This window comes from Treponema bryantii NK4A124 (assembly GCF_000421345.1).
Taxonomy (GTDB): domain Bacteria; phylum Spirochaetota; class Spirochaetia; order Treponematales; family Treponemataceae; genus Treponema_D; species Treponema_D bryantii_B.
This window is the reverse complement of the sequence record NZ_ATWV01000001.1, coordinates 230,685-288,355: the sequence shown is the minus strand read 5'-3', so window position 1 is coordinate 288,355 and position 57,671 is coordinate 230,685. Positions and strand designations below refer to the sequence as shown.

At 40.7% G+C, this 57,671-nt stretch carries 52 protein-coding genes (2 of these 52 cut by a window edge); 43 read left to right on the top strand and 9 right to left on the bottom strand.

Annotation, left to right across the window (positions count from 1 at the left end; all coding sequences use genetic code 11):
* Together G626_RS0101230 and G626_RS0101225 are read left to right on the top strand one after the other, a co-directional pair.
* Positions 1–376, top strand: partial view of a LytTR family DNA-binding domain-containing protein gene (locus G626_RS0101230; RefSeq protein ID WP_022930976.1) — the 3' portion only. 62 nt of this gene lie to the left of the window's left edge; the window shows 376 of its 438 coding nt (coding positions 63–438); its start codon lies off the left edge, out of view; it ends in the stop codon at positions 374–376.
* The gene (locus G626_RS0101225) at positions 373–825 is read left to right on the top strand and encodes a DUF3021 family protein (RefSeq protein WP_022930975.1); all 453 of its coding nucleotides are present in this window, start codon (positions 373–375) and stop codon (positions 823–825) included. Before G626_RS0101230 ends, G626_RS0101225 begins: the two co-directional genes overlap by 4 nt.
* 15 nt (positions 826–840) lie before the next feature.
* Here G626_RS0101225 and G626_RS17015 read toward each other — a convergent pair whose 3' ends face one another.
* Complete coding sequence (locus G626_RS17015; protein ID WP_231365043.1) at positions 841–1,716, bottom strand: DMT family transporter; 876 nt, start codon at positions 1,714–1,716, stop codon at positions 841–843.
* Positions 1,717–1,779: 63 nt separating this feature from the next.
* Positions 1,780–2,466 (bottom strand): DNA alkylation repair protein, encoded by a 687-nt coding sequence (locus tag G626_RS0101215; protein ID WP_022930974.1) that lies wholly within the window; start codon positions 2,464–2,466, stop codon positions 1,780–1,782.
* A gap of 53 nt (positions 2,467–2,519) precedes the next feature.
* Between G626_RS0101215 and G626_RS0101210 the strand changes: the two genes are divergently transcribed.
* The 8 genes from G626_RS0101210 (at position 2,520) to G626_RS0101175 (ending at position 12,023) form a co-directional block, all read left to right on the top strand.
* Entirely contained in the window at positions 2,520–3,038 is a 519-nt protein-coding gene (locus G626_RS0101210; RefSeq protein ID WP_022930973.1) for a GNAT family N-acetyltransferase, read from the top strand.
* 11 nt (positions 3,039–3,049) lie between these two features.
* A complete protein-coding gene (locus G626_RS0101205) occupies positions 3,050–3,859 on the top strand; it encodes a M28 family peptidase (protein ID WP_231365042.1) in 810 nt (269 codons plus the stop codon).
* 16 nt (positions 3,860–3,875) lie between these two features.
* Positions 3,876–4,835 carry a tRNA modification radical SAM protein MnmL/YtqA gene (mnmL, locus tag G626_RS0101200; protein ID WP_022930971.1) on the top strand — a complete coding sequence of 320 codons (960 nt, stop codon included), beginning with the start codon at positions 3,876–3,878 and terminating at the stop codon, positions 4,833–4,835.
* A gap of 17 nt (positions 4,836–4,852) precedes the next feature.
* Entirely contained in the window at positions 4,853–6,106 is a 1,254-nt protein-coding gene (locus tag G626_RS0101195) for a DUF1266 domain-containing protein (RefSeq protein WP_081647462.1), read from the top strand.
* A 102-nt stretch (positions 6,107–6,208) separates the two neighbouring features.
* Positions 6,209–8,452 (top strand): toprim domain-containing protein, encoded by a 2,244-nt coding sequence (locus G626_RS0101190; RefSeq protein WP_022930969.1) that lies wholly within the window; start codon positions 6,209–6,211, stop codon positions 8,450–8,452.
* Between the two features lie 162 nt (positions 8,453–8,614).
* A complete protein-coding gene (argF, locus tag G626_RS0101185; RefSeq protein WP_022930968.1) occupies positions 8,615–9,607 on the top strand; it encodes an ornithine carbamoyltransferase in 993 nt (330 codons plus the stop codon).
* An 87-nt stretch (positions 9,608–9,694) separates the two neighbouring features.
* Positions 9,695–9,964 carry an ACT domain-containing protein gene (locus G626_RS0101180; RefSeq protein WP_022930967.1) on the top strand — a complete coding sequence of 90 codons (270 nt, stop codon included), beginning with the start codon at positions 9,695–9,697 and terminating at the stop codon, positions 9,962–9,964.
* A gap of 124 nt (positions 9,965–10,088) precedes the next feature.
* Positions 10,089–12,023, top strand: a complete 1,935-nt coding sequence (locus tag G626_RS0101175) for an EAL domain-containing protein (protein WP_022930966.1) — start codon at positions 10,089–10,091, stop codon at positions 12,021–12,023.
* Positions 12,024–12,088: 65 nt separating this feature from the next.
* On the opposite strand, the gene G626_RS0101170 is transcribed toward G626_RS0101175, so the two are convergent.
* Entirely contained in the window at positions 12,089–13,375 is a 1,287-nt protein-coding gene (locus G626_RS0101170) for a deoxyguanosinetriphosphate triphosphohydrolase family protein (protein WP_022930965.1), read from the bottom strand.
* Between the two features lie 111 nt (positions 13,376–13,486).
* On the opposite strand from G626_RS0101170, the gene G626_RS17085 reads away from it, so the two are divergent.
* The 3 genes from G626_RS17085 to G626_RS0101155 are packed head-to-tail and all read left to right on the top strand — an operon-like array spanning position 13,487 to position 19,800.
* Positions 13,487–15,235: an ATP-binding response regulator gene (locus G626_RS17085; protein ID WP_022930964.1), complete on the top strand. Its 1,749-nt coding sequence runs from the start codon at positions 13,487–13,489 to the stop codon at positions 15,233–15,235.
* 14 nt (positions 15,236–15,249) lie between these two features.
* Complete coding sequence (locus tag G626_RS0101160) at positions 15,250–16,362, top strand: FIST signal transduction protein (protein WP_022930963.1); 1,113 nt, start codon at positions 15,250–15,252, stop codon at positions 16,360–16,362.
* A gap of 6 nt (positions 16,363–16,368) precedes the next feature.
* A complete protein-coding gene (locus G626_RS0101155; protein ID WP_022930962.1) occupies positions 16,369–19,800 on the top strand; it encodes an EAL domain-containing protein in 3,432 nt (1,143 codons plus the stop codon).
* Between the two features lie 32 nt (positions 19,801–19,832).
* Here the strand turns inward: G626_RS0101155 and G626_RS0101150 are convergent, their stop codons facing one another.
* Together G626_RS0101150 and G626_RS0101145 are read right to left on the bottom strand one after the other, a co-directional pair.
* Positions 19,833–21,131: an OFA family MFS transporter gene (locus G626_RS0101150; RefSeq protein WP_022930961.1), complete on the bottom strand. Its 1,299-nt coding sequence runs from the start codon at positions 21,129–21,131 to the stop codon at positions 19,833–19,835.
* 38 nt (positions 21,132–21,169) lie between these two features.
* Positions 21,170–22,378, bottom strand: coding sequence for a hypothetical protein (locus G626_RS0101145; protein ID WP_022930960.1), 1,209 nt, complete (start codon positions 22,376–22,378; stop codon positions 21,170–21,172).
* A gap of 139 nt (positions 22,379–22,517) precedes the next feature.
* Between G626_RS0101145 and G626_RS0101140 the strand changes: the two genes are divergently transcribed.
* The 4 genes from G626_RS0101140 to G626_RS0101125 are packed head-to-tail and all read left to right on the top strand — an operon-like array spanning position 22,518 to position 27,388.
* Positions 22,518–24,983 (top strand): chemotaxis protein CheA, encoded by a 2,466-nt coding sequence (locus G626_RS0101140; RefSeq protein WP_022930959.1) that lies wholly within the window; start codon positions 22,518–22,520, stop codon positions 24,981–24,983.
* 15 nt (positions 24,984–24,998) lie between these two features.
* Entirely contained in the window at positions 24,999–26,423 is a 1,425-nt protein-coding gene (locus G626_RS0101135; RefSeq protein ID WP_022930958.1) for a CheR family methyltransferase, read from the top strand.
* A 26-nt stretch (positions 26,424–26,449) separates the two neighbouring features.
* A complete protein-coding gene (locus G626_RS0101130; protein ID WP_022930957.1) occupies positions 26,450–26,932 on the top strand; it encodes a chemotaxis protein CheX in 483 nt (160 codons plus the stop codon).
* A gap of 21 nt (positions 26,933–26,953) precedes the next feature.
* Positions 26,954–27,388, top strand: a complete 435-nt coding sequence (locus tag G626_RS0101125; protein WP_022930956.1) for a response regulator — start codon at positions 26,954–26,956, stop codon at positions 27,386–27,388.
* Between the two features lie 50 nt (positions 27,389–27,438).
* On the opposite strand, the gene G626_RS0101120 is transcribed toward G626_RS0101125, so the two are convergent.
* The gene (locus tag G626_RS0101120) at positions 27,439–28,185 is read right to left on the bottom strand and encodes a hypothetical protein (protein WP_156003125.1); all 747 of its coding nucleotides are present in this window, start codon (positions 28,183–28,185) and stop codon (positions 27,439–27,441) included.
* 8 nt (positions 28,186–28,193) lie between these two features.
* Positions 28,194–28,844 (bottom strand): response regulator transcription factor, encoded by a 651-nt coding sequence (locus G626_RS0101115; RefSeq protein WP_022930954.1) that lies wholly within the window; start codon positions 28,842–28,844, stop codon positions 28,194–28,196.
* 45 nt (positions 28,845–28,889) lie between these two features.
* On the opposite strand from G626_RS0101115, the gene G626_RS0101110 reads away from it, so the two are divergent.
* From G626_RS0101110 to G626_RS0101080, 7 genes are all read left to right on the top strand, one after another.
* Complete coding sequence (locus G626_RS0101110; RefSeq protein ID WP_022930953.1) at positions 28,890–30,977, top strand: substrate-binding domain-containing protein; 2,088 nt, start codon at positions 28,890–28,892, stop codon at positions 30,975–30,977.
* Entirely contained in the window at positions 30,974–31,576 is a 603-nt protein-coding gene (locus G626_RS0101105; protein WP_022930952.1) for a chromate transporter, read from the top strand. The genes G626_RS0101110 and G626_RS0101105 overlap by 4 nt, the downstream gene beginning before the upstream one ends.
* The gene (locus G626_RS0101100; protein WP_022930951.1) at positions 31,576–32,148 is read left to right on the top strand and encodes a chromate transporter; all 573 of its coding nucleotides are present in this window, start codon (positions 31,576–31,578) and stop codon (positions 32,146–32,148) included. Before G626_RS0101105 ends, G626_RS0101100 begins: the two co-directional genes overlap by 1 nt.
* A gap of 140 nt (positions 32,149–32,288) precedes the next feature.
* Positions 32,289–32,990 (top strand): purine-nucleoside phosphorylase, encoded by a 702-nt coding sequence (gene deoD / locus G626_RS0101095; protein WP_022930950.1) that lies wholly within the window; start codon positions 32,289–32,291, stop codon positions 32,988–32,990.
* 72 nt (positions 32,991–33,062) lie between these two features.
* Entirely contained in the window at positions 33,063–33,977 is a 915-nt protein-coding gene (locus tag G626_RS0101090) for a glycosyltransferase family protein (protein ID WP_022930949.1), read from the top strand.
* A 75-nt stretch (positions 33,978–34,052) separates the two neighbouring features.
* On the top strand, positions 34,053–34,865 hold the full coding sequence (locus G626_RS0101085; protein ID WP_027726904.1) for a type I phosphomannose isomerase catalytic subunit: 813 nt from the start codon (positions 34,053–34,055) through the stop codon (positions 34,863–34,865).
* 38 nt (positions 34,866–34,903) lie between these two features.
* Entirely contained in the window at positions 34,904–35,545 is a 642-nt protein-coding gene (locus G626_RS0101080; protein WP_022930947.1) for a hypothetical protein, read from the top strand.
* A 134-nt stretch (positions 35,546–35,679) separates the two neighbouring features.
* Here G626_RS0101080 and G626_RS0101075 read toward each other — a convergent pair whose 3' ends face one another.
* Entirely contained in the window at positions 35,680–36,678 is a 999-nt protein-coding gene (locus tag G626_RS0101075) for a class II fructose-bisphosphate aldolase (protein WP_027726903.1), read from the bottom strand.
* Between the two features lie 290 nt (positions 36,679–36,968).
* Here G626_RS0101075 and G626_RS0101070 point away from each other — a divergent pair, with 290 nt between their 5' ends.
* Entirely contained in the window at positions 36,969–37,733 is a 765-nt protein-coding gene (locus G626_RS0101070) for a flagellar filament outer layer protein FlaA (protein ID WP_022930945.1), read from the top strand.
* Positions 37,730–38,452 (top strand): flagellar filament outer layer protein FlaA, encoded by a 723-nt coding sequence (locus tag G626_RS0101065; RefSeq protein WP_022930944.1) that lies wholly within the window; start codon positions 37,730–37,732, stop codon positions 38,450–38,452. The genes G626_RS0101070 and G626_RS0101065 overlap by 4 nt, the downstream gene beginning before the upstream one ends.
* 146 nt (positions 38,453–38,598) lie before the next feature.
* Here G626_RS0101065 and G626_RS0101060 read toward each other — a convergent pair whose 3' ends face one another.
* Entirely contained in the window at positions 38,599–39,330 is a 732-nt protein-coding gene (locus G626_RS0101060; RefSeq protein WP_022930943.1) for a hypothetical protein, read from the bottom strand.
* Between the two features lie 162 nt (positions 39,331–39,492).
* Between G626_RS0101060 and mraZ the strand changes: the two genes are divergently transcribed.
* The 17 genes from mraZ to G626_RS0100975 all read left to right on the top strand — a co-directional run.
* Positions 39,493–39,936, top strand: coding sequence for a division/cell wall cluster transcriptional repressor MraZ (gene mraZ, locus G626_RS0101055; RefSeq protein WP_022930941.1), 444 nt, complete (start codon positions 39,493–39,495; stop codon positions 39,934–39,936).
* A 30-nt stretch (positions 39,937–39,966) separates the two neighbouring features.
* On the top strand, positions 39,967–40,953 hold the full coding sequence (gene rsmH / locus G626_RS0101050) for a 16S rRNA (cytosine(1402)-N(4))-methyltransferase RsmH (RefSeq protein ID WP_022930940.1): 987 nt from the start codon (positions 39,967–39,969) through the stop codon (positions 40,951–40,953).
* A gap of 3 nt (positions 40,954–40,956) precedes the next feature.
* Complete coding sequence (locus G626_RS0101045) at positions 40,957–41,259, top strand: cell division protein FtsL (RefSeq protein ID WP_022930939.1); 303 nt, start codon at positions 40,957–40,959, stop codon at positions 41,257–41,259.
* Entirely contained in the window at positions 41,259–42,722 is a 1,464-nt protein-coding gene (locus G626_RS0101040) for a UDP-N-acetylmuramoyl-tripeptide--D-alanyl-D-alanine ligase (protein ID WP_022930938.1), read from the top strand. The genes G626_RS0101045 and G626_RS0101040 overlap by 1 nt, the downstream gene beginning before the upstream one ends.
* Positions 42,723–42,724: 2 nt before the next feature.
* The gene (locus G626_RS0101035; protein WP_022930937.1) at positions 42,725–43,912 is read left to right on the top strand and encodes an FtsW/RodA/SpoVE family cell cycle protein; all 1,188 of its coding nucleotides are present in this window, start codon (positions 42,725–42,727) and stop codon (positions 43,910–43,912) included.
* A gap of 18 nt (positions 43,913–43,930) precedes the next feature.
* Complete coding sequence (locus G626_RS0101030; RefSeq protein ID WP_022930936.1) at positions 43,931–44,776, top strand: cell division protein FtsQ/DivIB; 846 nt, start codon at positions 43,931–43,933, stop codon at positions 44,774–44,776.
* A 19-nt stretch (positions 44,777–44,795) separates the two neighbouring features.
* A complete protein-coding gene (gene ftsA, locus G626_RS0101025; RefSeq protein ID WP_022930935.1) occupies positions 44,796–46,067 on the top strand; it encodes a cell division protein FtsA in 1,272 nt (423 codons plus the stop codon).
* Positions 46,068–46,163: 96 nt separating this feature from the next.
* Positions 46,164–47,519 (top strand): cell division protein FtsZ, encoded by a 1,356-nt coding sequence (ftsZ, locus tag G626_RS0101020; RefSeq protein WP_022930934.1) that lies wholly within the window; start codon positions 46,164–46,166, stop codon positions 47,517–47,519.
* A 27-nt stretch (positions 47,520–47,546) separates the two neighbouring features.
* On the top strand, positions 47,547–48,434 hold the full coding sequence (locus G626_RS0101015) for a tyrosine recombinase (RefSeq protein ID WP_022930933.1): 888 nt from the start codon (positions 47,547–47,549) through the stop codon (positions 48,432–48,434).
* An 82-nt stretch (positions 48,435–48,516) separates the two neighbouring features.
* Positions 48,517–49,236, top strand: a complete 720-nt coding sequence (locus G626_RS0101010) for a tetratricopeptide repeat protein (RefSeq protein ID WP_022930932.1) — start codon at positions 48,517–48,519, stop codon at positions 49,234–49,236.
* Positions 49,217–50,272, top strand: coding sequence for a DNA-processing protein DprA (dprA, locus tag G626_RS14915; RefSeq protein WP_022930931.1), 1,056 nt, complete (start codon positions 49,217–49,219; stop codon positions 50,270–50,272). The genes G626_RS0101010 and dprA overlap by 20 nt, the downstream gene beginning before the upstream one ends.
* A gap of 24 nt (positions 50,273–50,296) precedes the next feature.
* Positions 50,297–52,420 carry a type I DNA topoisomerase gene (gene topA / locus G626_RS0101000; protein ID WP_022930930.1) on the top strand — a complete coding sequence of 708 codons (2,124 nt, stop codon included), beginning with the start codon at positions 50,297–50,299 and terminating at the stop codon, positions 52,418–52,420.
* Positions 52,421–52,540: 120 nt separating this feature from the next.
* Complete coding sequence (gene glpK / locus G626_RS0100995) at positions 52,541–54,037, top strand: glycerol kinase GlpK (RefSeq protein ID WP_022930929.1); 1,497 nt, start codon at positions 52,541–52,543, stop codon at positions 54,035–54,037.
* Between the two features lie 66 nt (positions 54,038–54,103).
* Positions 54,104–55,585 (top strand): NAD(P)/FAD-dependent oxidoreductase, encoded by a 1,482-nt coding sequence (locus G626_RS0100990; protein ID WP_022930928.1) that lies wholly within the window; start codon positions 54,104–54,106, stop codon positions 55,583–55,585.
* A gap of 12 nt (positions 55,586–55,597) precedes the next feature.
* Complete coding sequence (locus G626_RS0100985; protein WP_022930927.1) at positions 55,598–56,890, top strand: NAD(P)/FAD-dependent oxidoreductase; 1,293 nt, start codon at positions 55,598–55,600, stop codon at positions 56,888–56,890.
* Positions 56,887–57,306: a DUF1667 domain-containing protein gene (locus G626_RS0100980; RefSeq protein WP_022930926.1), complete on the top strand. Its 420-nt coding sequence runs from the start codon at positions 56,887–56,889 to the stop codon at positions 57,304–57,306. The genes G626_RS0100985 and G626_RS0100980 overlap by 4 nt, the downstream gene beginning before the upstream one ends.
* Positions 57,307–57,345: 39 nt before the next feature.
* A protein-coding gene (locus G626_RS0100975; RefSeq protein ID WP_022930925.1) for a tyrosine-type recombinase/integrase crosses the window boundary here: on the top strand, positions 57,346–57,671 show its start. The gene runs 574 nt beyond the window's last position; the window shows 326 of its 900 coding nt (coding positions 1–326); it begins with the start codon at positions 57,346–57,348; the stop codon falls past the right edge of the window.

The window sequence follows — 57,671 nt, the reverse complement described above, 5'->3', positions numbered from 1 at the left end:
CTATCTTGATGAAAGTCTGACAAAACTAATCAATCAGTTTAAAAGCGGCAAAGGCAAAATGAACTTTTACAAGGATTCTAAAATTGTTTTTGTTGAACCTGAAGAGATTTTGTATTTTGAATCTGTAGATGATAAAGTTTTTGCCTATACAAAAGATTGTGTTTACGAAACAAAATCCAAACTCTATCAGCTGGAAGAAGAATTGCCGGCCAGCCTTTTCTTTAGGGCTAACAAAGCAGTAATTGTAAATCTGGATAAAATAGACAGCCTCGCGCCGGTATTCGGAGGCCGCTTTGAAGCAATTCTTGAAAACGGATATAAAGTTGTAATTTCGAGGAACTACTTAAACACATTAAAGGAGTTGTTAGGTTTATGAAACATAGTGTAAATAACGACGGAATGCTTTCCGTGATGATTAATATCTGTACCCGAGTTGTAACCATGATTTTTATAATGATTACAATTTTCAGAAAATTCTTCAGCTCATCTGGTGAGCTTTATATGGGACTTAAAGATATATGGGGTGTTTTGATTATTGGAATTGTTTCCGGATTCGCTTTTGGAATTTTCCTCATCAAAAAGAATATGACTAACAGGCAGCTTACCCTATGTGAAATCCTATATTTTTTGATTCTGAATTCTGTTCTCGTTTTTATAGGCTTGAATCTCGGCTGGTTCCAGAAAGACCTGAAATCACTTGCTGTTATGGAGATAATGTTTGTTCTGATTTTTATCATTGTAACTCTTCTGGTTTATCTTCTTGATTTCAGTGAAGCCAAAAAGATAAACGAAAAATTACAGGCCAGAAAGAAGAAGCTTGAATAAAGGACTTAGCGTTCACTAACAAAAAGCCCTGCAATAGTGATTGCGGCTCCTAACCCGCCAAGCAGGGTGATTTTTTTCTCCGAGTACAAAAAATGCAAAGATGATTGTAACAACGGGAATAAGGTAAAGGCCGCAGCTGACTTTTACGGTTCCTACAGTTTTGCAGGCCTTATTCCAGGCTGCGAAACAAAATCCGCTGGCTACAAGTCCAAGGAAAAGAAGATATATATCATTAAGAGGATTCTTAAATCTTGAAACATTTTCCAGTATGCCATTCTGTTTAGTAAAAAGCATAAGAGGAATCATCATTAAAACTGCAAAAAAGAAAATACGGCGTGTTGCACAAATCTGATCGTAGTTTTTTCTATTGATGATTGAAATTACAACTGAGTAAAAGCCCCAGCAGATTGCAGAAAAAAGGGCAAGAAAATCTCCCCTTGGATTGAACTCAAGAGTTCTGTTTCCATTCAGACAGACGAGGGTAACTCCTGTAATCGAAATTACAAAGCCGATAATAAACCACAAAGAAAGATGTTTTTCCTTCAGAAAAATCTGGCTGAAGATTGCAGTGAAAAGAGGACAGATGCTTACGATAACACTTACGTTTGATGCGTTTGTATAATTGATGGCAATATTTTCAAAAAGCTGATAAAGGATTACTCCGGTAAAACCGGCCAGTGCAAAAAGAATGTTATCTCGGGCAGCAATTTTTTCAAAGCGGGGACGCAGAATCCAGAGTCCTATGTAAGCAGCAATAAATCTATAAAAGAGAATTTCAAGCGGCGTAAAATCACGAAGAAGATATTTAGTGCAGACAAAAGTGATGCCCCAGAAAAATACACAGGCGGCCGCAAGCAGATAACCAAAAACTTTTTTATCACGAAAACTCATGAGAGAGAATATAGCACAAAAAAAATGTCGAAACAATCGGCGCTTGTGGGGTCTGTGGCGCCTTTAATTTATTCGGAAACCTTTCAAATATTCTTTATGTTCTGGCGATACACGGAAGCTTTCGCAGGCCTTTTGAATTGCCTTATTGTGTGTCCATATATCAAGCTTTTTTTCCTGAATAAAAGTGATTGCCGTGTCCCACTGTTTAACGAGTGCTTCGGCAAAGAGCCAGGCTGTCATCATATTTACGTAATATTGGTCGCTGCGAATGGCAGCCGGTAATTCGAGGTATTCTGCTTTAAAGTCATCATCAAGAAAATATTTCATCAAAAGCAGCATACCAACACGTTGGATAAAAGGCTTTTCGGAGCGGATCCAGTCTTGCAGCTTTGGAAGAAGCAGATTTCGGTTCTTTTTTAGAACAGCCGGATTTAGTCCGTCGCTTACAGCCCAGCTGTTTATGTAAGGCAGAAAGTTTTCGAGGGCAGTCAGACATTCCTCATAGTTTTTGATTTTATTAATAATAGCAATCTGCAGACAGTTTTCTTCGTGATATTTGTGAGGGAGATCAGCCAAAAAATCTTCAAGCACGGCAGGTGGTAAGATTTTTATCTCTCGAATTACATTTTTGTAGGCTGGCGACCGTACACCGATAAAAGCATCTCGTGGCAGGGTAGGTACCAGCTTTGCAGAAAAATCAGCGTATTTTTTATCCTGATATTTGAAAAGAATTTTTTGTATCTGGGTCATGAGTTTATTATATAGACTTCCCCCTCACAAAGTAAATCATTAAAATATATAATATGAATACCCAATTAAAAATCCGGGATGCAGATATTAACGATGCGGAACGCCTTGTTGAGATTTATGCGCCTTATATTACAGAAACTGCAGTTTCTTTTGAATATGATGTTCCGACTGTGGACGAATTCAAGGAAAGAATCAAAAATATTAAAGAGAAATATCCTTATCTGGTCTGTGAGAAAGACGGCAATATTGTGGGCTATGTTTATGCCAGTGCTTACAGTAAACGCGAGGCCTATGACTGGACGGTTGGTACTTCGATTTATGTAGATAAGAAGTTCCGCAGAATGGGAATCGGCTCGCTGCTTTATAGTCACCTCGAAGAAGAACTCAAAAAAATTGGGATTGAAAATCTTCTTGCCGGTGTTGCTTATTGCGAACGAGAGGATCCATATCTAACAAAAGATAGTTACAAATTTCACCTGCGGGAAGGTTATGTTATGGCTGGTCATCTTAAGGATGTTGGTAAAAAGTTTGACCGTTATTATGATCTTTTGTGGATGCAGAAAAAAATATAGTGGAAAGAATAATGGCTGGAATCGGAATGTCTGAATTTGAACAATTTATTGCTCCAGAATGTGATCGTGCCAGTTTTATTCAAAATTATCTCAGGGCCGCAGGGCTTGAAGCTCCTCTTTTACAAATGGAAGGAAAAAATCATATTTATGTGAAATTTCCTCAGGTTCAGTATAATCCCTCCTTCCGCATAAAAACTGTAATTGCACATTATGACAGATTTCCGGGAAGTCCCGGTGCAAACGATAATTCGGCAGCAGTTTTCTGCCTTTTACGCTGGGCTGGTCAACTTGCCGGATTAGCCGGCGGACAATTTCATAATATTCGTCTTATTTTTACCGATGGCGAGGAACTCGGCGCGGCGGGCGTTGCGGAACAAGGTGCCTTCCCGCTGGCCCAGGTCTTCCGGCGACTTGGCATTACCAATGACGATATTTTCGTATTCGACTGCATGGGGCGTGGCGACGTCCCGATTTTAACTCAAACTATTCTGCCACCTAAGGCTCCGGCCCGCTTTGTAAAAGATTTCAGCGCTCTGGAACAGCGTGCAGCAAGCCTCCTGCAAGCCTCTGCAAACGGCCGCTGGTTCTGTCTGCCCTGCAACTATTCTGATAATGCAAGCTTTATTGCAAACGGCATTCCGGCCGTGGCAATCACCATGCTGCCGTCTGCAGAAGTCACTGCAGCTACCCAGGGGATTCAGCCCCAGACCTGGCAGCTCCTGCATACCCTAGACGACAACCTGGCTTCACTTACACCACAAAGCTTCGAAATCTTCCATAATATTTTGAATAATCTGGCAGCCCTTAAAACGCTGGCTTGAAGACGGGGAGTTCGCTTTGCTAACACTTTCTCAGTTCTACGAATCAATCTTCGGCTGCAAAACCTATAAGATTTCTCTGGATGCAGCCTGCACCTGTCCAAACCGCGACGGAAGTAAGGGGAAGGGCGGATGTATTTTCTGCTCGCAGGCTGGCAGTGGAGATTTTGTGGCAGGGAGAAGCTTTCCAATAAAAGAGCAGATAGAGCAGGGCAAAAAACTTGTAGAAGTCAAACTACGTGGACGGAGCGGTGAACGACAGAGTAAGTATATAGCTTATTTTCAAAGCTTTACTTCGACCTATGGTGATGCGGAAAATCTGCTTTCAAAATACCGGGAAGCCTTGAATTGCGAGGGAGTAGAAGGCCTTGCTGTAGCAACCCGTCCGGACTGTCTGAGTGACGAGATTTTGAAAGGCCTCGCCGACATCTCGCGCGAACACTTTGTACAGATAGAACTGGGCCTTCAGACCTGCAATGAAGCGACCGGCAATCTCATAAACCGCTGCTACACAAACGAAGATTATCTAGATGCCGTCAGCCGTATTCGCAAGGCAGCTCCCTCAATCCATATAGTAACCCATCTTATTTTCGGACTTCCCGGCGAGACCGAAGAAGACATGCTGAAATCAGTAAAGTTCGTAGTGGAACAAAATACTCGTCATGCTGAACTAGTTTCAGCATCTAATACTATGGAGTCCGACCTTCATCAAAATGACAAATGGGGTATAAAAATCACATCTCTCTACATCCTCAAAAACACCCGACTTGCCACCATGTACGAAGATGGCGCCTACCAGCCTCTTACAAAAGATCAATACTTCGCCCTGCTGCAAAAAGCCCTGCAGCTCCTGCCTCAAAACTGCGTAGTCCACCGCCTCACCGGCGACCCTCCGAAAAGTCAGCTGCTGGCACCACAATGGACCACCGATAAAAAACGCATTCTCAACGAAATTAAAAATCTTTTATTCCTGATATAGTGTGCTATAATTTAGATATGAGAAGACTTTTATCATTTATTGTTTGTTTATTGGTATCGGTAGCTCTTTTTGCACAGACATGGGATCAGCTTTCGGAACTGGAAAAATATGCAGTTGCCTTTTCCAGTAATCTTTTTGAAATTAATCAAGAAAATCATTTTGATTTTTCAAATAAATCCAATGCCGAAGAGGGCAAACAGATTTTAAAGGATTCCTGGGGAATTACAGATTACCAGTCTCTTGTAGATAATTTTAATACCCTTGAAGAAAGAGGTCATTCAGGGGCTTATGATGAATTGCTTAAACTTTTGGATAAGCATAAGAAAAAATCAATTCTTGAAATAGCGCAGGCTGAAAATCTAGATGTGCTGGATACATCAAGATTGTATTATGCTTCAACAATGAAAAACGTTCTTGGAAGTCATGGTATAGAAGCATGGGATGAAGGACGCGAAATTACAACTCTCAGATGGGGAATTGGAGCCGGCTATATTTCTTATGATGAAGCAGTAAAACTGCTTGAACCGGTAGTAGAGCGTATAAAAAATGATTATGTTTCCTGGGATGATTATATGGCTCATTATATTGCCGGCAGATGCTTTTACGGACTTTATTCATCTAACTATAAAACTCTGGCCGAAAAGGCCATAAAAGCAGCCGAAAATACACGTAAAACTATTCCATATAAAGAAATTAAATTTACTGCTAAAAATGCTGATAAGAAACATGTAATGACTTTTGACAAGAGCATTTATAAACCATCTAAAGAAGCACTCAGATGGGAAGAAATACAAAAGCTTTCCACACAGGAGCCGGGGGAAAAGGTTCTTGCTGAACTGGAAAAATTTGAAGCAGAGTATCCTGAAAGTAAAAATATAACCTTCTGGATTCATCTTGATTCACTTAGAAGATGTGCCGAAAGTAAGGCTGTCGTTGGATTTATTGAATCATATGGAGCTTATTTAGAAGCTCTTCCTGCAGAGAATGAAATTTCTATTAATACAAAATATGTATATATGTATGCCTTAAATGATATCGGGCAGCCTCAACAAACCTTAATGGTATTTGATTCTCTTCCTGATTCAATGAAAACGAATGTTTATTTCTATTATCAATATGCCTGTGCCTATTATATTCTTTCGTTGCAGACACCTGTTGAATCAGAAAAAAATATCTATGAGGCAAGGGCTGTTGCTGCTTTTGAACAGTGTGAGAAAATTGGATATACATTAAATGACTTTATAAAAAAATGGATAAAGTCAGTAAAATGAAAAAAATAGGGAAAATAATACAGATTGGAACCCCTCTTGACTTTCCACTAATCTCATAATAAAATTCTACTATTATAATAAACATTTTTGGGTGGGATCAAAATGTCAGAGAAAAAAACTGGGCTTTCAGCTCGTATTGCCGCTATGCAGGCAGCAGAAAAGGCTGCTGCATCAAAATCAACTGCTTCTAAAACGACTCCGGCAAAAAAAACAACGACTGCAAGTAAAACTGCAACAGCTGCCAAGGCTTCTGCAAAGGCTCCGGCTAAACCGGCTGCAAAAACTGCCGCTAAAGCACCTGCAAAAGCAGCCGCTGCAAAAACTGTAAAAGCGGTGGCAAAAGCAGCACCAGCAAAAGCCGTTCCTGCAAAAACAGCAGCAAAGCCATCAGCTGCCGCTAAAGCCCCTGCTAAACCAGCCGTATCAGCAAAAGCAACGGCTAAAACTGCTGCTGCTCCAGCCAAGGCTCCCGCAAAATCAGCAAAAGCCGCTTCCTCCGCACAAACTAATCCTGGCGTTTACGACGAAAATTCCATCCAGCACCTCGAAGGTCTTGAGCATATCCGCTTGCGCCCTGGTATGTACATCGGCTCTCTCGGAGACGGTTCAAACGAAAACGACGGTATCTACATTCTTCTTAAGGAAGGAATCGATAACTCTGTCGACGAGTTCTCTCAGGGCTTTGGTAAAAAAATTGATATTGAAATTAAAGAGGGCCGCGTAAAAATCCGCGACTATGGACGAGGTATCCCGCTTGGAAAACTCGAAGACTGTGTTTCCAACGTAAACACCGGTGCCAAATATAACAACAATGTATTCAAGCAGGCCATTGGTATGAACGGTGTAGGTATTAAGGCTACAAATGCGCTTTCTTCATACTTCCGTGCTGCATCTATCCGCGATGGAAAAATGGCAGTGGTTGAGTTTGCAAAAGGTGAAAAACTCAGCGGTAAAACCGGCGCGGCAAAGCCTGGTGTTCCAAACGGAACTTACCTTGAGTTTGAGCCTGATACAGAGCTTTTTGGAAAATACAACTTCAACATGGAGTATGTAGAAAAGCGTCTCTGGAATTATGCTTATCTCAATCCGGGACTCATGCTCAAATGTAACGGTCAGGAATATATCAGTCAGCATGGTATTCAGGATCTGCTTGAACACGAAATGGACGGTAAAGCCCTTTATAAAATCTTCAGCTACAAGGGCGAGAACCTTGAGTTCGTGTTAACTCATACTAACAGCCTTGATAAATATGTTTACTCATTCGTAAACGGACAGTCTACAGAAGACGGTGGTACCCACGTTACTTCCTTCCTCGACGGTGTTACAAAGGGTGTAAATTCCTTCTTTAAAAAAGAGTACGATGAAAAAGATGTTTGCGGCGGATTAATCTGTGCCCTCAAAATCGGCCTTGATAATCCAATGTTTACCAGCCAGACAAAGAATAAACTTGGTAACGTAGAAATCCGAGCTCCAATTATTAAGGAAGTTCAGACAGCAATTGATGACTGGCTGCGACATAACCCGGATGTTGCCGGTGCCCTCGAAGATAAAATCATCAAAAATCAGAAGGCCCGCAACGAAATCAACAGCGTAACCGAAAAGCAGATTCGCGAAGCAGAAAAATCTGTAATGCTTAAAATCAAAAAGCTTAAGGACTGCCGCTACCACCTTCAGGATGGAGAGAAGGGTGCCAACTCTATGATTTTTATTACCGAGGGAGATTCTGCGACAGGTTCAATGGTTGGAAGCCGCGACGTTTCTTACCAGGCAATTTTCTCTCTGCGCGGTAAGCCTGAAAATATGTATGGCCGCAAAAAGTCTGCACTCTTTGAAAACGAAGAACTTAAAAACCTTACCTTCAGTCTTGGTGTTCAGAAGGACATTGAAGGCTTGCGTTATGACAAAATCATTATCGCAACCGATGCCGATAACGACGGCTTCCATATCAGAAATCTTGTTATGACCTATCTCCTGCTTTTCTTTGAAGAGCTGGTTTTGACAGGTCACGTTTATATTCTCGAAACTCCTCTTTTCCGTGTACGCAATAAATCAAAGACAGTTTACTGCTACAGTGAAGAAAGCCGTGATAAAGAAGTTGCCAAGATGGGAAAATCTGCCGAGGTAACCCGCTTTAAGGGACTTGGAGAAATCAATCCTAGTGAGTTCGGCCAGTTCATCTTCCCTCGTAAAGAAGGTGAGAGTGAAGACAAGGGAATGCACCTTACACAGGTTACAATCCAGACTCTCAAAAATGTTCCTCAGGTTCTCAAGTTCTACATGGGTAACAACACTCCTGAACGCCGCGACTTTATCGTTCACAACCTTGCTAAAGAAATCGACGCATAAATAAATTGCCACACGGATTTGATTTTGCTAACGCAAAATCCAAAAAATAAATATGGAATTACGTTAGTAATTCCGAATCCGTGTGGTGAAAAATTGTATCTAGTTTCTTTTTATTATTTCTGTTATAATTCTACTTTCATTATAAATTGTTCGAGGTACTTTATGGACTTAAAAGGACGCAATTTTCTTACATTAAAAGATTTTACTCCGGCAGAAATTACAGGCCTGCTTGACCTCGCTGCCGACCTCAAGGAAAAAAAGAAAAAGGGTATTCCGGTAGATATTCACCGTGGTAAAAACATTGCCCTCATTTTTGAAAAAACAAGTACCCGTACCCGTTGTGCCTTTGAAGTTGCAGCACACGACCTTGGCATCTGCACAACTTATCTTGCAGAAGGCAGTCAGATTGGAAAGAAAGAAAGCATTGCAGATACAGCCCGCGTTCTCGGCCGCATGTTCGACGGAATTGAATACCGCGGCTATGAGCAGACAATCGTAGAAGACCTTGCAAAATATTCAGGTGTAGTTGTCTGGAACGGACTTACTAACGAATACCATCCAACTCAGATGCTTGCAGATATGCTTACAATCCGTGAGCACTACGGAAGGCTTCAGGGGCTCAAGTTGGTTTACTTTGGAGATGCCCGCTACAATATCGGAAACTCACTTTGCATTGTATGTTCAAAGCTTGGTCTTAATCTCACTCTCTGCGCTCCGGAAAAATATTTCCCAAATAAGGCGCTTGTTGATGAGTGCGATAAATGGTGTCAGGAAAGCGGTGGCTCAATCACTCTGGAAAGTGATGTAGACAAGGCCGCTGCCGGAGCCGACATCATCTACACCGACGTTTGGGTAAGCATGGGCGAGCCTGATGCTGTCTGGGCAGAACGCATTGCAGATCTTAAGGCATATCAGGTAAATGCTGAGGTAATGAAAAAGGCAAAGCCTACCGCAATCTTTATGCACGACCTGCCATCATTTCACGACCTCAACACAAAAATCGGTAAGGAAGTAGGTGAGAAGTTCGGCCTCACCGCCATGGAAGTAACAGACGAAGTTTTCGAAAGCAAACAGTCGGTAGTTTTCGACGAAGCCGAAAACCGCATGCATACTATTAAAGCAGTTATCGCTGCTACACTCGGAAATAACTTTTAATAACAGAACTTGTCATGCTGAACTTGTTTCAGCATCTATTAAAAGATCCCGAAACAAGTTCGGGATGACGGAATAAAGGAGAACACAATGAACGCAATAATAACAGTAGTAGGATCAGATAAAGTCGGAATCATCGCCAAGGTTTCTCAGTACCTTTCAGATCATAAAATCAACATTGCAGATATTACCCAGACAATTCTTTCGGGCAATTTCGTAATGATGATGATGGTAGACCTGTCTGCTGCCGATATCGACATCGAAACCCTTCGCAGCAGCATGAATACCCTCGCAGAAGACATGGGTGTAGAAATCAACATCATGAACGAAAAAGTCTTTTCTGCAATGCACAGAGTATAAACTTCGTGGTTTCGATACACTTCGCTCCGCGAAGCACTCAACCACCGATGGTTGAGTATGCTGCAGGCAGTATCGAAACCATATTTTTTTGCGTAACTTATAATTTTATGTTATTATATAACTAATGGAATTCGGTTATTCAGATTACTACATCGTCGGCGAGATAATAACCTGCTGGGGTGCTTTTCTTATTTGTATAAATACGCTTCTCTCCTATGCCCTTTATGACAGGCGACAGCGCTTTTTTCTCTATGCTGCAGGTGCAACACTTGTTGCATCTTTTTTGAATATTCTGTCAGTTTATAACATTGCTACTTACAGTGAGCATTCACATTTTATCTGTATGCTCGTAACTACACTTTATTTTTTCTTTTTATTGGTTTGCCCTTTTATAATGACATCTTATGTCTGTGATATGGCAATTCAAAGTAAAAGAAAAAGAAAAGTTCTTAACTGCGTACTTGGTATTGTTCAGAGTCTTTATTTCATATTTGTAATTATAAATGTAAAAACAGGCTGGATTTTCTCTTTTGATGAAGCAGAAGGCTATATAAGAGGCCCTGCTAAAAATATTACTTATATTCTTTCAATGGCATATGGGCTTGCAATCGTTCTGACGGTAATAATCCAGAGAAAACTTATTGCACGACGCATTTTCTGGGTATTTATATTATATCCTGTTTTATCCCTGTATTTTGTTGGAATTCAGTTTTTCTTTCCGAAAATCCTTCTTACTGGAGTTGCTTCCTTTACATCAGTACTTTTTGCCTATATGACAATTCAGTCATATACAATGGAAATAAATCTGAAAACCGGCCTTATGACAGAAAACCGCCTGCGAAGACGTATTTCCATGCAGAGGCACGGTGGCGTACTTTATGTAATGACCATTGAAAATATCAATATGATTCAATCCAGCCTTGATGCCCTGGAATTAAATCAGATGTACCTGAAGCTCGGCGAAATCCTTATGACTCATTTTCCTCGTAATGCTTATATTATTTCTATAAATCGTCTTGCTGCAATAGGCCGTAATGTTGATGAAATTAGAGAAAAAAGCAAAGAAATTCTTGATGACATAAAAAAGCTTTGTACGGATATTAACTCAGTAATTCCTATTCCAATAGAATCTTACTCAGCAGCACTGCAGTTCTCAAAAGAGGATAAAGATTACGAGTCTATGATGGATTTGCTCAACAGTCTTCTGTTAAGGGCTAAGACTTCACAGTTAAAGAACCTTCAGATTTGTGATGAATCAGTTTTTGCTGACAGGGAGAGAAAGCGCTGTATATATAAGATTTTGAAGAGAGAGCTTAACCTCGAATCAGATCAGTTTCAGGTATGGTTTCAGCCAATCTATTCTATTCAGAATAAAAAGTTTGAATATATGGAAGCTCTTTCCCGCCTCCGGGGTACTGAACTTGGTGATATTCCGCCTCAGGAGTTTGTTCAGGTTGCAGAAAACCGCGGTCTTATTGAGATGCTGGGCTTTGTTGCCTTTGAAAAGGTTTGTAAGTTTATTTCAGAAAATCGTGATACGGTGAATGCAGTTTCAATAAACTTTTCTGTATATCAGATGATGAATCCTAAGGTTGTTCAAAATGTTCTGAAAACAATAGAACGTTTTAACCTTTCGCCGTCAAATATTATTATGGAAATTACAGAAAGTATCTTTATAGATAATTATGAGCTGGTTATGAAGCATATGATGGAGCTTGCCCGGGCAGGCGTAAAGTTCTATCTTGATGACTTTGGTACAGGTTATTCAAATCTTACAAACGTAATTTCTCTTCCATTTTCTACTATTAAAATGGATCGTTCCCTTGTTCTTGCCATGGAAGAAGGCCAGAAGGGTGTAAGTCTTTTCTTTGATTTAGTAAGTACTTTCAAGGGAGTAGGCTTTAATATTCTTGTAGAAGGTGTTGAAACAAATAATCAGAATTATCTGGTAGAGCGGGCTGGGGTAGACTATATTCAGGGCTTCCTCTACAGTCGTCCCCTGCCACCAAATGAATGTATTGAACTCTTAAAGAGAACCGGTGCAGTGGTGGTTGAGTGACACGAAGTGTCGTATGAAGCGGTGGTTGAGTGACACGAAGTGTCGTATCGAAACCACCATTTCACTTAAAATGTAATTACTTCCTCGTAAACCTGAATTGCAAACTGATCTGTCATTCCCGAAATAAATTCAATTATGCATTTTGTATAAGACTCGTTATCGTGCAGATCAAAGACCGGCTGTGTGTTGTATTTTAGTACGGATTTTCGGTCTACAAAGCTGTGGCGGCTAATGTCAAAAGGTTGATAGGTGGTGTATTTTACCAGCCAGTCTTCAAAGGTTGAACAGAGCTTAGGGTAAAATCGAAGGGCCTGACTAACTCGACCCGTTTCTGCAAAAATCTTTGTTTTCTGCAGGGTGCGGAAAAGAGTTCCGATTATGTTTTCTGCATATATTGCAAACTCTCCAAGTCTCCAGTGCTTGTAAATACGGGCAAAGTTAAATTTCTTAAGCTCAAGAATAAAGCGGAAGTATTCATCAGAAAAGCAAAGGCCTTTTTCAGGGCTGCTCTGTTCGCAAAGGTCTACAATAAGGTCGTTTATGAGGGTTGTAGTGTTTACTGCTTTGCCGCTCCGTAATGCCCGCGCTCCCTTACGCTCAAAGCCCAGGGTGCTGCCTACAATTTCGCGGAGCTCGCGGTAAGCTGCCATATCAATTATATGGTAGGCGCGGGCATCTTCGATATCTCTTCCAAGGTAAGCAATTTTATCAGCAAGTTTTACAACGCAGCCTTCCCAGGTATAAGGCTGAATGAATCCTGGCCGTTTTATTGAGTATAAATCAATTGCTTCTTCGCGCGGTTTAATTCCCTGCTGGTCAATTTCTCCACAGTGGCAGATCAGTCCGTCTCGTACGGCATAGGTAAGGTTTAGAGGCTGCTCATAACCATTAGGGTCCGGCAGGGTTTCTATAAAATCAGCAAAGAAAAGACTGTTGCGTTCATGCCAGAATTTTTTTGGAGCATTGTGGCCTTCTTTCTGTTCAAGAAGGTTGTTAAGACAGTCTTCTCCATGGTGACCAAAAGGCGCATGGCCAATATCGTGGCCCATAGCAATGGCACCGGCAAGCTGTTCGTTTAAGCCCAGGTACTTTGCAATTGTTGTTGCAACTGAGGCAACATGCATAACGTGTTCCATACGGGTACAGATATGGTCGTTGTGTGGGGCAAAAAAGACCTGGGTTTTATGTTTTAAGCGGCGGTAGGCCTGGGAATGAAGAATTCTTGTATAATCGCGTTCAAACTCTGTTCGAATTTCGTTATTTCTGCCGTAAATAGGAATCTCGCGCTTATTAGCCTGTTCCCATTTAGGATTTTCCGGACACATTCTTACATCATAAAAAGAATTCTGCATTTTTCGCCTCATCTGACATTCTCCGCTTAAGCGGAGATGCTCTTCAAAATCAATTATATGGCATAAAAATGATTTTGTAAAACTGCTGAAAAGGTGTTATAATAAAATGATATGCTGAAGGATAATAAATTCGTAAGGCGACTGTTTGGCGAACAGTTTGATATACAGCACAGACTTCTCAATATCATCCTTCTTGTAGGTATTCTTGGTGTCGGCTTTGCCTGTTTAAACTCTGTTATAATGAAGCAGAATATCTACACTCAGATTTTCTCCTTTGTGTCCCTTATTCTTTTTATTATTATCTTTTGGGTTGCAAATAAACTTAAGCATGTTCAGCTTTCGGTTATAATATTTTCAATTGTATTTAATAATTTCGTACTTCCGGGGCTTTTTATTACTTCTGGCGGTATAGAAGGCGGAATGCCTCTCTGGTGTCTTTTGGGCTTTATCTTTCCATTTCTTCTTATAAAGGGAAAGCGTTGTATACCTGTTTTTATAATTGGTATAACAGAATTTATTGCCCTGATAATTTATTCATATTATCATCCGGAAATTATTATGAAGATGGATAATATGAAAACGGTACTCATAGATATGGTTATAACTATGATTGCCGTTGTAGTTATTATTGCATCCATTTTCAGATATCAGACTTATGTTTATGAAAAGCTTAGAAAAACAATCATAAAGTCCATACGAGAGGCCAATGAAGCTATTTTGCAAAAGCAGGACTTTATATCAAATGTCTCACATGATATTAGAACCCCAATGGATTCTATTATTGGATTTACAGAAATTGCAAAAAAAAACATGAATAATCCGGAGAAGCTGGCAGACAGTCTGGAAAAAATCTCCCGTGCTTCAGGCCATCTTTTGAACCTCGTTAACGAAGTTCTTGATATGTCAAAAATTGAGAGTGGAAAATCTCCGGTAGAAGAAGATGTATGCAGTATTCATGCAATTATTGATAATGTCTCTCAGATTCTTCAGCACGAAATAGACCATAAAAAACTCAAACTGGAACTGGATTACAGTATGCTCGATGAAGATGTCCTTTCATGCGATAATCTTCGCCTCAATCAGATTTTATTGAATATCATGAGTAATGCCGTTAAGTATTCCTATGAAGGCGGAACTATTTCTGTATCTGTAATTCAGCTTTCTTCAGATGATGAAAGTAAAATCATAAATGAATTCCATATTAAGGATGAAGGCTGTGGTATGACGCCGGAATTTGTTGAGCATGTCTTTGAGCCTTTTGCCCGTGATAAATCTTCTCCTGTTGCCGCTGAAGGAACAGGCCTTGGACTTACAATTGCTAAATCCCTTACAGAAATTATGGGTGGAACAATTGAGGTAACTAGTGAGCTTGGAAAAGGTACAGAGTTTACAGTTACTGTACCGCTTTCAATTCCGTCTCTTACAGAAATCGAAGAAGAACAGGATATCTTTATTTACGACTTCAAGGGACGTCATATTCTTGTTGTTGATGATAATGAGCTTAACCGCGAAATTCTTGTTGAAGCCTTACGCGAAGAAAACTTTATCGTTGATGAAGCAATTGACGGTTCCTTTGCTATTGAAAAACTCAGGGACAATCAGCCGGGAACTTATGATCTTGTTATCCTCGACTTACAGATGCCGGTTATGGATGGTTATGAAACAACAAGAATCATCAGAAGCTTTAAAGACCCTAAGGTTGCACAGATTCCTATTATTGCACTTACAGCAGATGCCTTGCCGGAAGAAAAAACTCAAGCCTTTAATTGCGGTGTAAATGCTTATCTGGTTAAGCCGGTAGATATGCCGTCTCTTCTTAAAGTATTTATGCTTTTCTTCCGTGAAAATAAACGTTCATAGAAAGGAGGGGCTTTGTGGAAAGGTGTGTTGTTGCACTTACATCCAGCTCTGTAAACGAAGAAGCTTACAAAGAAATTCAGACACAGCTTGATGCAAACGAAGTAAAGCCAATCCTCCTTATAATTACTACAGAAGTAGATATGCTCTGGTATTTTGCGCAAAAGCTTCAGCAGCGATATCCGGATGCAGTCGTAATAGGTTCTACAACATATATTAATTATTCTTCCGAAGGCTACAGTCATTGCGGTGCTTCAGTAATGGCAATAAATTCCGGAATTGAAGTTGCAGCCGGAATTATTTTTGATGTAGACAGGCATCCTTCTATGTATAAAGCCCACATAAAACAGGCTCTGGATAAACTTTCAACTTATGAAAATACCTGCTGTCTTGAATTTGTAACTTCCTTTGGAAAAGGAGAAGAGCTTGTTCTCGATACTTTTGAAGAGGCTCTTGAGGGAACAGGAATCAGGGTTGCCGGTGGTTCTGCCGGCTCTCCTTCGGACCACAGAGAATCTTTTGTTTCTTTAGGAAAAGACCTTTATAAACAAAGCTGCGTTTTTGTTTTTATTCATAATCTTGAAGGAAAAATCGGATTCTTCCGTGAAAATGTATACAAACCTACATCTTATAAATTTACGGCAACCTATGTAGATTGCGAAGAGCGCCTTGTAGTTGAATATAACAATAAACCGGCCGCAGAAATTCTTGCACAGACACTTAATGTGCCTTTGGATCAGCTTAAGGATAATCTCTTTCAGCATCCTATGGGCAGACTTGTAGACGGAGATATTTATATAACCTCAGCAGATCAGCTTTTTGAAGATGGTTCAATTTCATATTTTTCACGTATATATAATCACACGAAAATGCTGCTGCTTGAACCTGATGATGTTCGTCGTGTATGGAAAGAAACTGCAAACCGGGTAGCAAATCAAATGAAAAATACAGCATTTTCAATTTCAATAAACTGTTTTTTAAGAACCATGCTTTTTGAAAGCGAGAACTGCTTTGGAGAGTTTGTTAATCAACTGAGATGTTACGGACATTTTATTGGGGTTTCCGGTTATGGAGAACAACTGGATTTTATACATCTGAACCAGACAATGGTTCTGCTGGTTTTTGAATGAGGTAATATGGACAGATACAACAAGGGTGTAATTTTTACTAACGATAAATGTATTGCCTGTAATAAATGTATAAGTAATTGTTCTCTTATGGGAGCAAATGTCTCTGTTGTAAAAAACGGTATTGCACATATGGAAATAGATTCCAGAAAGTGTAATGACTGTGGAAAATGTATTAACGTATGTGTTCATAATGCAAGAGATTATCGTGATGATACAGAAGCCTTTTTTACAGACCTCGAAAAAGGTGAAAAGATTTCTGTTGTTCTTGCTCCAGCTTTTTTTGGACTTTATGGTGATAATGCCGAAGAAATCATCGGCTGCCTGAAATCTCTTGGAGTTGATAAAGTTTATGACGGTGCTTATGGCCGTGAAATTTCTGTGTATCTCACAGTAAAGCATATAAAAGAAACCAGTAAGCTTCCTGTAAAGGATCGTCAGTTTATAAGCAATGCCTGCCCGGCACTTGTTACAGTTATTCAAAAATATCATCCTTTCCTGCTTGAAAAGCTTATTCCTGTTCAGCCCGCATCTGTTTGTACTGCAATTTACGCACATAAATATCTCGGTGATACAAATAAGATTGCCTACCTTAGTGCCTGTGTTGCAAGCAAAGATGAGGTTGATTCTGAAAATACCGGTGGAAATCTTAATTACAACATTACTTTTTCCCGGGTAATGAAAAGGCTCGAAGGGTACAAGCTGGAAGATTATAAGGATAAGGGAAGTCTGGATCTTAAGTCAGAAGGTTTTGGTTCACTTGTTGCTAAAGGCGGAGATTTTTCTGATCTTGTAGCATATTTCTTTTCACCTGCAGAAAATATTATTCCCCTCAAAGGCTTTTCGGAAAGTAATATGAGTTCCCTCTATTTATTTTTTAATGAAGAGTTCAGCGAAGTGCATCCAATCCTTTCTGAAGTTACAGCTTGTCCTTCTGGCTGTATTTCGGGTCCGGGTTTTGATAATAAGACCTTTGATGTAAAAAAAGTTTATACGAATATAAATAAGATTAAAAAAAGAGTTTTTGAAAACTGTAAAAATATCGGAAATCCGGAAAAATTATATAAAGAGTTTGCAGAACAGTTTAAGTATTTGAGGGCAGAGGATTTTAAGCGTTCTTATACAGATTATTCCTGTCAGAAATTTAAAGTGCCTCAAAGTGCAATAAACGAAATCTTTGCAGAAATGCTTAAGGATACCCCTCAAAAGCAGAACATCAATTGTCGTTCCTGCGGTTATAACAGCTGCCATGAAATGGCTCAGGCAATTGCTTTTGGTTACAGCCGAAAAGAAAGCTGTATACACTACATGAATGATCTTTTGATTCACAGACTTAATACAGATGCTGATACAGGACTTTTGTCACCGGTTGCCTTCCACAGACAGGGAGCAATACTTTTTGCCAGAAACCCGGATAAAAACTTTATTGTTGCAGTTGGCGATGTAAATAAACTTAAGATTATAAATGATTTATATAACTTTGAAACCGGAACTGCAGTTCTAAAGCAGATTGCTGCAACTCTGCGTCAGATAGCTGGAGAAGAAGGTATTGTCTCAAGGCTTGGTGGTGGTTCTTTTGCTTTATGTATGGAAAATACAGTAGATAACCTGCAGAGACTACAATCCTGCAAAAGCTTTGACTGTAGTTCATTAGACATTACATTCCCTATTACCATGCATTTTGGTATCAGAATTACAAATCCTGACGTTGGTCTGAGGACTGCCATGACCCAGGCTACACTTTGTATGTGCAGTCATATTTCTTCTGTCCAGAATACCTTTACTGCTTTTACAGAAAAAAATCTTCAGAGAACATATTTAGAGGCTGATATAACTTCAAAGATGCAGAATGCTTTGAAAAACGGTGAATTCAAAATCTGGTTTCAGCCGCAATATTCTGCTGCAAATAACAAACTGGTCGGCGCGGAAGCCCTGGGCCGCTGGATAGAAGAAGACGGTAATATCATTTCTCCTTCTACCTTTATTCCTGTGGCCGAAAAAAACGGCTTTATAAGATTCCTGGATGAAGAAATATGGATAAATGTGTTTGCCATAGTTCGTTCCTGGATTGATAGCGGAATAGACCCTGTACCAATTTCAATTAATGTTTCCCGAGTAAGCCTTGAAACAGATAAAATTTTCTATATAGTTAAGAGACTGAAAGAAAAGTATCAGATACCGGAAAAATATATTCATTTTGAAATTACCGAAAGTGCTTCCATGAATGACCAGGATATGCTTATCCCGCGAATTCAAAAACTGCGTTCTCTTGGTTATGCAATTGCCATGGATGATTTTGGAAACGGTTATTCATCACTCAATTCTTTAAAAGATATGCCTATTGATATTCTTAAACTCGACATGGGCTTTATGCAGGGTGATGACAGCATGAAACGTGGCGGTACAATTATTAATTATGTTGTACGAATGGCGCAGGGGCTCGAATACATTACCGTTGCAGAAGGTGTAGAAACTCAGGAACAGGCAGAATTTTTACGTGGCATTGGTGTAAATATTTTCCAGGGCTTTTTATATGCAAAACCAATGTCGGAAGAAGAATTCCTTGAGTTATTGAAAGATACAGGGCAGCATACTGCAGTAGCACGTCCGAGAACCTTTGGTCAGATTGATGTAAGAAAATTTCTTACACCGGATTCTTCAGAAAGTCTTATGTTTGAAGAATATACAGGACCTGCAGCAATATTTGAATTTGATGAAAAAAATGATGCTCTGGTTTTGATAAGGGCAAATCATAAATATCTTAAACTTTTTGAACTGCAGGATTTGTCTTTTACTGATGTAAGAAGAAATCTGAAAAATCTTGTAGGAAAAGCTTCGACACAAATACTTATTGAAACTGTAAAAAAATCTCTGGCTGAAAATGAAGAAGCTACCTGTAATGCTGAAGTAAGAACATATAAAAAACAGAACCCTATCTGGATAAAAAATCATATATGGGAAATAAGCCATAACGGAGATAAGCATTCCTTCTATCTGCTTGCAGAAGACATAACCAGCGAAAAGATTTCGGAAAGTACACTTGAACTTTCTAATAATCAGCTTGCTATGCTTATGGATAATTCTCAGGTAGGAATGTGTCTTTTACATGTAGAAGTTGACTTCAAACACATACTAACAGGAATGAGGACTCGTTTCTTACGTGCAAATCAGTCTTTTCTTGAAATGTCTGGTTATTCTGAAAAAGAAGTACTTTCATGGACAGAAAAAGAAGGCATGAATATCATTCATCCTAAAGACCGGGCAGGTTTTAAGGTTATTACGGTAAAAGCTTTTCTCGGGAAATTTAAAAAGCCGTATTCTTATGACTATCGTGCCATAAAGAAAGACGGCTCTTATAGAAAGGTAAGAATCTTAGTAACTGGTATTCAGCAGCCGGATAAATCCTTTATGCTGATTACCAATTATATCTTACTGGATTAGTGTCATCCTCGGGCTTGACCCGGGGATCTGTTCTAAGCGTTCTTCTTGCTCATCGGGCGAACTAAGAAGCAGCTGAGACACATAGCAACAGCATACAAAATAGTTGTTACGATAAGAACGTTCTGATATCCAACCGGATTAGCTTGAACTCCATGTACATCAATAAATGCACCTGTGTGCTTTACAATGTAAGAAGCCATCTGGTTTCCTGTAAGACCTGCAAATGCCCATGCAGAAAGTGTAATTCCGTGAATGGCAGAAATATTACCCATTCCGTAGTGGTCAGAAAGGAGGGTAGGAACGTTAGAGAAACCTCCACCGTAACCTGCGTTTACAATGAAAATCAGGGCAAGTACAAAGATGATAAGTGCTGTATTTCCGGCACCGTTTGCAATTCCCTTTGTAAGAAGAACAATCAAAGTCGAAACAATTGAAAGTGTGAAAATCAATTTATAGATTGTGTTGCGGTCCTTAAGCTTGTCTGCCCAGGCAGAGAAACCAAGGCGTCCACCTGCGTTGAACAAAGCAGAAATTGTAGAAATGATTCCAGCTGCTGCACCAAGTCCTACGCACTTAACAATCATCTTTTCCTGAGAAATGATGGCAAGACCACAAGTGATGTTGATATAGAACATAAGCCAGATTCCAATGTAAGAAGCAATTGGTTCTGTCTTAAGGGTTGCAATAATTCCTTCGTCCTTAGACTTAGTCTGTGGTTCAACCCAGCCTTCAGGTTTTGCAAGAATAAGGTGACCAACAAACATCATTACAAAGTAAACACAGGCAAGAATGTAGAACATTTTGTAAACACCGCCTTCTCCAAGACCTGTAAGCATGCGGCTCATGATAGGAGAGGCAATAGCTTTAGCTGCACCAAAGCCTGCTACTGCAAGACCTGTTGCAAGACCTTTTTTGTCCTTAAACCAGAGCATCAAAGTCTTTACAGGAGAAAGGTAGCCGGTTCCAAGACCAATACCCATAATAAAGCCGTAGCTGATGTAAATACCTACAAGAGAAAGCACACTGTGAGGGTGTGTTCCACCGTACCAGATAAAGAAGCCTGTTCCGGCCATACCAAGTGCAAATGTGATTGAAGCAATCAAAGAAGACTTGTGAATGTTTTTTTCTACAAGGCCACCAAGGAAGGCAGCTGACATACCAAGGAAGAAGATTGCAAAGCTGAAAGCCCATTCTACAGCGCCCTTTGAAAAGCCGATGTAGTCTGCAATTTCCTGGCTGAAAATTGACCAGCAGTATACAGTACCGATACTGCAGTGGAGAAGAAGAGCCGGGATTGCACCGCGGATCCACTTGTTCTGAATGTTTTTCATTTTTTATAATCCCTTAGATTAAAGTTTGAAATATTTTATCAGAATTTTGTACGATAGCCAAGGTCAAGAGAGAAGGCGTGACCCGGACGTTCGCGGACAAAATCCATAAGACGAATGGAAGCCTGAAGGTGAATTTGACCGGAAAGAAACTGAGATTCCAGATATGGAGTAACAGTGATATTTAAGTCATCACTTGTTACGTCTGCAATTTCTTTCAAATCCTGAAAGTTTTTGCCAATTAATGAAATGTTAAGATGTGAACCGTATGTAATTGAATTTGAAGATGCAAGAGAAGCTTCAGAATAAAAATTAAAATTTATGCCCAGTGTATCATCAACTAAAAGAAGTTTTGCTACTGTCTGTTCAGGAAGTGAGTATATACTTAAATTTAAGTGAGTATTTTTAATCTTAAATCTAGGTTCAAGAAGTATGTAAACATCTTCCGGAGCTACAATAGAACTTTCTTTTGCCCTGAAGCTGGCATTGTAAATACCTGCCTGAATAAAGAGGGAGTTTGTAAAACTGTTTCCAAAAAGAATTGTAGTTCCTGCATGCCAGTAAGCTTTTTCAACGGCAATAATTACATCTTCACCCTTGTATTTATCTGCAAGAGGGATTCCAAGACCACAGGCAAAGTCGCAGGTAAAATAACTCAAAACACTAGCAAAACGGATATCTGTATTAATTACATAATAATCTTTATCCTCGTGATTTACATAAACATAGCCGCCAAAGGCAATAGGCTGGCTGTATAATTTTACTACATCCGAAATTCCAATACCAAAATGAGGGTAGAGAATGGAACCTGCAAGTCCCAGGTAACTTTCTGTAAGTTTTGAATCAATAGGCTTTATATTAAAATATCTCTGAAGAAAGATGTCTGAACCGATAGGGTCATAAGTTCCCATAAAAGCACTGAGATAATTTGCACTGTTATAAAGGTTAGCCCTGCAGATAAGAGATATTTCATCAATCTGGAATAATGATTCTGTTTCGTGGAAAATAGACTGAGATAAAAAATCACCTGTATCTATAGAAAATTCCAGATGGCTCCATACGTTCTGAGAAAAATTAAACTGACCGGCGAAGAAAGCCTGAAGTTTTAAATCAGGGTCAAAATCTTCTTCTTCCGGATTTGCAGCATAATTGAGCTTGCCGCCCGCATAGCCTGAGAAGGAGGTTGCGGCAAAAAGTCCTGTTGAGATAAAAATAACTGCCGCCAGTAAAATCAAGTGTTTTTTATTCATAATATAATACTCCTGTTTCTTTATCGGCAGAAAAAGGCTTTTTCATTAGAAAAAACGCAAATTTGCACAAAAAAGAAATTTCTCAATAAAAATACGTTTTCGCTTGAAATATGCCATTTTCGAGGTATAATAGTTCTATATGAGTGATTATCTTGACCCTAATAACGAAGAACTGTTGAAAGACTTCTTCGCAGAAGCAGAACAGCAGGTAGAACAGCTGGAGAGTAATATTCTCGTTATTGAAAATGATCCTTCAAATCACGAAGCGATTGATGAGATATTCCGTGCAGCGCATACACTTAAAGGTGGTTCTGCAACAGTAGAAATGATGGAGCTTTCTCACTTTACACATATAGTAGAAGATGTGCTTGATGAGATTCGTTCCGACAGACTCAAAGTAGATGAAGATGTTGTAGATCTCCTTCTTACTTCTATAGATGTAATTAAGGCAATGCTTGAAGCCCGCCAGAATGGAAGTGTTTACGAAGAAAATATTGATTCTATTGTAGAAAAACTTCATGGTTATATTCCACAGAATGGCGGAAAGGCTCCTGCAAAAGCTGCGAAAGCTAAGCCTGCTGCGGCTCCAAAGGCTGCTCCGGCACCAGCACCTGCTGCAGAGCCGGAAGCTGCACCTGCGCAGACTATGGTGCTTCCAGATATTACAGAAGACGAGTTTACAGAACTTAAACAGACTTGTGAAGGAAAACAGAAGCTCTGGTGTATCGCAGTTAAATTTGATGAAAATAATCCTATGAATACAGTAGGTGGCATTCAGGTATTTGCTGCCCTCAAGAATGTTGGAAATGTGCTTAAGACAGTTCCAGACTTCGATGCTCTTTATGAAGACCAGTTCTATGAGAATGTATTCTATTATCTTGCAACAGAAGCAGATGGTCCCGAAATTGAAGATTGTGCTTATCTCAGTGATGTAACACTTATAACAGATGCTCATCTTCTTGAAGATTATACAACAGGTACTGCCGCTGATCCTTCAGTAGCTAAAAGTGCTGCCGCTAAGCCGGCTGCTCCAAATCCTGCTCCTGCTGCTTCTGCTCCAATCACACCTTCTGATGATGTACCGGCTGGAAATATGACTTCTGAACAGTCTGCACTTCTTGGAGATATTCTTAACGACAATGTTCTTAAGCCGGAACCAAAGAAAGAAGAAAAGAAGGCAGAGCCTAAGAAAGAAAATGCAGCTCATGCTCAGCAGGGCTCAATTCTTCGTGTAGATTCACGCCGTATCGACAACCTCTTGAATCTTGTATCAGAGGCTGTTATCAATAAAGCTTCATTCAACCAGCTTGCAATGCAGAATGCAGCAGAACTTTCCCGCTTCCAGTCAATTGAAGCAGAATACAAAGAAAGACTCCATAGTCTCTTTGATAAGCTTCCTGATTACATGGAGCAGATTAAAGATGGTGTTTCATCTGTAGATATCCGTAAAAATATTCTTAAAGAATATGGTTCCCTCAGCAATATTTTTGATGAGTATGAATCAGAAGCAAAGGGTATTTCAGGTAAGTTCCGCTCATATACACAGAACCTTGGTACAATTGCAAGTGACCTTCAGGAAGGCGTAATGAAGATTCGAATGGTTCCTATCAACCAGATTTTCAGCCGCTTCCCTCGTGTTGTACGCGATTTACAGCGAGATCTTAATAAGAAAATTGACCTTGTAATTGAAGGTGAGGATACAGAACTTGATAAGTCAGTAGTAGAAGATCTTCTCGATCCAATCATGCACTGTGTCCGCAACTCTGTAGACCATGGAATTGAAACTCCAGAGGTTCGTGCAGCAGCAGGAAAACCTGAAACAGGTACAGTTCTTCTTAAAGCTTCAAACGAAGGTAACCAGATTGTTATTGAAATCAAAGATGATGGTGCCGGAATTGATGTAGAAAAGGTTCGCAAGAAGGCTGTAGAACGTGGTCTTATTCATCCGGATAAGGCTGTTTCAGAACAGGATGCTTACAATCTTATCATGCAGCCTGGTTTCTCTACAGCAGACAAGATTTCAAATATTTCAGGACGAGGAGTTGGTCTTGATGTTGTTAAGACAATGATTAACAACCTTAAGGGAACAATTTCCATCAACTCTGCAAAGGGTAAGGGAACTTCCTTCATTATCAAACTTCCTCTTACACTTGCTATTATTCAGGGCTTGCTCGTACGTGTTGGAAAAGAAGTTTACTCAATTCCAATTGCAAACGTAATTGAAAGTCAGTGTATTAATATTACAGAAATTAACCATATCGATAATTACGAGATTCTGAACGTTCGTAATGAAGTTATCAGTATTCTCAGACTTTCACGCCTCTTCGGTATTCCGGAGTCAGTAAAATCTGATGAATGTTACATTGTAATTGTTGGTACCCAGGAAAAGAAGATTGGTGTTATGGTAGATGCTTTAATCGGCGAAGAGGACGTTGTAATTAAGCCTCTGAAAGACCAGTTCACCAACTCTCCTGGAATTGCCGGAGCATCTATTCTTGGTGATGGTTCGGTTTCATTGATTATAGACGTTGGTCAGCTTCTTGATCTTGGCGTAAAGCAGGAACTTCTTGCTCAGGCTCAGGAAGATGCACAATATGCTCAATAATAGAGGTGTTTTTGTATGAATGCAGAAAATGAGACATTAGTTGCAACCCAGCTTGCCCAGCAGCTTGAAGAAAAAAAAGAAAATGCCGCTCTTGTTGATTTTAAGATGGTAACTTTCTCACTTGCAGATAAGGATTATTCAATCGATATCATGCATGTAAAAGAAATTGCCAAAGCCGGACGTTTTACTTTTGTTCCAAATACACTTCCATTTGTTCTTGGTGTATATAACCTTCGTGGTGAAATCATTCCAATTCTTGATTTAAGAATTTTCTTCAATATCGAAGTTCCTCCACGTGATGAAAATAAGCTTGAAAATATGCTTATTCTTCAGGTAGAAGATCAGAAGTTTGGTGTTGTAGTAGATAAGATTGACAAGGTAATTGGAGTTCAGAAGAGTTCTATTCAGCCTCCACATCCTTTATTTGGAGATATTAATATAAAATATATTGATGGTGTAGTAGAAAGTAATAACAGACTTTATGTATTACTCGATATAACACGAATCTTCTCATCAAAGGATTCAGCAGAAGCTCCTGTTCCAGGAGTTCCTTATGAAAAACCTCAGAAAATTGTAAAACAGCCACAGAAGCAGGCTCCTGTACCAAAGGCTCAGGCCGCTGCTGTTTTAGAGGGTGGAATGGTTAAATCTCCTTCAGATATTGCCAGAGGTATATCCGGCAATAAAAGCTCTGAAGATGACTCTTCATCCGTTGATATTAAGTTTATAAGCGAAAGCCTTCTTACCTACAAGAATTTCACTGTATCGTCAGTGAATTCAACTTGGGTAAAGCACAGATATTTGGAATGGTCTAAGGAAACTTCAAAAACACAGCTTCAGAATTCAGAAGATGCTGATTCATTCCTTAAAACATTCTGGTCACCATTTTCTAATACCTGGTGGTCAAAAGAATATGCTGATGCTATTTCCAAGATTCTTCCTGATAATACTGCTAAGCAGATTGTTGTTTGGAATCCGGGCTGTGGAAAAGGTACGGAAACATATTCTCTGGCATGTGTACTTAAGAAACGTTATCCAGATGCAAAAATAAGAATTTACGCACAGGATATCGATCTTCTTAATGTTTCTAATGCGGGGCTTATGTCAGTTCCAGCAAATCTGGCTTCAGACTGGTATTCTCCTTATTTGACAAAAAAAGCAAACGGGGAGTATACTTTTAATCAGGATATTAAAGACAGTATTATGTTTGAGTATCATGACTGCAAGAATACTAATGCACTGCCTTCGGTAGACATTATTTTTGCACGAGATATTCTTTCGTTGCTGGATGAAAAGGCTCAGGATACTGTAGTTGCAGACTTTATTGAAAAAATGAAGGGTAATGCAATTGCTATCATCGGAGAAAACGAAGATATGCCTGATTCCTTTAACTTTGGTGAGAATGCTTTTGGTACGCTTGTGGCGTATACAAAGGATTAATTAAGCAAATAAAATAGGAGATTAAGATGCGAGTAGAGTATATTAACCCGTTTGTTGAAACTTCATTCCGTGTACTTCAGGAAGTACTCGGTGGCGCAGAGGTAAAACGCGGTGATTTGTATTTGAAATCAACTGCTATGCCTGTTATGGGTGTTGCTGCATTGGTTGGTCTTGCTGGAGATGTAGAAGGTCGTGTTCTTTTTGATATGACAATGGAAACTGCATTGAATATTGCGTCTGCAATGAACGGTGAGACTCTGCCGGAATTTGATGATTTGGCTAAAGCAACTATCAGTGAGCTTGCTAACCTTATTACTGCTCAGGCTGTAACCAAACTCCATGAACTTGGATTCAGATTTGATCTTACACCACCGGCTCTCTTTGTTGGACAGAAGATGGAGATTGCAGCACTTGGTGGAACTACAGATAGTGTAGAGGCGCTTATTGTTCCTCTTATTTCTGATTGTGGTAAGATTGAAGTAAACGTTTCTATCAGGGAACGTGCATAAATATTCTAAAGGAGTAAGAAAATGAAAACTGCAAATGATTTTCCAACAATTAATGAGCGTCCACCAGAGGGTAGAAAAGACGACGGAACTTCCTTCAGAGTATTAGTTGTTGACGACTCAATGTTCGTTGCAAAACAGCTCGGACAGATTCTTTCAAGCGAAGGATATGAGATTGTTGCAACTGCCGCTGATGGAAAAGAAGGCGTAGATAAATATAAGGAACTCTGCCCGAATGTAGACCTTGTTACTATGGATATTACAATGCCTAAGATGGATGGTATTACAGCTCTTGAACAGATTATGGCTTTTGATAAGAATGCAAAGGTTGTAATGGTTTCTGCTCTTGGAAAAGAGGAGCTTGTAAAGAAGTCTCTTATGACAGGTGCAAAGAGTTACATTATCAAACCTCTTGACCGCAAAAAGGTTCTTGAACGCATTGCTAAGGTTCTTCAGTAGGCCTTCCTGTTTTTTACGAGGCGACGGTTATTAATACCGTCGCTTTTTTTTTAGTATTTATATCTTATAAAACGAAATGTTCCATTATCCTGATGAATTAAAAAGCTGCATTCTTTATCTGCACGGATAAGACTTTTTAGTTTTGATAATAAAACCTTAAGTGATTTTTCAGAAATCTTCTTTCCATCCAGATGATATAATTCTATAAGTCCGGATAATTTTAAAGGCGTATCTTTATGCTTCTGCAATAATGAAAGCAGATAAAAAAGGTTATTTGGAAGATTATTTCTTTCCCGGAAGGTGCTTATACAATCATCAGATCTGTCTTTTAAATACTGTAAAGTATATTTATCCTTTATCATTGAATATGGAACAGGTTTTGGTGGTTGTAAAACAGAAATGTAAGGGGACAGTTCTTTTGATGTAATCAGTTCTTCAAGATTCTGGAAAACAGGCTCATACATGCTGAAATCTTTTTTTTCGTAACTGGCCTGAGTTAATTCAAGAATTGTCAGCCAGTGGGCTGTTCGCGTACTTCTGGTAAGACAAGGGTCATTATAAAAAATAACCGGGAATCTTTTGTTTATCTTTTTCAGATAGGCATAAACATTAAAAAGCTCGTGATTATAAGTGAGGTAATCAAGAACGAGGAGATCCGGACCTTTATCCATACTTCGTATTAATGAAGATAAATCGTCCAGTTTTTCAAAGACAATGCAATGATTTGTTTTACCAGTAAGATGATCTGAAATTATTTGACTTATTTCCCTTTGGGGAGAATAAATAAAAATTTTCATACAAAAAACTATATTGCTTTATTGGTCCATTCAATAGCCATTTGCCTTAGTTCTGCAGATGATGCACAATGCAATTTACCTTTTATATTCTCTTTGTGAGTGTCTATGGTCTTAATGCTGAGGTTCAGCCTTTTTGCAATTTCAACAGTGCCAAGACCTTTGCCAACAAGGGTAAAAATCTGGAGCTGACGATCTGAAAGAGTGCTTATCAAATCTGAAAGTTCTCCAGAATCCGGGCTTCCCTGAGAAAGTTCTTTGATTCTGTTTTTTTCATTTTCGCTAAGATAAATTTCGCCGCTGGTAACGGTTTTTATTGCATTGATAACCTGAGATTCGGCCTCTTCCTTCATAATGTAGCCTTTTGCTCCGGCTTTAATTGCTCTTTCGGCATAAAAACGCTCATCATGCATGGAGAGTACAAGAATCTTTGTCTGTGGATGAATTACTATGATGTCTTTAATAAGCTCCAGTCCATCTTCCTGTCCAAGGTTTAAATCTACAATGGCAAGATCTGGTGTGGTGTTGTCGAGGAGAGTTAAGGCTTCGTTTCTGTCTTTTGCCAAACCAATAACTTTGTAATCTTTTTGTGTCTCGATTAACTGTGAAAGTCCGCGGCTAAAAAGAGGATGATCATCAATAATAATAACATTGCAACTCATACTTATATAATATCATATTTTGCAAAATAAATGTATAATAATTGTATGAGAATTGGTGTAGTTTTAAATATTCTTGATGAAGAATATCAAATCTCGGTTTACAAAGGAATTGTCCAGGAAGCCCAGAAGAGGGGCATAGAGTTAATTTGTTTTCAGCAGGAAAATGCCCACATTACGGAAGATGAGCCTATTTCCCGTTTTCCTCACAAAGAGTATTTCGATCTGGACGGTATTATTCTTATTACCTCTGTTATTACAGGAAATGCAGAATTTGTTTCAAGGGCTGATGTAGAACGTGTCTGGGGTAAACTGCCGGTTGTATCTGTAGGTCAGAAAATAGAAGGCATTCCCTCAGTTCTTATTGAGACCGAAGATTCAATGAAGCAGCTTGTTGAACACCTGATTCTTACCCATAACTACAGACAATTTCTTTTTATCAGTGGTGCAGAAGATCATCCGGATGCAGAGGTTCGAGAGCAGATATTTATTAAAACTATGGAAGCCTACAGGCCCTGGTTTGCAGATTTGAAATATGTATTAAAGCGAGGTTACTTTACTGAAGTTGCAGCCATTCGTGCTATGAATGAATATATGGAGGAATACAAAAAGTCTCCGGATGTTGTTGTTTGTGCTAACGATAACATGGCAATTGGTGTTTATAAATATTTTAAGATACACAGTAAGAATCCGGAAATTAAAGAATGTGCGGTAACTGGTTTTGATGATATTCCTCAGGCACGATTTGAGATCCCATCTCTTACAACTGTTCATCAGCCCTTAAATGAAATTGGTGTCAAGTCGCTTGAACTTATAGAAGAAGTGATTGAAGGTAAAAATGTTGCAGATGAAAACTTTATTGAATCCCGGGTTGTATATAGAAAATCCTGCGGCTGTAAAGGTGGTAAGGATGATTTTGCTTCAGATGAAGAACAGTTCCGTGCAATGCAGGCAAATTATGTTCAGTCGGAAACTCTGCTTAGAATGGTAAGCCATATTGGTCAGGACTTGAATTACGGACAAACCTTCGGAGCTTTAAATTATGTAGTCAGACAGAATCTGAATCAGCTTGGTTTGAACAATTTTTGTATTCTGAGATTTTCGGGGGATAAGACAAAAAGCGGACATCCGAAAAACTTTCCTGTGGATCCTTTGTTCGTACGACGTAGTGGTAACGAATGTTATGAATTTGACCGGGAGATGCGAATGCCTCTAGGTCAGTTTTACCGCCGCTTTTATGAAATTGATCCTGATTCTAAGCCCTCTATGATTCTTAAAAATCTTTATGCGGGTAATGAATTAATAGGTTGTATTTTTTACGAGGCCGATGAAAATGTTCTTCCTTATTTAAGTTCTATTGCAATCAATATTGCACATGGCTTAAACCGTATTACAATTGCAGAAGAACGTCGTAAGCATTCTGAATTCCTTGAACGTGAAGTTAATGAACGTACAAAAGAGCTTGTAGAAGCAAATAACCGCCGTATGGAGGTTGAGGCAGAGGTTTTAAAAATCAGTGAACTGGAGCGACAGCGCTTTAGTAATGATTTACATGATGATATCTGCCAGCGCCTTGCGGGAATCTCAATGCTGTGCAGAAGCTATTCAAATCAGGCAGAGCCTGTTGGAAAGGCTCAGATGCTTGAACTTGCCCAGCTGATTGGAGAAACTCTGCAGACGACCCGTCAGTATGCCCATAACTCTTATCCGGTAGAACTTGAAAGCCTTGGTATGAATCACAGTTTAAGTAATCTTTGTAATTCCTTTGCGGCGCAATCCGGAATCAACTGTAATTATGAGTGGGGAGTTCCTAAGGGAGTTCATTTTGATAAAACCCAGAAACTAAATATTTTCCGAATTATTCAGGAAGCCCTGCATAATATTATGAAGCATTCAAAGGCAAAGAATGTAGAAGTAAGCGTAAAGGATGAAGGTAAAAAAACAGTAATCAGGGTTATTGATGATGGAGTTGGTTTTGTGAATAATTCTGAAGACACCGGGAAGGGGCTGGGCTTAAATTCTATGCAGTACAGAGCTAATCAGATTGGAGCGGCTTTTGTAATTAAACAGAATAAGCCGACGGGGACTTGTGTGCAGCTTTCTATAAGTAATAAGTTATTAGAGGTTAGAAAATGAAAAACAAAATAAAGGAGTTTATTAAGCTTTATCTTGCTTTTGTAAAAATAGGCGCCTTTACCTTTGGCGGAGGTCTTGCCATGATGCCCATTATGCAGCGGGAACTTATTGAGAAGCGCGGCTGGGTTACAGAAGAAGAACTGATTGATTATTTTGCCATAGGGCAGAGCACTCCAGGAATTATCGCAGTAAATGTAGCGACTTTTGTAGGTTATAAAAGACTTGGCTGGTTTGGTGGTATTATAGGTACTCTTGGTGTTGTAACTCCATCCTGGGTAATTATAATGCTGCTGGCTGGTGCAATTTCTTCGGTAGATAAGTATCCGCTGGCACAGAAGGCCCTTAGGGGAATTAATGTTGCGGTTGCAGCCTTGCTTACCAGCGTAATTGTTAAATTTTCTAAAAAAACAATTAAAAATGTCTGGAATGCTTTCTTTATGCTGCTTTCCTTTGTTCTGATTTATTTTTTCAAGGTACAGTCTGTGTGGATTATTATTGCAGCTCTTGTAACAGGAAGTCTCCTTACACTGTATAGACAGAAAAGGCTTGCTGCCAGAGAGGTCTCTGATGAAGCCTCTGCTTCGAAGGAGGAAGAATAATGTCACTTTTACAGCTTGCTTTTACCTTCTTCTATATAGGTTTATTTACAATAGGCGGTGGTCAGGTAGCTATTACTCTTATGCAGCAGTCTATTGTTTCTGCAGGCCTTATTTCTCAGGAGCAGTTTTACAATATGATAGCAATATCAGAAAGTACGCCCGGGCCTATCGGAATCAATATGGCAACCTATATTGGTTATGAGCTTTATGGCGTTCCTGGAGCCCTTATTGTTACTGGCGCCCAGGTTCTTCCTTCAATCATAATAATTCTGATTATTGCCCGCTTTTTGAAAAGCTTTAACGATAATCCTTTTGTAAAAGGTTCTCTGGCTTTCCTGCGACCGGTAACCACAGGCCTCATTCTGGTTCCTGTTATTCAGGTAATAATGTTCACCCTGATTAATCCCCCGGAATCTTTTTCTGCCCTGACAACTCTGGAAGGCTGGAAGTCACTTTTCAACCCGATTCCAATCGCCGGCTACGCAGTTTTCACCTTTATGCTTTTTAAGTTAAAAGCCCATCCAATTCTTGTAATAATCTGCGGCGCAATATTTGGAATCATGTTTTTATAACTGAAAAATAAAATAGAACACTTGACCCACCTGAAGAAAAAAAGGTAGCGAACAACATCACCCTCGTTGGGCGCTGCCTTTTTTTCTTCAGGTGGGGTATATATATTTGCTTTATTTTATTTTTCAATTATAATAAAAATATGAGTACACATATTAACGCTCCCCAAGGAGCAATTGCAGATAAAATCCTGCTTCCTGGTGACCCCTTAAGGGCTAAATTTATTGCTGAGAATTTTCTTGAAAATCCGGTATGCTATAATGAAGTACGTGGTATGTTAGGTTTTACTGGAACCTACAAGGGCGTAAAGGTTTCTGTTCAGGGAACCGGTATGGGCCAGCCGTCACTTTCAATCTATGTACATGAGCTTTTTGACTGCTATGGAGTTCAGAAGGCAATTCGTGTAGGAACATGTGGCGCGGTTAGTGAAGATGTAGAGTTACGCGATGTTATTCTTGCAAACGGAGCCTGCACTGATTCTTCACTTCAGAATCAGAGATTTGGAATGCTTCATTATGCTCCAGTACCTGATTTTGGTTTGTTGTACACAGCATATAATAAAGCAAAAGAAATGGGCCTTAAAACTGTAGTCGGCCAGTGTGTTTCAAGCGATCGTTTTTATGATGACAACGAAAACTGGAAGCTCTGGAAAAAATATGGAGCAAAAGGTATTGAAATGGAATCTGCCGAGCTTTATACTCTTGCAGCAGAGTTTAACAGAAAGGCTCTGACAATACTTACAGTAAGTGACCATATTCTTAAGGGAACTGCTACAACAGCAGAAGAGCGTCAGACAACCTTTAAAGATATGATGAAGCTTGCTCTTGAAACTATTATTGCATAGATTGTCGGGTCAAGCCCTGCGATGTTTGCGAAGCAAACTCGTGCAACAATGACATGAAACAGAGGTAATTAAATGAAACCAACATTATTAGTTCTCGCAGCCGGTATGGGCAGCCGTTATGGTGGAGTAAAACAGATAGATGGAGTAGGCCTTCATGACGAATGTTTACTTGATTTTGCAACTTATGATGCAATGAAAAGCGGCTTTGGAAAGGTTGTTTTTATCATCCGTAAAGATATTGAAGAGGCTTTTCGCGAGCGCCTTTTTGACCGCATTGCACGCAACTTTGATGCAGAATATGTATTCCAGCAGCACGAAAGTCTTTTAACAGACCAGCAGCTTAAGGACAGCGAAGGCCGCCAAAAGCCTTGGGGAACAACTCATGCTGTTTTGTGTGCAGAAAAAGCAATTAATGCACCATTTGCTGTAATCAATTCTGATGATTATTATGGCCGTCAGGCTTTTGAAGTACTGGGAAAATATCTTTCTTCAATTGATAATGACTGTACAGAGCATGCAATGGTAGGCTATATCCTTGGAAATACAATGAGCCGTTCTGGTTCTGTAAGCCGTGGAGTCTGCACAGTTGCTGATGAAAAGCTTGTAAACATCGTTGAAAATCTTAAGATTTACTACGGTGAAAATGATCAGGTAATCAGCGAAATGGCGGACGGAGAGAAAAAAATCTTTACTGGAAAAGAATGGGTAAGTATGAACCTCTTTGGTTTCAGTCCTAAAGCTTTTGAAGAGTTCCATGTTTACTGGGATAACTTTATTGCAAATAATTCTAAGTCTCCTAAGGCAGAAGCTCTTCTTCCTGTTGCAGCCAGTGATATTATTGCACACGGTAAGGGACTTATTAAGTTCTTCAATTCTTCTGAAACCTGGTTTGGTATGACATATCCGGAAGACCGCCAGCTTGTAAAAGACGAAATCGCTAAAAAAATCCGTGATGGTTATTATCCGGAAAAATTGTGGGAGAACTAGATGTCCGGGTCAAGCCCGAACATGACAAAGCTGTCATTGTCCGGCTTGACCGGACAATCTCTACTGGACAAAAAAATGTTAAAATTAAATCCTATTAAATCAGACAAAATCTGGGGCTATGAGCTCTGGATTGCTTCGACTCATCCAAACGGCTGCCAGAAGGAATTTATGGACTTCTGCGGTGGCGAATATCCGCTTCTTGTTAAAGTAATTCAGGCTGATGATACTCTTTCCATTCAGGTACATCCGGATGATGACTGGGCTGTGAAACTTGAAGGTCCTGGTAACCGGGGAAAAACTGAGTGCTGGTATGTGCTTGATGCCGCTCCTGACGCAAAGCTTGTATATGGAATAAAGGAAGGCTATTCAAACGAAGTCCTGGCAAAGGCAATTACAGAAAACAATCTTGAGCAGTACCTTGATTTTGTAAATGTAAAGCCTGGTGACTTTGTTTATATTCCGGCTGGTACAGTGCATGCTATTGGTGGCGGACTTCGTCTTATGGAGGTTCAGCAGTCCTGCGATCTTACCTACCGTCTTTATGACTGGGGGCGTGGACGTGAAGTTCACATTGAAAAAGGGCTTGCAGTAATTAAACGAGAAGAAATGCAGCCTGTCGCACCTTTCCCAGGCATATTCGAATGTAAGTATTTTTCTATAGAGCGTATTGATGTAAAAGGCGGCTGGAGCATGTACTGCTCTGGTGATGATAAGGGCGCGGCAGATGTTCAGCTTTTGTATATTCTTAGTGAAGACAAGGCTGTAATCCGCGGGGCCGGAGAACAGATTGGCAAAAAGATTCTTGCAGAAGAAATTTATGCCGTAAAACCTGGCGAAAAAATAACTGTGGAGGGCAGGGCGAGCATACTGCGCATTCGTGCAAAGTAAAGGTTGATTAAAAGTGCTCTAAACTGTATTTTTTTACTATGTATCTTTTTATGTTTTTGCTGCTTCCTTTGATTCTTACAGCCTGGTGCTTTTATAAAAAAGATCCGCATTTAATCCCCGTAATCATTACAGGCGCCGTAGCGGCTGTCCTTGTCTGCGGTTTTAAAGCCTTCTTTTTGTATTCGCACAGAATCATTCCTTATTCTTTCGAGAGCAACGTAATGTTCCTGCTGGTGCGCCAGACACTGCTTCCTGTAGTACTTGTATACGGAATCTTTTTTGCCTGGTCAAAGGATAAAATCTCTTACAAAGTTGAAGCCTTCTTTCCGCTTTTGATTTCTTTTTACATGCTATATCTGCCATATACAATTATTTCTACTTCAGAAGGACTGTATACAACATTTCCTCTTATAGTAAAACCTGTGCTCTTTGTAGTTATGATATTTTCATTAGCTCTAAGTGCAAAGCATATAGAAAAAACTATTAAAAACAAAAAATATGTTTTTTCTGCAGTCTGGATAATTATAGGACTTGTAAGTGTTGTAGTTCCGTCTTTATTGGAAGGTATGTATATTCTGGATATGAATTATTTTCTGCTTCTTGTACTAAGCGGAGTTTACAGTGCGGCCTTGCCGGTGCTTTTTATTCTGAGCCGCTTTGGTGTGTTGACGGTAAAATAGATTGCTTCGGCTTTCAGCCTTGTAATGACTATTATTAGGGCATAAAAAAAAGACTTCGTTACTTGAAACGAAGTCTTTTTTTTATGGTGGTTTCGATACGATGCTTCGCATCACTCAACCACCGTTATAAAGAACTAGTCTAAAGCGTGACCAGCAGATCCAAAGACATTTCTATTCTTGTCTGCATACATCTTTACGAGTTCTGCACGAGCGTCTGTGAGGTACTGACGTGGGTCGAAGTCCTCTGGATGCTCAACAAGGTGCTTACGGATAGCAGCTGTCATAGCAAGACGTCCGTCTGAGTCTACGTTGATCTTACATACAGCAGACTTAGCAGCCTTGCGGAGCTGTTCTTCTGGGATGCCTACAGAGTTAGGAATCTTTCCGCCGTATTTTTCGATTTCTTTAACGTAAATCTGTGGAACTGAAGAAGATCCGTGAAGTACGATTGGGAAACCTGGGAGCTGCTTTTCGATAGCTTCGAGAACATCGAATGCCAGTGGAGGTGGAACGAGAGTTCCATCTTCGCGGCGTGTGCACTGCTCTGGAGTGAACTTACAGCGTCCGTGTGAAGTTCCGATAGAAATTGCAAGTGAGTCACAACCAGTCTTTGATGTAAAGTCGATTACTTCTTCTGGTTTTGTGTACTTAGATTCTTCAGCAGAAACATCCTCTTCTACACCACCGAGAACTCCGAGCTCTGCTTCTACAGTTACGTCGAACTGGTGAGCATACTCTACAACCTTCTTTGTGAGTGCTACGTTCTCATCGTAAGGAAGTGAAGAACCGTCGATCATTACAGATGAGAATCCGTTGTCGATACAATCCTTAGCTACTTCGAAGTTTGGACCGTGGTCAAGGTGAAGAGCGATAGGAATATCACATCCGAGTTCGTGAGCATATTCAACAGCACCACGAGCCATATTGCGGAGGATATTTGCGTTAGCGTAAGCGCGTGCTCCCTTTGAAACCTGGAGAACAACAGGAGATTTTGTCTCAACACAAGCCATGATGATAGCCTGCATCTGTTCCATATTATTGAAGTTATATGCTGGAATAGCATATCCGCCTTTCATAGCCTTTGCAAACATATCACGTGTGTTTACGAGGCCGAGATCTTTGTAACTAATAATGTTAGCCATAATTAACATCCTTTTTCAGACAAACAATGCCTGAGATTTCTTTGATGTAAATAATAGAATAAAATTATTATTTATTCAATAAGAATATAGATTGCTTCGCTTTGCTCGCAATGACGGGAGACTTCGCTCGCAATGACGTGGGGGAGAAAACCTAGAATTTCGTTTGACAAAGAATAATATAGGAAATATAATTGAAAGAGTTATAAAATTGACTTAGATTGCCGATATATTAAGAGTATCAATCTTTTTATCGGTTTGATAAAAGTTTCAAGGAGTTTTGCATGAAAAGGGAACTTAAAGTTCTTATTGGTCTTGCATGTCTGTTTGTAATAGGTTTGCCGGTATTTGCCCAGCCTAATTCACGCAGCATTGAGACATTTGTATTGGATGATTTTGATTCTGCCGGTTCGCAGAATTATATGTACAATGGAAAGCAGTACAGCTGGGATTGGGAAGTAGGTTCAAGCCGCTTTATTGCTGACGGTTATCCAAAAACCGGATATTTTGAAGGTGTTCCTAATTCTTTGAAACAACTTCACAAGGGTGAAGACAAGGAATTTAAGGTATTTGGCGTAAAAACTGCTTTTAAGCGCAAGGGAGACAACTGGTTTGAAGTTTATCCTACAGCAGATGGTAAATCATTTGAAATTCCTTTTGTAGGTATTGTTTCTCAGATGGATTTCTGGATTTGGGGAGCAGGTTATAACTACTACCTTGAAGTAATGGTTCGCGATGCTCTTGGAACTGTAAAAGTTCTTCCTGCAGGAAGTCTTTCATTCCATGGCTGGAAAAATATTATAGTTAATATTCCTGGCTGGATTCAGCAGTCTTCACATCTTCGATCAGGTCCTGAAAACCTCACATTTGTAGGATTCAGAATCCGTTCAGATGCTGAGGAATATGTAGATAACTTTGTAGTTTACTTTGATCAGATTAAATACACTTCAAATTCACTTTCTTTGATTTACGATGGCTATGAGTTGAATGATGTTGATTTCGGCGATAGTTCGGATTCAGATGAAGTTTCGGAGGCAGATGCAAAATGAAAAAGCTTGTAACTTTTAGTATTCTTGCTGTGCTCGCTGCTGGTTTGGTTTTTGCACAGAATTCAAGCCTTCAGGAGCCTAATCCTGAAAACGTAGGTGCCGATTCAGCTGAGTCTGCATTGCGCGAAGTTTCTGTAGATAAGTTTGAACGTGAAGGTTCATGGAACGTTCATATGTCTGCAGATGATGGTGTTATTACCAGCCGTCTTTTTGAAGGTAATCCTGCTATGAAGGAACCTCTTCCAGAAGATGAGGGTAAAGAAGATGAAGACCAGATGGTTCTTGGTGTAAGAGTAGATTTCTTCCGCCGTGGTAAGAACTCATTTACAATTAAATCAGGTCGTCCACTTGCAATTGAAGGAACAACAAAAACTCTTTCTGTATGGGTTTGTGGACGTAACCAGGATCACGAGTTGTATGCTCTTGTTCAGGATTATTTCGGACGTAACTTTGAGCTTTACATGGGAAGTCTTGGTTTCTCTGGATGGAAGAAGCTTATTTGTGTAGTTCCACCTAGTCCAGATGGAGAACATGGTATTGTTCAGAGTTCTGCATACTATGGTGATAAGCCAGGTCTTAAGATTCTTGGTTTCCGTGTAGATTGTAATCCAATGCAGGCTCGCGGTACATACTATATGTACTTTGATGACCTTCGTGCAGTTACAGACCTCTATGATATGGAAAACCACGACGAAGATGATATGGCTGATAACTGGTAGTAAAAGCCTTTAATCATGCAAAAGAAAGACCGTTCCAGATGGAACGGTCTTTTTTTTGTGGTTTCGATACGCCACTTCGTGGCTACTCAACCACCGGAGCCTGACTGTTTTGTGTGTACTTAACCAACGGTGGTTGAGTAGACGCGTCAGCGTTGTATCGAAACCACCTTGTAGTATTTTGAGCGGCCCCTTGTTTCTGTCTGTTCGATTAATCCGGCGTGGGAGAGTACCCATAAAATAAGATGTGCATTGGATGCGGCTCTTGTCGGAAGGTCTTTCTGATCACTGATTGCTTTTTTAAGGTCTGCGGCACTGAAAGACTGGGGTAATGGTGGCAGTAAAGAAAGGTAATCAGCTGGCTTTGAAAAACGTCTTGTATTAATGATTGTATCCAGTCTTTTTCCGGTTTTCTGCCAGTTGCGGCGGAAGCGGCGACGGCCGTTTTTTGATTGCACCGGTTGATCAGTCCGAATTCTTTCTTCAGTCATTTCTATTTCAACTACTTCAAGAGAAAAATGAGGATTTGTCAGCAGGGGATAAATGCCTGTAAGTTCCCGGAAAATGCTGTATATGCTTCCTTTTTTGGGACTTTTTCTCTTTGATATGATTTTTCCGTCATCATCTTTTAATTCTATTCTTGTTGTCAGCGGAACAGGGTGTACTAATTTTACATTGTGACCTTTCTCAATGGTGTCCAGAATCTTTGGAAGCAGTTTTGCAAGATTTTTTGTCTGGATTTCGATTATATTCCCATTTTTAGTGACAATATCATAAATATGTCCGTCCTGTTCCACTTCGGTCTGACCTTCGTAAAGTTCCTGATAAAGGATTTTCAGAGAATTGTGTAGTTTGCTTTCATTTAATGTGGAAAACGCCATATACAGTGTGTCAAAAAGTATAGTATTTAACCGTATAAGTAAAATTAAAAAAATCAAAAAATTTTTTCATTTATCGGTAAAAAAAAGCATTGACTTTAGGAATTTTTGGTATAAAATGGTAGTTAAGTGGGAAAAAGTGGTAAAAAGTGGTTGTAAGTGGGTATGAATCTGTTAACTGGTGAATACAATAATACGATTGATGAAAAGGGCCGTGTCTCGTTTCCTGTAAAATTGAGAACCGCCGTAAATCAAAACGTAGTTATGGTTACCAAGGGTTTAGATCGCTGCTTATGGCTTTTTACTACTGAAGAATGGGATGCTTTTCAAACCAAGCTTATGAGTAATGCATCTATGATGAAAAGCAGAAGCCTGAATGTTGTTCGTCATTTTATTGCACCAGCACAGCCGGTGGAATTTGACAAGAACGGCAGGCTTTCCATTCCTCAAAGTCTGAGGGAGTATGCGAATCTTTCAAAGGACTGTGTTGTTCTTGGAATTGCAAAGTATATGGAGCTTTGGGATTCACAGACTTATAAAGACTATCTTGCAGAATCGGAGAGTGATTTCCGTGATGCAGCTGAGGAATTTAACGACATTAATTTCTAAAAACTTTTTAAAATTAGGTGGGATTAAAAAGTGGAAATCGTACACACTCCGGTTTTATTAAATGAGTGTCTGGAATATCTTTCTCCTCTTGGAGAATCTTTTGAAGCAAATGCGCTGATGATTGATTCAACACTGGGTGAGGGTGGCCATACTTACAATTTTTTGAAAAAGTATCCGTCTCTTTCTGTAATTGGTCTTGATGCTGATAAGGTTATACAGGCCCGTGCCCGCGAGAGACTTGCTGAGTTTGGCGACCGAGTGCATTTTTACAACGGTTGGTTCCAGGATTTCTATGCAAATTATCCATCTGAATATGAGCGTCCGAATATAATTCTTTTTGATCTGGGTATTTCGGTTTTTCATTATGAAAAGTCTGAACGAGGTTTTTCTTTCCGTTATGACGAAAAACTGGATATGAGACTTAATTCATCTGAAGGTCAGTCAGCTGCCGATTTAGTTAATGATTTACCTGAAGAAAAACTTGCTGATTTAATCTATTTATATGGCGAAGAAAAATTAAGCCGTCGTATTGCACGCGCAATTGTAGAAGCCCGCAATGGTGGCTGTATTGAATCCTCTAAGGCTCTTGCAGAAATTATCTGGAATGCTGTGCCTGCAAATTACCGTTATGGTAATATTCATCCGGCAACCAGAACTTTCCAGGCTCTTCGCATTGCCGTAAACGGTGAACTTAAGCGACTTCCAAAAGCTCTTCACGATGCATTTGGTTGTCTTAAGGAAGGCGGCAAAATGGGAGTTATTACCTTTCATTCTCTGGAAGACCGCATTGTGAAAAATTATTTCCGCAATCTTGGTAAGCAGTGTGTTTGTCCTCCGGAAGTTGCAGTGTGCCGTTGCGGCGGTTCTGCCTGTGCTGAACTTATTACACGTAAGCCAATAGTACCAACAGCAGAAGAGGTTAAGGTTAATTCTCCTTCCCGTTCTGCAAAACTCAGGGTAATCAGAAAGATTAAGAATGATACAGAATATCATCTGGATGGAGTGACAGGTTTTTAATTTATGAAACGTGGATTTAAAGATTTTATTGTAAAATTTTTCTTCTGTGTATTTGTGCTTGCTATTCCTTTTGTGCTTTGCCTTTATGCAGCTCAGGCACGCCGTTATACAGCCCTTACTTCTGAGATTAAGGAGCTTGAACGCAAACAGGAACGCCTGATAGAGGAGAATAAAAAACTGGTAAGTGATATTGCAGTGCTTTCCAGTGCAGATAGAATTGAAAAGATTGCAGTGGAAGAACTTGGAATGCACAAGGCTGAAACTGAGGATATAGTGAGAGTTGAAATGACGGGAGAGAGAAAGTAATGGAAAGCCTGCTTACAAAAGAAGAGCTTTTAGCCGCAGTTAAGGGCAGACAGCTTGGCTCTGCTGATTGTTTATTTAACGACGTTCAGACAGATAGCCGCAATGTTTCTGCTGATAAGCCTTGTATGTTTGTTCCTCTTATGGGTGAGTTCCAGAATGGACATAAATATATTGAGGATGTTCTTGCTAAAAAGGCTTCTGTTATTTTGATTAATGAATCTGAATATGAAAGCAAGACTGAACATTATAATCAGCTTGCTGAAAAATATGCAGGCGTTTGTTTCCTTCTTGTTGAAAATACTCTCTATGCTTTGCAGGACGCCGCAGAAGCTTATGTTACTAAAAAATGCGGTAATATGATTCGCGTAAGCATTACTGGTTCAAGCGGAAAAACTACAACCAAAGAAATGATGGTAAGCGTTGCAAAAGCTCATTTTGGAACTGAAGCAGTTGCCTATACCTATGGAAATCTTAATTCAGAAACTGGACTTCCTCTGTCTGTGTTTAAGATTCGTGGTGATGAAAAGATTGGAATCTTTGAAATGGGAATGAACCGGGTAAATGAGATTGGTGAAATCTCTAAGGTTCTTAAATCCCGCTACGGAATCATTACAAATATCGGAACTGCACATATTGGAATTCTTGGAAGCCAGGAAAACATTGCCTGCGAAAAAAGAAAGTCTTTTGCTTATATTCCTGAGAATGGGGCTGCTGTTGTTGGCGCAGATGATCCTTTTGCAGATTTTTGTACAGAGGGAGTTCGTGGTAAAGTTGTAAAGTTTGGCCGCAATGTTCCGGCAGAAATCAGCGGAGTTTGTTTTGTAGAAGATAAAGGTCTTTTTGGTACAGACTTTGAACTCGACGGACTTTCTGTTCATCTTCCTCTTTCTGGAAGCTATAATTATCTGAACGCACTTTCTGTAATTGCCTGCGCAAAGCAAATTGGTATTCCGTCAAGCGATATTAAAAAGGGACTTGAGTCTGTTGCCTCTCTTGCCGGCCGTATGGAAGTAAAAGAGTGTAAGCTGACTAACGGTAAAAAAGTTGTTCTTATTAAAGACTGCTATAACGCTAACCTTGATTCAATGATGAAGGTAATTGATTTCTGTGGCCAGCTTAAGAATGTAGGAAAAAAGATTTTTGTTCTTGCTGATATGAAAGAGCTTGGCGCAGAATCTGCAAAATCTCATGAAGCAATTGGTCGTTGTATCTGCGAGGTTGGTCCTGAACTGGTTTATCTTGTTGGACCTGAAATGAAGGCAGCCGAAAAGTTTGCTGAGGCTAAAGATAATATCAGTGTAAAATGGTTTGAAGAATCAAATGATAAAAACTTTGAAGCTATTGCAGCAGATATTAATTTGCAGGCAGATGAAAATGATGTAATTTTATTAAAGGGTTCTCATTCTATGCAGCTTGAAAAACTTGTACCGCTTCTTTGTGGAAGTGAAGGGGAGGCTTGTTAAGAATGAACCAGTTTACTTTCTATGCGAATAAACCTTCGCAGAAATATAATAAAGTTGACATCTGGTTACTCGCTTCTATTCTTCTTTTATGGGGTTTGGGAATTTTTACACTTTATGTTTGTTCCCAGAACTTTGCACTTAGAGCATTCGGCGACCCAATTTATTTTGTAAAGAGACAGCTCTTGTGTTCTGCAGTAGGCTTTGTTCTTTTTGCAGGCTTTGCTGTTACAGATATGAAATATGTCAGAAAATTTGTGGGCTTAATTGTAATAGCAACCATAGTTTTATGTCTGCTTACTTTTATTCCTGGCATATCAATTACTAAAAATGGTGCCCGACGCTGGATCAGACTTCCAGGTAATTTTTCTTTCCAGCCGTCAGAGCTCGTTAAATTTGCACTTGTTCTTTTCCTTGCTAATTATTTTGATAAGCAGGATAAGCTTCTTGATCCGGAAGAAAAGACTGTATTCCCTTGTGTAATATTCCTTGTTGTGTTTGCCGGAATCGTATTTGCTCAAAAGGATTTTTCATCTGGTGTATTTATTATGCTGATTGGAATTCTTTTGTTCTTTGTTTCCGGAGCAAAGCTTTTGTGGATTTTCCCATTTGCACTTCTTGCAATTCCTGCTGGCTTTTTAATGATTACACTTAATCCTTATAGACTTCAGCGTCTTATTGGCTGGATTAGTCCGGATGATTTTAGTTCTACAATTAACTATCAGAGCCTTAATGCTAAAAGGGCAATAAGTGCCGGTGGTGTATGGGGAAGCGGTATTGGTGCCGGACTTTCTAAAATCAATAGTATTCCGGAAGTTCAGGCAGACTATATTTTTGCCGGCTGGGCAGAGGCTATGGGCTATATCGGTGTTGTGCTGTATTTTGTTCTTCTTGTTTATTTTGCATACAGAGGATATAAAGCAGCATTTAATAATCCGGATAAGTTCAGTTCCCTTGCAACCTTTGGCTGTGTTTCTGCAATTGTTCTGCAGTCACTTGTTAATACAATGGTTGTCTGCGGATTACTTCCGACAACAGGTATTAACCTTCCTTTCTTCTCTCTGGGAGGAACCTCAATTATTGTAACTCTCGCTATGTGCGGCTTTATTGTAAATGCTTCACGCTGCGAAAAAATAGATGAAAAAGTAACAGAAAATGACGAAATTAATATAGAGTCACTTTCTTACTTATAAAAAAGGTGGATAAAGAAAATGAGTGATGTGAGTTTGTTAGTAGCAGAAGAGTATCTTGAAAATGATTATTTTCTTTCAGAGGATATGGATTCAACCGCTGAAGGAAAAACAGAAAAGAAAATCAAATTTATCAAGACAATTTTCTGTGTACTTTGTTTTGCACTTTTGTGTGAACTGGTAATTTACAAGTATGTAATGCCTAGCTTCTCTAGCCCAAAGGTTACAGTAACCGGACAGAAGGACTATACTGCAGAAGAAATTGCGCGGCTTCTTCTTCCTATGAATTCAACAAGCTGGTTTGATTTTGATGTAGACCAGGCTGTAGCCATTCTTTCTTCTGAAGCAGGGATAGATCATGTAGTTGTAGAAAAAAGATTTCCGGATAAAATCTTTGTAAATGTTTCAGAACGCGAACCTGTTGCTGTTACTTTTGTAATGGATAAGGGCAGTACAAAGCCTGTTCAGATTGATAAAAACGGTGTGCTCTTTCCTGGAAAAAATAATCCTGCCGCAGAAGCTGTTCTTCCAATTGTTTCTGGCCTTCCTGTTGAATATATGTCAAAGGGAATGAGAATTCCTTCAAAATACAGACCACTTATTGATCAGATTTCAAAAATCAGCGAGCTTCCACAGCATTATTTTGCCAGCCTTTCAGAAATTTGTGTACTTCCTAAGGATTCAGGCAACTATGAGCTTGCACTTATTCCGTCACAGTCAAAAGTAAAAGTTCTTACCGACCGTGCCTTGAATGAAGACGCATTAAAGTATATGCTAGTAGTGCTTGATGTAGTAAATCAGATTGGAACTGATGAGGTTGCTGCTGTTGATTTGCGATATGGTTCTGTTTCCTACATCACAAGATAATTCAGAGGTTATTTAGAAAATGGCAGAAGGTAAAGTAGTCGGACTTGATATTGGTACAAGTATGATTCGTGTGGCAATTGGAGAGATAGATCCTGATACAGGAAATATCCGCATTGCCGGAACTGCATCAAGAAAATCAGCCGGACTTCGTAATGGTGTTATTGTAAATATTGAAGATGCCAAAAATGCCATCAAAGAAACTATAGATGCTGCAGAGCAGAATGCCGGAACAACTGTAGATTCTGTAATTACTGCAATCGGCGGTTCTCAGATTGAAAGCCAAAACTCACGCGGAACAGTACCTGTTTCAAGCGCAAATAAATCCACCAAAGAAATTTCACGTGCTGATGTTGAACGTGTAATTGAATGCGCTACTGCAATCAAGGTTCCTGATGACCGCGAAAAGCTTCATGTTATTCCACAGAATTATATAGTTGATGGAATTGGCGGAATTACAGACCCTATTCACAGAATGGGTACCCGCCTTGAAGCAGAGGTTCATATTGTAACTGCTGCTAAAACAATCATTCAGAATATCCGTTCATGCATTTCCCGTTCAGATTATATTCTCGACGGCGTTATGCTGAAAACTCTTGCACAGACTCAGTCGGTTTGCCATCAGGATGAAATGGAGCTTGGTTCCATTTTGATTGATATGGGTGCCGGTACAACTGATGTTCTTCTGCTTCTTAAGGGAGCTCCAATAGGAACTTTTTCAATCCCTGTAGGCGGAAATCTTGTTACAAATGATATTTCTGTAGTTGCAGGTATTTCTACTGCAGCCGCTGAAGAAATTAAGGTAAAAAGTGGTTGCTGCTGGGCAGAAGGAATTACACCGGAAAATGATTTTGATGTAGTTTTGCCTGGTGTTGGAGGACGTGCTCCAGAGGTAATGAAGCGTTCTCAGCTTACACAGATTATTCAGGCTCGTGTTGAGCAGATTTTTACAATGGTAAAGGTTGCTCTCAGAAAGAATACGGGCGATTCAATAAAAGAACTTTCAGGTAATATTATTCTTACTGGTGGCGGGGCTATGATGGAAGGTGTAATTGACCTTGCACAGAAAGTCTTCCACACTACATCTGTCAGACTTGGAGTTCCGGAAAGTCTTGGTGGTATAGAAGAGGATTACAGACGACCTGATTTTGCTACAGTTATTGGTCTTGTGCTTGCAAATAAATCTCTTGCAAGTGGAAAAGATAAAGGCCGAAGAGCAAAAGCCCGTCCTGTAAGAAAAGAAAAACAGAAGGGTGAGAGCGTTCTGAAAAAGATATTTAAATCCTTGTTCTGATGTTGTATAATTAAAACACTAAAATCACTTGAAAAAGTGTACGCTTGGGGAAGCGTTTTGAACTACCGCTGCTGCGGAGTTTGAGTGGGAGGAAATATGGGAAATCTTGGCATTTCAATTGTAGACGATGAGACTGGCTATGAGGCAGAAAACTCTGGCGGCAGCCCAACTGTAATTAAAGTTGTAGGCTGTGGTGGCGGCGGTTCTAACGCTGTAAACAGAATGATTTTCCGCGAACTCAGCAATGTAGACTTCATCGTTTTGAATACCGACTTACAGGCACTTGGCCGTTCACGTGCGCCAACTAAGCTTGCTATTGGTCAGAAGGTTACTAAAGGTCTTGGAGCCGGCGGTAAACCAGAAGTAGGCGAGCAGGCTGCAGAAGAAGATAAGGAACTTATCACAAATGAGCTTCGTGGTGCCGACATGGTATTTATTACTGCCGGTATGGGTGGTGGAACAGGAACTGGTTCTGCTCCTGTTGTTGCAAGAATTGCCAAGGAACTCGGATGTCTTACTGTAGCCGTTGTTACAACTCCTTTTGAATTTGAAGGAAATGTACGTATGCGTCAGGCTCAGGAAGGTCTTAAAAAACTTCATGAACAGGTTGACTCTCTCATTGTTATCCCTAACGAACAGCTTTTCAAAAATATTGATAAAAACCTTACTGTAAAAGAATCCTTCAGAAAGGCAGATGAAGTTCTCTGTCAGGGTGTAGAAGGTATTTCAAATATCATTACAAATCCTGGTGATGTAAATACTGACTTTGCTGATGTTAAAAACGCTATGGCAGGTCAGGGTAATGCAATCTTTGGAATTGGTATTGGTGAAGGTGAAAACCGTGCAACTGATGCTGCTTACAATGCAATTCATAACCCTATGCTTGAAAACTCAAGAATTGACGGTGCAAAAAATCTTCTTGTTAATATTTGTGCTTCAGAAGAAATTACTCTCAGCGAAGTTGGTGAAATCTGTAAGATTGTTTCTGCTTCTGCTGATAAAGACTATAATATGTTCTGGGGACAGGTTACTCAGCCAGAGCTCGAAGGAAAAATCAGCGTAACTGTAATTGCTACAGGCTTTGAAGATTCTGGAAAGGCTCTTGCTGCAGAGCCTGCAGAAGAAAAGGTAGAAACACCTGCAAAGCCTGAGGTTCATAGAGATGATACCTTCAGCCTTTCAGATATGAATAGTATTCTTCATACAGGTCAGACTTCTTCTGCTTCAAGTTCTGCATCTTCTTTTGCTGCTTCTCATTCTGTTTCTAAAGAGGCAGATTCTTCAGAAAAGAAGGGCTCTCTTGTTGCCGGAATATTTGATGAGGATAAGGCTTCTGCTGCTGCGGGAAGTTTTGTTCCTCCGGCCGGATTTGTTCCAGATTCTAATGATTTATCAAAACCTGCTATCTGGAATAAGAGCGAGTATAGCAGAACAATCAGACTGGACGACTAGTTTCTGCAGAAAAACTGCTGGCAGCCTATGACAATTGAAATACTGCTGAATCAGTTTTATACAGATTTACTTCTGGTAAAACGTGATTCAGAGCAGACGGCAATTACATATAAAATCTCGGCCGGTGAATTTTTGAACTGGCTTGTAAAAGAACGGATTAAATTAAAAGATGTTTCCGTTCAGAATTTATTGTATTATATTATAAAGAGAAAAGAAGAAGGTTGTTCTGAGCTTACAATTGCAAAGGATATTTCCGGCTTACGGGCTTTGGGCGAATATCTTGAGCGAAAGGGAATGTGGGATTCTAATGTTGCCCTGGAGCTTGATAAACCAAAGGCAGCCCGTAATCTTCCAAAGGTACTTTCTGTTGAGCAGATTGATGCACTTTTAGACAGTATTGATAAGACTACTTTAAGTGGAAAAAGGGATGATGCTCTGTTTGAGCTTGTTTATTCCTGCGGGCTTCGAATAAGTGAAGTTTGTACACTTAAGATTGCAAATCTTCATCTGGATGAAAGGCTTATACTTGTTCATGGAAAAGGTGATAAAGAAAGACTTGTTCCTTTTGGAGACAGGGCTTATGAAAAAATCATTTTGTACCTGAACGAGGTAAGACCGGAGCTTGTAAAAGGCCGCAATGTTGCTGAGCTCTTTGTGAATTACCGGGGCGAACCAATTTCGCGTAAAGGGGTCTGGAAACGCTTTCAGGAACTGGAGGCCTTGAGTGGGGTTGAAGCAAAGGTTCATACTTTAAGGCATTCCTTTGCTACACATTTACTGCAGGGTGGAGCGGATTTGCGTTCGGTACAGGAGTTGCTTGGACACAGTGATTTGAGTACGACTACAATTTACACTCATGTAACTGATAAGCAGCTCGAAGATGCACATGAGAAGTATTTTTCGATGCAGAATTAATAGAGTCATGCTGAACTTGTTTCAGCATCTATACAAAAGATTCCGAAACAAGTTCGGAATGACAGTTCATAGGAGCTAAAAAATGAAGAAAGTTCTTCTTATAGTTTTATTAGCGGTTGTCTCATTGACCTCATGTAAAGTTTCTAACAAACAGATAATCCGTCAGCAGCATCTGGAAGAAGGTGTAGAAAGCCCTACAACTGTAGAAGAACTAAAAGATGCCATAGAAAAATATCAGAAAAGAGTAGCCGATATTCAGCTGGCTCAGAGTCAGATTGGAATCTGGTATAAAATCCTTGGAACCCGATATTTAGATCAGAAAATGTATGGTGAGGCTCTGAAATGCTTTCAGCAGGCTTTACAGTATTATCCGAATAATCAGAATCTTTATTATTATGTTGGCGTTTGTGCCGGCTATATGTCGCATGCTGCAATGGATTTTGGTGGCAGTGGCAGTACAGAAGTAAAATATAATTACCTTAAACTTGCAGAAGAAGCATATCTTCGTGCAATTGAAATTGAAGACCGCTATGTTCGTGCTCTCTACGGACTTGGCGTTCTTTATGTATTTGAACTTGATGAGCCGGCAAAGGCAATTCCACACCTTGAAAAAGCTCTCACAATAGATACTAAAAACATTGATGCTATGTTTGTTTTAGCCCGGGCATATTATTCAAATTATGAATTTGACAAATCTGCCCAAATGTATGATAAAATAATAAATACCACTAAATCCGCCGAGAAAAAAGCAACCGCAGAGGAGAACAAGAAAACAGTTTTAGATGCAGCATATACTAACTGATGAAACTGAAGAAACTCTGGTTTTAACCCTTTCTGTAGCAAGAATTCCCTTTTTGGACTTCAATCAGAAAATAAAATTGCTAAAAAATCTTGACAACCCGCAATCCCTTGCATTACAGTCTATAGAAGACATTTATAAATTATTGCAATGTCAGAAGGTAAGTAAGGCTTACTGGAATGGCAGCGATAATCTGCGAATGGCAAAGGCCGAAGCGTTTCAGTGTAAAAGACTTGGAATAAAGATTCTTTTATATGACAATCCGCTCTATCCTGAGGCCCTGAAACAGATAGCAGATCCGCCTTTTCTTTTATTTGTCAGGGGAAATGAAAATCTGCTTAGCGGTCGCTGTCTTTCTGTTGTAGGAACAAGAAGGCTGAGTACTGCGGGGCGGGAGGCTGCAAAGTCTTTTGCCTACGATGCGGTTATGGACGGCTGTAATGTTGTAAGCGGGCTTGCTTACGGGGCAGATGCCTGTGCTCATCAGGGAGCGCTAAATGCGTATTATGACCATGCGTCGTCTGCAGAGGTTGCCCGGACAATTGCAGTTTTGCCTTGTGCAATAGACGAAATAGTGCCTTATCAGAACAAGAGACTGGCGGCACAGATTCTGCAAAGCGGGGGCTGTCTGGTAAGCGAATATGCTCCGGGAACGCCGACTCAGAAGCGGAACTTTGTTGCGCGAAACCGTATAGTTGCCGGTATGTCTGAGGCTACTGTTGTGATTGAGGCACCAAACGGAAGCGGGGCTTTAATAACTGCAGACTTTGCATTAGAAGAAGGCCGGGATGTATTTTTTCATCAGGTGGCTTTTGGAGCGGCAGCAGAAAGCATTTCGCAGACTGTAAAAAGCGGACTTGAAAAAGATTTTGCTGCTGGCAGGGTGTCTAAGTTTAAACTGGAAAATTGTCCGGAACGCTTTTTGAAAGAAGGAGCTCCGGTAATTAAAGATTATAAAGATTTTTGCGTGGCTCTGACAGAAATGCCGGGTATGCGCAGTACAGGTCCCATACAAGGGGAACTGTTCACAGAAATATAAAGACTTTTTGGAAAGGATTTTGAAATGGCTAAGAAGACAAAAACTCCGCAGACTCTTGTTATCGTAGAGTCTCCGACAAAGGCACACACAATCGAGAAGTATCTTGGACCAGGTTATGTGGTTCGTGCTTCGGTTGGACACCTTATAGACCTGCCTAAGTCGCGCATGGCAATCGATATTGAAAACGGATTCCAGCCAGAATACATTACGGTTCGTGGAAAGGCGAAATTACTAAAAGAACTCCAGAAGGAAGCAAAAAAATCAGAAGCTGTCCTTCTCGCATCCGATAACGACCGCGAAGGAGAGGCAATTGCCTGGCACCTTAACCGTGCTTTGCGCGATAAAACTGATGCAAAAATCAGCCGAATCGTATTCAACGAAATTACACCTACTGCAATTACAGAGGCTGTAAAGCACCCTGGCGAAATTGTAGAGGCTAAGGTTAATGCCCAGAAGGCCCGCCGTGTTCTCGACCGCCTTGTAGGTTATAACTTGAGCCCGCTTTTGTGGGTAAAGGTAAAGAACGGTCTTTCAGCTGGTCGTGTACAGTCGGTAGCATTGCGCCTTATCTGTGAGCGCGAAAAAGAAGTTGAAGACTTTTTGCCTGAGGAATACTGGTCTCTTGATGCAGACTTTATTAAGGGTAAATCAAACTTTACTGCCCAGCTTGTAAAATATAAGGGGGAGGCCCCTGAGCTTAAATCTGAAGACGCTGTAAAAGATATCATAGAGAAAATCAAGAATTCTGAAAGCAAGGTTTCTTCAATCAAGAAGACAGAAAAAACTGTTCGCCCAAAACCTCCTTTTACAACTTCAAAACTTCAGCAGGCAGCCGCAAACAAGCTTGGCTTTACTTCCCGCAAAACCATGCAGATTGCACAGCAGCTTTATGAAGGTATTCAGATTGGTGAAAATCACGTGGGTCTTATAACTTACATGCGTACCGACTCTGTCCGCATTTCTGAAACTGCTCTTGCTGATGTTCGCGAATGGCTTTCAAAAAATCATCCTGCAGAATTGCCTCCTGAACCTATTCATTATGCCGTTGGTAAATCAGCACAGGATGCTCATGAAGGTATCCGTCCTACATATACATCATATACCCCTGAGAGCGTAAAGGAATATCTTTCGCATGATCAATTCCGTCTTTACTCAATTATCTGGGAGCGCTTTGTTTCTTCTCAGATGAACAACGCAAAGATGGTAACTACATCAGTTGAAATTGAAGCTGGTGATGCACTCTTCCGTGTCGCTGCAAGTAAGATTGCAGAGAAGGGCTTTTATCAGGTAATCAAGCTGCTTTCTTCAAAAGAGGAAAAATCTTCTAGCCTGCCGACTATGAAAGAAGGCGAGGTTCTTACTGTAGATAACTTCCATCCGGAGCAGCACTTTACTCAGGGACCTGCCCGCTATACCGATGCGTCGATTGTCCGCATGCTGGAAGAAAAGGGAATTGGCCGCCCTTCAACTTATGCCACAATCATTTCTGTATTGCTGGACCGCTATTACGTAACCCGCAGTAACAAGCAGCTGGTTCCAACTCAGCTTGGAAAAATGATTAATAAGATTCTTGTTGAATCATTCCCTGCTGTTATTAATGAAGAGTTTACTGCCAAGGTTGAAAATGAACTTGACCAGGTAGAAGAAGATAAGTTAGTTTGGAATAACATTATTTCTGATTTCTATGGTCCATTTAAGCAGACTGTTGATAACGTAATGGAGCATCAGGAAAGTATTAAGGGCTTCCTTGATGAGCAGACTGATAAGGTTTGTGAGCTTTGCGGTAAGCCTATGGTAAAAAAGCTTGGCCGCTTTGGTTTCTTCCTTGCCTGTTCAGGCTTCCCTGAGTGTCATAATACTAAGTCTATTCCACTTGCTAAGTGTCCTGTTTGTGGCGACGGTGAAATCGTTGAGCGCAAGACTAAGGGCCGCGGTAAGGCTTTCTACGGCTGTACAAATTATCCAACCTGTACTTTCATCAGTCACTTTAAGCCTATTGACCAGTACTGTCCTAAGTGCGGCTGGTTCCTTGTTGAAAAGTTCGACAAGAAGAACGGGGCTTACAAGTCTTGTATCAATCCGGATTGTGATTACTTGCACACTAGCGGTGAAGAGGCTGCGGTGATGCCGGCTGAAGGCGAAGAGTAGCCGAAAGAGTTCAGAGGCAAGCTGTGCTTGCCGACTTGCTAAAAAAAACGACGTGTTACTTGAAGTGCACGTCGTTTTTTTTATTTGCTTTCTAGTGATAGTAATGCTATCATAAGAGGTATGGAAAATAAGAAAAAATATGTGATTTCGCTTGATGAGGGCACGACCTCTTGCCGTGCTGTTGTTTATGATAAAAACGGTTCGCCGCTTGGTTCTAAGCAGCGCGAGTTTAATCAGATATATCCGCATCCGGGCTGGGTTGAGCACGATGCTGAAGAGATTTTTAAGTGCCAGCTTAAGGTGCTTCAGAGTCTTTTAATCGAAAAGGAAATCAGGCATGACGAGATTGCCGCCATTGGAATTACCAATCAGCGTGAGACAGTTGTAATCTGGGATAAGAAAACCGGAAAGCCTGTTTACAATGCTGTGGTCTGGCAGTGTCGTCGTACGGCCGATTACTGCGAAAAACTGATGGCTGAAGGCTGGACTGATAAAATCCGCGAGAAAACCGGACTTCTCATTGATGCATATTTTTCTGGTACAAAAATCAAATGGATATTGGACAATGTTCCTGGCGTTCGTGAACGTGCTGAACGTGGTGAGCTTCTTGCGGGTACTATTGATAGCTGGCTTATCTGGAAGCTTAGTGGAGGGCGGGCCCATGTAACCGATTACACCAATGCCAGCCGCACTATGCTTTTTAATATTTATAAACTGGATTGGGATGATGAACTTTTGAACTTGCTGGGGATTCCGCGAAGTCTTTTGCCTGAGGTTCGTGATTCTTCCTGTATTTACGCTGAGACTGATTCTGAGATTTGCGGCTTTAGCGTTCCTCTTGCTTCGGCTGTTGGCGACCAGCAGGCAGCGCTTTTTGGTCAGGGCTGCTTTAATAAGGGTGATGCAAAGAATACTTACGGTACCGGCTGCTTTATGCTTATGAATACAGGTGATAAGCCGGTTGCCTCTAAGCAGCTGCTTACGACTATTGCCCTTGGAATGAAGGGCAAGGTTGAGTATGCGCTTGAAGGTAGTGTCTTTATTGGTGGCGCTGTAATTAAGTGGCTGCGTGATGAGCTGGAACTGATTTCGAGTGCGCCGGAGATTGATAAGCTTGCTGAGAGCGTGCCTGATTCTAACGGCTGTTATCTGGTTCCGGCCTTTGTTGGCTTAGGTACACCTTACTGGGATATGTATGCCCGCGGAACAATTGTTGGTCTTACCCGTGGTGTAAAAAAGGCTCATATCTGTCGTGCCGCTCTTGAGGGAATTGCTTATGAGGTGCGCGACGTTCTGGATACTATGGTTGCTGATTCCGGCACTCCAATTAATACACTGAATGTAGACGGCGGTGCCTGTGTAAGCAATATCATGATGCAGTTTCAGGCTGATATTTTGAATACTAATGTTTGCCGACCTAAGAACGTTGAGACTACAGCGCTTGGGGCTGCTTACCTTGCGGGGCTGGCTGTGGACTTCTGGTCTAGTAAAGAAGAAATTTTACAGCGTCGCGAAACTGAAAGACTTTTTGAGCCTGCTATGAGCGACGGCCAGCGCGACGAACTTTATGCCGGCTGGAAGAAGGCGGTGGAAAAGGCTAAGGGCTGGGCTGAGTAGGAAATCGGTGGTTGAGTGCTTCGCGAAGCGAAGTGTATCGAAACCACCGGAACTTGTGAGGTGTTTATGATTTACGATGTAGCGATAATTGGCGGGGGCATTGTGGGCGCTTGTATTGCCCGAGAGCTCTCAAAATATAAAGGTCACTTCTGTATTATTGAGAAGGCGGATGATGTTGCCTGCGGAACATCTAAGGCCAACTCGGGAATTGTTCATGCGGGCTTTGATGCTAAGCCTGGCACTCTGATGGCTAAGCTCAATGTTGAAGGTGCTGCAATGTACCCGGAGCTGGCAAAGGCGCTTCATTTTGATTATAAGAATAACGGCTCTCTGGTTATTGCTTTTAATGAAGATGATATGGAGCATGTCCAAAAGCTTTACGAGCGTGGCCAGGCTAATGGTGTGCCTGCACTTAGAGTGATTGATGGAGAAGAGCTTCATAAGCTTGAGCCGAGTGTGAACGAGGAAGCCTGCGGTGCCCTGCTTGCAGAGTCTGCCGGAATTGTGAGTCCATATATGGCAACCTGGGCTTTTGCGGAAAATGCTGTAATGAATGGAGTAAAGCTCTTCAGGGAAACAGAAGTTCATGGAATAGAAAAGAATGAAGTTTCTGGCGGGGCAGAAAGTGGCGCCGGACTTTTTACAATTCATACAGGAAAATGCGACATACAGGCAAAGTGCGTGGTAAATGCAGCGGGCCTTTATGCAGATCAGATTTCTGCAATGGCAGGGGCAAGAGATTTTGTAATCAAGCCTCGTCGCGGTGAATACTATCTGCTGGATAATAAATGCGCAGGCCTCGCAAGCCATACACTTTTCCAGACTCCGGACAAAATGGGTAAGGGCGTCTTAGTTACACCTACCGTGGACGGAAATATTCTTTCTGGTCCTACAGCTGCCGATGGAGACGACAAAACTGCAACAGAAACCACGGCCAGCGGCCAGGACGAGGTTTTCATAAAATCTGGAAAAACTATTCCGGATATTCCTCGCCGCAATATAATCAACTCTTTTGCGGGTGTTCGTGCCCTTGCTTATAATGCGGACGGTTCACCGGTAAATGATTTTATTATTGAAGAAGATGCCTCTGTGAAGGGCTTTGTGAATGTTGGGGGAATCTGTTCGCCGGGACTAACAGCTGCCCCTGCAATTGGAGTATATGTTGCCGATATCATTGAAAAAATCCGTGGTGCTGCGTGGGAGAAGAATCCTGATTTCGTTGGCGTTCGTAAGGGAATTGAATCCTTTAAGGATGCAGATGATGAACGCCGTGCCCAGCTGATTGAAGAAAATCCTTTGTATGGTCGAATAATCTGCCGATGCGAAATGATTACCGAGGGCGAGATTGTTGCGGCAATTAAGTCTCCGGTTGGGGCTGTGGATCTTGATGGAGTAAAGCGCCGAACAAGGGCTGGTATGGGACGCTGTCAGAGCGGTTTCTGTTCTCCACGCGTTACAGAGATTTTGAGCCGCGAGCTTGGCATTCCTATGACAGATGTTAGAAAGAACGGCGGCTGTTCATACATTTTGACAGGCAAGACACGCTAGGGAGGGCAGAGTATGGAACTGAAATATGACATTGTTGTAATAGGCGGCGGCCCTGCCGGAATGGCGGCGGCAATTGCGGCAAAAAAAGCTGGAAGTGACAGCATTCTGATTTTAGAGCGTGATACGAGAATTGGCGGAATCCTCTTGCAGTGTATTCATAACGGTTTTGGACTTCACTATTTTGGTGAAGAACTGACTGGTCCTGAATATGCGGCCCGCTTTTCTGATGAAGTAAATCAGCTTGGAATTGAATATAAAACTGACACCATGGTGCTTGAGGTTGAAAAGGAAAGTTCTGAGGGGCAGGGACATACTGTTACCGCAATCAACACTGTGGACGGCCTTATGCACATTAAGGCTAAGGCTGTTGTGCTGGCTACCGGTTGTCGTGAAAGAACCCGCGGTGCCTTGATTATTCCAGGAACACGTCCTGCAGGTATTTTTACTGCGGGTGCGGCTCAGCGCTTTGTAAACATAGACGGTTATATGCCCGGCCGCAAGGTTGTAATTCTTGGCTCCGGTGATATCGGACTGATTATGGCCCGCCGTCTGACCTTGGAAGGTGCCGAGGTTAAGCTTGTCTGCGAGGTTATGCCTTTCAGTTCGGGCCTGCGACGAAATATTGTTCAGTGTGTTGAAAACTTTAATATTCCATTGAAGTTCAGCCACACGATTGTAAAGATTCACGGAAAGGAGCGGGTAGAGGGAGTTACTGTTGCGGCAGTGGACACTAACCGTAAGCCGATTCCCGGAACCGAAGAGTTTATTGAATGCGATACTCTGCTGCTTTCTGTTGGTCTTATTCCAGAGAACGAAATTGCAAGCGGCTGTAAAATTGCAATTGATTCTGCAACCAGCGGCCCTGTTGTAAATGAGCATATGCAGTCTTCTGTACCGGGTATTTTTGCCTGCGGAAATACAGTTCATGTTCACGACCTGGTAGACTTTGTAACTGCAGAAAGTCTTCGCGCCGGAGAAAATGCTGCAAAATACGTTCAGGGAAAAATCACTGCGAGCGGAGAAAAAATAATCCTTCGCCCTGGAAACCGCGTACGCTACACAGTGCCTCAGTATATTGAGTCTCGCGAGCAGGATGGAAATGTGTCTATTATGTTCCGCGTAACAGATGTTTATAAGGATGTTTACGTGGAAGTTTCGAGCGGCAATGAAGTGTTGAAATCAATCAGAAAAAAAGTTGTTCGTCCGGGCGAAATGCAGGTGATTGAACTTGCCCCTAATCAGATAGAAAGCGCCGGTGGCGACATCACTGTTTCAATCCAGCTTCCACAGGAGGTAGCAGAATGATGGAAAATACAAATCAGACATCAGGCGAAATCCGCCGCGAAAAAATCCCTCTTACCTGTATAATCTGCCCTATGGGCTGTTCTATGGAAGTAGAAGTTGAAACTGACGCAGGCGGCCACAAAAAAGTTCTTTCCGTAAAAGACAACGGCTGCAAACGCGGCGAACAGTATGCCGCCAAGGAACTGCAGAACCCGACTCGTACACTCACTACGACAATAAAAGTCGAGGGCGGAGACTTGCCGGTTGTGCCAGTAAAAACCGCGGGCGAAGTGCCTAAGACAAGCCTGCTCCAATGCATGGAAGTTGTACGCCGTGCCAGCTGCAAGGCCCCGGTAAAGCGTGGCGACATTCTTTTGTACGACCTGCTTGGAACCGGCATCAACGTAATTGCCTGCGCGGATGTGGAAAAAGTGTAATAACTGCCGTTTGTCGCAATTTCTGCCGATAATCATAGTATGACTTTACACGAGCTGACAGATGAATTTCTTTTGTATCTTGGGGCGGTTAGGGGGCTTTCTGACAATACTGTGAAGGGCTATGGCAATGACCTGTCTTTGCTGCAGGAGTTTCTGACTCCGACTCTGGAAGTAAAGTCAATTACCCGCGAAAATCTTATGCTTTGCATAGGGCAGCTTTCTAAGCAGAAAAAGTCGGCGGCTACTGTCAACCGTTTTATTGCGGCGGTGAGAACTCTTTTTGCCTATGCAAAGAAGATTGGTTATATTGAAAAAAATCCGGCTCTGGAAATGAAGACTGTGAAGCTGCCTAAGCGCATGCCTAA

Coding starts and splice junctions, on each gene's coding strand:
- G626_RS0101225 (WP_022930975.1), top strand. CDS start 373: ATGAAACATAGTGTAAATAACGACGGAATGCTTTCCGTGATGATTAAT.
- G626_RS17015 (WP_231365043.1), bottom strand. CDS start 1,716: ATGAGTTTTCGTGATAAAAAAGTTTTTGGTTATCTGCTTGCGGCCGCC.
- G626_RS0101215 (WP_022930974.1), bottom strand. CDS start 2,466: ATGACCCAGATACAAAAAATTCTTTTCAAATATCAGGATAAAAAATAC.
- G626_RS0101210 (WP_022930973.1), top strand. CDS start 2,520: ATGAATACCCAATTAAAAATCCGGGATGCAGATATTAACGATGCGGAA.
- G626_RS0101205 (WP_231365042.1), top strand. CDS start 3,050: ATGGCTGGAATCGGAATGTCTGAATTTGAACAATTTATTGCTCCAGAA.
- G626_RS0101195 (WP_081647462.1), top strand. CDS start 4,853: ATGAGAAGACTTTTATCATTTATTGTTTGTTTATTGGTATCGGTAGCT.
- G626_RS0101190 (WP_022930969.1), top strand. CDS start 6,209: ATGTCAGAGAAAAAAACTGGGCTTTCAGCTCGTATTGCCGCTATGCAG.
- argF (WP_022930968.1), top strand. CDS start 8,615: ATGGACTTAAAAGGACGCAATTTTCTTACATTAAAAGATTTTACTCCG.
- G626_RS0101180 (WP_022930967.1), top strand. CDS start 9,695: ATGAACGCAATAATAACAGTAGTAGGATCAGATAAAGTCGGAATCATC.
- G626_RS0101175 (WP_022930966.1), top strand. CDS start 10,089: ATGGAATTCGGTTATTCAGATTACTACATCGTCGGCGAGATAATAACC.
- G626_RS0101170 (WP_022930965.1), bottom strand. CDS start 13,375: ATGCAGAATTCTTTTTATGATGTAAGAATGTGTCCGGAAAATCCTAAA.
- G626_RS17085 (WP_022930964.1), top strand. CDS start 13,487: ATGCTGAAGGATAATAAATTCGTAAGGCGACTGTTTGGCGAACAGTTT.
- G626_RS0101155 (WP_022930962.1), top strand. CDS start 16,369: ATGGACAGATACAACAAGGGTGTAATTTTTACTAACGATAAATGTATT.
- G626_RS0101150 (WP_022930961.1), bottom strand. CDS start 21,131: ATGAAAAACATTCAGAACAAGTGGATCCGCGGTGCAATCCCGGCTCTT.
- G626_RS0101145 (WP_022930960.1), bottom strand. CDS start 22,378: ATGAATAAAAAACACTTGATTTTACTGGCGGCAGTTATTTTTATCTCA.
- G626_RS0101140 (WP_022930959.1), top strand. CDS start 22,518: ATGAGTGATTATCTTGACCCTAATAACGAAGAACTGTTGAAAGACTTC.
- G626_RS0101135 (WP_022930958.1), top strand. CDS start 24,999: ATGAATGCAGAAAATGAGACATTAGTTGCAACCCAGCTTGCCCAGCAG.
- G626_RS0101130 (WP_022930957.1), top strand. CDS start 26,450: ATGCGAGTAGAGTATATTAACCCGTTTGTTGAAACTTCATTCCGTGTA.
- G626_RS0101125 (WP_022930956.1), top strand. CDS start 26,954: ATGAAAACTGCAAATGATTTTCCAACAATTAATGAGCGTCCACCAGAG.
- G626_RS0101120 (WP_156003125.1), bottom strand. CDS start 28,185: ATGAAAATTTTTATTTATTCTCCCCAAAGGGAAATAAGTCAAATAATT.
- G626_RS0101115 (WP_022930954.1), bottom strand. CDS start 28,844: ATGAGTTGCAATGTTATTATTATTGATGATCATCCTCTTTTTAGCCGC.
- G626_RS0101110 (WP_022930953.1), top strand. CDS start 28,890: ATGAGAATTGGTGTAGTTTTAAATATTCTTGATGAAGAATATCAAATC.
- G626_RS0101105 (WP_022930952.1), top strand. CDS start 30,974: ATGAAAAACAAAATAAAGGAGTTTATTAAGCTTTATCTTGCTTTTGTA.
- G626_RS0101100 (WP_022930951.1), top strand. CDS start 31,576: ATGTCACTTTTACAGCTTGCTTTTACCTTCTTCTATATAGGTTTATTT.
- deoD (WP_022930950.1), top strand. CDS start 32,289: ATGAGTACACATATTAACGCTCCCCAAGGAGCAATTGCAGATAAAATC.
- G626_RS0101090 (WP_022930949.1), top strand. CDS start 33,063: ATGAAACCAACATTATTAGTTCTCGCAGCCGGTATGGGCAGCCGTTAT.
- G626_RS0101085 (WP_027726904.1), top strand. CDS start 34,053: ATGTTAAAATTAAATCCTATTAAATCAGACAAAATCTGGGGCTATGAG.
- G626_RS0101080 (WP_022930947.1), top strand. CDS start 34,904: ATGTATCTTTTTATGTTTTTGCTGCTTCCTTTGATTCTTACAGCCTGG.
- G626_RS0101070 (WP_022930945.1), top strand. CDS start 36,969: ATGAAAAGGGAACTTAAAGTTCTTATTGGTCTTGCATGTCTGTTTGTA.
- G626_RS0101065 (WP_022930944.1), top strand. CDS start 37,730: ATGAAAAAGCTTGTAACTTTTAGTATTCTTGCTGTGCTCGCTGCTGGT.
- G626_RS0101060 (WP_022930943.1), bottom strand. CDS start 39,330: ATGGCGTTTTCCACATTAAATGAAAGCAAACTACACAATTCTCTGAAA.
- mraZ (WP_022930941.1), top strand. CDS start 39,493: ATGAATCTGTTAACTGGTGAATACAATAATACGATTGATGAAAAGGGC.
- G626_RS0101045 (WP_022930939.1), top strand. CDS start 40,957: ATGAAACGTGGATTTAAAGATTTTATTGTAAAATTTTTCTTCTGTGTA.
- G626_RS0101040 (WP_022930938.1), top strand. CDS start 41,259: ATGGAAAGCCTGCTTACAAAAGAAGAGCTTTTAGCCGCAGTTAAGGGC.
- G626_RS0101035 (WP_022930937.1), top strand. CDS start 42,725: ATGAACCAGTTTACTTTCTATGCGAATAAACCTTCGCAGAAATATAAT.
- G626_RS0101030 (WP_022930936.1), top strand. CDS start 43,931: ATGAGTGATGTGAGTTTGTTAGTAGCAGAAGAGTATCTTGAAAATGAT.
- ftsA (WP_022930935.1), top strand. CDS start 44,796: ATGGCAGAAGGTAAAGTAGTCGGACTTGATATTGGTACAAGTATGATT.
- ftsZ (WP_022930934.1), top strand. CDS start 46,164: ATGGGAAATCTTGGCATTTCAATTGTAGACGATGAGACTGGCTATGAG.
- G626_RS0101015 (WP_022930933.1), top strand. CDS start 47,547: ATGACAATTGAAATACTGCTGAATCAGTTTTATACAGATTTACTTCTG.
- G626_RS0101010 (WP_022930932.1), top strand. CDS start 48,517: ATGAAGAAAGTTCTTCTTATAGTTTTATTAGCGGTTGTCTCATTGACC.
- dprA (WP_022930931.1), top strand. CDS start 49,217: ATGCAGCATATACTAACTGATGAAACTGAAGAAACTCTGGTTTTAACC.
- topA (WP_022930930.1), top strand. CDS start 50,297: ATGGCTAAGAAGACAAAAACTCCGCAGACTCTTGTTATCGTAGAGTCT.
- glpK (WP_022930929.1), top strand. CDS start 52,541: ATGGAAAATAAGAAAAAATATGTGATTTCGCTTGATGAGGGCACGACC.
- G626_RS0100990 (WP_022930928.1), top strand. CDS start 54,104: ATGATTTACGATGTAGCGATAATTGGCGGGGGCATTGTGGGCGCTTGT.
- G626_RS0100985 (WP_022930927.1), top strand. CDS start 55,598: ATGGAACTGAAATATGACATTGTTGTAATAGGCGGCGGCCCTGCCGGA.
- G626_RS0100980 (WP_022930926.1), top strand. CDS start 56,887: ATGATGGAAAATACAAATCAGACATCAGGCGAAATCCGCCGCGAAAAA.